This is a genomic window from Mesorhizobium sp. M0062 (assembly GCF_040323125.1).
Taxonomy (GTDB): Bacteria; Pseudomonadota; Alphaproteobacteria; order Rhizobiales; family Rhizobiaceae; genus Mesorhizobium.
This window is the reverse complement of the sequence record NZ_JAMYUO010000021.1, coordinates 1-57,671: the sequence shown is the minus strand read 5'-3', so window position 1 is coordinate 57,671 and position 57,671 is coordinate 1. Positions and strand designations below refer to the sequence as shown.

General features: G+C 58.3%; 37 protein-coding genes and 16 pseudogenes. 21 read left to right on the top strand and 32 right to left on the bottom strand.

Annotated features, from left to right (window positions below):
• Positions 1 to 119: 119 nt before the first annotated feature.
• Positions 120 to 1,164, top strand: a pseudogene (locus NKJ64_RS22310) (IS3 family transposase).
• A 169-nt stretch (positions 1,165 to 1,333) separates the two neighbouring features.
• On the opposite strand, the gene NKJ64_RS22305 reads toward NKJ64_RS22310, so the two are convergent.
• The 4 genes and pseudogenes from NKJ64_RS22305 to NKJ64_RS22290 form a co-directional block, all read right to left on the bottom strand.
• Positions 1,334 to 1,936, bottom strand: a complete 603-nt coding sequence (locus tag NKJ64_RS22305) for a GNAT family N-acetyltransferase (protein WP_352463338.1) — start codon at positions 1,934 to 1,936, stop codon at positions 1,334 to 1,336.
• Between the two features lie 681 nt (positions 1,937 to 2,617).
• A pseudogene (locus NKJ64_RS22300) lies at positions 2,618 to 3,057 on the bottom strand (transposase); the annotation flags it as partial.
• A 51-nt stretch (positions 3,058 to 3,108) separates the two neighbouring features.
• Positions 3,109 to 3,501, bottom strand: coding sequence for a hypothetical protein (locus tag NKJ64_RS22295; protein ID WP_352463337.1), 393 nt, complete (start codon positions 3,499 to 3,501; stop codon positions 3,109 to 3,111).
• Positions 3,498 to 3,984 (bottom strand): annotated as a pseudogene (locus tag NKJ64_RS22290) (transposase); the annotation flags it as partial. The pseudogene NKJ64_RS22290 and the gene NKJ64_RS22295, both read right to left, overlap by 4 nt.
• Positions 3,985 to 4,043: 59 nt before the next feature.
• Here NKJ64_RS22290 and NKJ64_RS22285 point away from each other — a divergent pair.
• From NKJ64_RS22285 to tnpC, 9 genes and pseudogenes are all read left to right on the top strand, one after another.
• Positions 4,044 to 4,253: a hypothetical protein gene (locus NKJ64_RS22285; RefSeq protein ID WP_352463336.1), complete on the top strand. Its 210-nt coding sequence runs from the start codon at positions 4,044 to 4,046 to the stop codon at positions 4,251 to 4,253.
• Positions 4,254 to 5,184: 931 nt separating this feature from the next.
• The gene (locus NKJ64_RS22280) at positions 5,185 to 6,606 is read left to right on the top strand and encodes an amidohydrolase family protein (protein ID WP_352463335.1); all 1,422 of its coding nucleotides are present in this window, start codon (positions 5,185 to 5,187) and stop codon (positions 6,604 to 6,606) included.
• A 162-nt stretch (positions 6,607 to 6,768) separates the two neighbouring features.
• A complete protein-coding gene (locus NKJ64_RS22275; RefSeq protein WP_352463334.1) occupies positions 6,769 to 8,475 on the top strand; it encodes an ABC transporter substrate-binding protein in 1,707 nt (568 codons plus the stop codon).
• A 14-nt stretch (positions 8,476 to 8,489) separates the two neighbouring features.
• Complete coding sequence (locus tag NKJ64_RS22270; RefSeq protein ID WP_352463333.1) at positions 8,490 to 9,449, top strand: ABC transporter permease; 960 nt, start codon at positions 8,490 to 8,492, stop codon at positions 9,447 to 9,449.
• Complete coding sequence (locus NKJ64_RS22265; RefSeq protein WP_352463332.1) at positions 9,446 to 10,327, top strand: ABC transporter permease; 882 nt, start codon at positions 9,446 to 9,448, stop codon at positions 10,325 to 10,327. The genes NKJ64_RS22270 and NKJ64_RS22265 overlap by 4 nt, the downstream gene beginning before the upstream one ends.
• Positions 10,327 to 11,307 (top strand): ABC transporter ATP-binding protein, encoded by a 981-nt coding sequence (locus tag NKJ64_RS22260; RefSeq protein WP_352463331.1) that lies wholly within the window; start codon positions 10,327 to 10,329, stop codon positions 11,305 to 11,307. The genes NKJ64_RS22265 and NKJ64_RS22260 overlap by 1 nt, the downstream gene beginning before the upstream one ends.
• A 3-nt stretch (positions 11,308 to 11,310) precedes the next feature.
• The gene (locus tag NKJ64_RS22255; protein ID WP_352463330.1) at positions 11,311 to 12,228 is read left to right on the top strand and encodes an ABC transporter ATP-binding protein; all 918 of its coding nucleotides are present in this window, start codon (positions 11,311 to 11,313) and stop codon (positions 12,226 to 12,228) included.
• A 327-nt stretch (positions 12,229 to 12,555) separates the two neighbouring features.
• A pseudogene (locus NKJ64_RS22250) lies at positions 12,556 to 13,651 on the top strand (IS3 family transposase).
• A gap of 185 nt (positions 13,652 to 13,836) precedes the next feature.
• Positions 13,837 to 15,343: pseudogene (gene tnpC, locus NKJ64_RS22245) on the top strand (IS66 family transposase).
• On the opposite strand, the pseudogene NKJ64_RS22240 reads toward tnpC, so the two are convergent.
• The 8 genes and pseudogenes from NKJ64_RS22240 to NKJ64_RS22205 all read right to left on the bottom strand — a co-directional run.
• Positions 15,336 to 15,557: pseudogene (locus NKJ64_RS22240) on the bottom strand (DUF6429 family protein); the annotation flags it as partial. The pseudogenes tnpC and NKJ64_RS22240 sit on opposite strands and share 8 nt — an antisense overlap.
• A 206-nt stretch (positions 15,558 to 15,763) precedes the next feature.
• Positions 15,764 to 17,308, bottom strand: coding sequence for a fumarate hydratase (locus NKJ64_RS22235; RefSeq protein WP_352463329.1), 1,545 nt, complete (start codon positions 17,306 to 17,308; stop codon positions 15,764 to 15,766).
• A gap of 4 nt (positions 17,309 to 17,312) precedes the next feature.
• Entirely contained in the window at positions 17,313 to 18,740 is a 1,428-nt protein-coding gene (locus NKJ64_RS22230) for an NAD-dependent succinate-semialdehyde dehydrogenase (RefSeq protein ID WP_352463328.1), read from the bottom strand.
• Between the two features lie 205 nt (positions 18,741 to 18,945).
• Positions 18,946 to 19,872 carry a LysR family transcriptional regulator gene (locus NKJ64_RS22225; RefSeq protein WP_352463370.1) on the bottom strand — a complete coding sequence of 309 codons (927 nt, stop codon included), beginning with the start codon at positions 19,870 to 19,872 and terminating at the stop codon, positions 18,946 to 18,948.
• Positions 19,873 to 19,995: 123 nt separating this feature from the next.
• A complete protein-coding gene (locus tag NKJ64_RS22220) occupies positions 19,996 to 20,898 on the bottom strand; it encodes an HpcH/HpaI aldolase/citrate lyase family protein (protein WP_352463327.1) in 903 nt (300 codons plus the stop codon).
• 133 nt (positions 20,899 to 21,031) lie between these two features.
• Positions 21,032 to 22,183 (bottom strand): CaiB/BaiF CoA transferase family protein, encoded by a 1,152-nt coding sequence (locus tag NKJ64_RS22215; protein WP_352463326.1) that lies wholly within the window; start codon positions 22,181 to 22,183, stop codon positions 21,032 to 21,034.
• 18 nt (positions 22,184 to 22,201) lie between these two features.
• Positions 22,202 to 23,455, bottom strand: coding sequence for a methylaspartate ammonia-lyase (locus tag NKJ64_RS22210; protein ID WP_352463325.1), 1,254 nt, complete (start codon positions 23,453 to 23,455; stop codon positions 22,202 to 22,204).
• 79 nt (positions 23,456 to 23,534) lie between these two features.
• Positions 23,535 to 24,527, bottom strand: a complete 993-nt coding sequence (locus tag NKJ64_RS22205; RefSeq protein WP_352463324.1) for a succinylglutamate desuccinylase/aspartoacylase family protein — start codon at positions 24,525 to 24,527, stop codon at positions 23,535 to 23,537.
• A gap of 1,280 nt (positions 24,528 to 25,807) precedes the next feature.
• Here NKJ64_RS22205 and NKJ64_RS22200 point away from each other — a divergent pair.
• Both NKJ64_RS22200 and NKJ64_RS22195 read left to right on the top strand, forming a co-directional pair.
• Positions 25,808 to 25,978, top strand: coding sequence for a hypothetical protein (locus NKJ64_RS22200; protein ID WP_352463323.1), 171 nt, complete (start codon positions 25,808 to 25,810; stop codon positions 25,976 to 25,978).
• A gap of 49 nt (positions 25,979 to 26,027) precedes the next feature.
• A pseudogene (locus NKJ64_RS22195) lies at positions 26,028 to 27,125 on the top strand (IS630 family transposase).
• Positions 27,126 to 27,140: 15 nt separating this feature from the next.
• Here NKJ64_RS22195 and NKJ64_RS22190 read toward each other — a convergent pair.
• Positions 27,141 to 28,532 (bottom strand): aspartate aminotransferase family protein, encoded by a 1,392-nt coding sequence (locus tag NKJ64_RS22190; RefSeq protein ID WP_352463369.1) that lies wholly within the window; start codon positions 28,530 to 28,532, stop codon positions 27,141 to 27,143.
• A 219-nt stretch (positions 28,533 to 28,751) separates the two neighbouring features.
• Here NKJ64_RS22190 and NKJ64_RS22185 point away from each other — a divergent pair, with 219 nt between their 5' ends.
• A complete protein-coding gene (locus NKJ64_RS22185; RefSeq protein ID WP_352463322.1) occupies positions 28,752 to 28,991 on the top strand; it encodes a M20/M25/M40 family metallo-hydrolase in 240 nt (79 codons plus the stop codon).
• 270 nt (positions 28,992 to 29,261) lie between these two features.
• Here the strand turns inward: NKJ64_RS22185 and NKJ64_RS22180 are convergent.
• From NKJ64_RS22180 to NKJ64_RS22150, 7 genes and pseudogenes are all read right to left on the bottom strand, one after another.
• Positions 29,262 to 29,794, bottom strand: a pseudogene (locus NKJ64_RS22180) (IS6 family transposase); the annotation flags it as partial.
• A 237-nt stretch (positions 29,795 to 30,031) separates the two neighbouring features.
• Positions 30,032 to 31,432, bottom strand: coding sequence for a CapA family protein (locus NKJ64_RS22175; RefSeq protein WP_352463321.1), 1,401 nt, complete (start codon positions 31,430 to 31,432; stop codon positions 30,032 to 30,034).
• Between the two features lie 73 nt (positions 31,433 to 31,505).
• Positions 31,506 to 32,561, bottom strand: coding sequence for an ABC transporter ATP-binding protein (locus NKJ64_RS22170; RefSeq protein WP_352463320.1), 1,056 nt, complete (start codon positions 32,559 to 32,561; stop codon positions 31,506 to 31,508).
• A complete protein-coding gene (locus NKJ64_RS22165; RefSeq protein WP_352463319.1) occupies positions 32,558 to 33,565 on the bottom strand; it encodes an ABC transporter ATP-binding protein in 1,008 nt (335 codons plus the stop codon). The genes NKJ64_RS22170 and NKJ64_RS22165 overlap by 4 nt, the downstream gene beginning before the upstream one ends.
• 1 nt (position 33,566) lies before the next feature.
• On the bottom strand, positions 33,567 to 34,448 hold the full coding sequence (locus NKJ64_RS22160) for an ABC transporter permease (protein WP_352463318.1): 882 nt from the start codon (positions 34,446 to 34,448) through the stop codon (positions 33,567 to 33,569).
• A 1-nt stretch (position 34,449) separates the two neighbouring features.
• Positions 34,450 to 35,391 carry an ABC transporter permease gene (locus NKJ64_RS22155; protein WP_352463317.1) on the bottom strand — a complete coding sequence of 314 codons (942 nt, stop codon included), beginning with the start codon at positions 35,389 to 35,391 and terminating at the stop codon, positions 34,450 to 34,452.
• Positions 35,391 to 36,998: an ABC transporter substrate-binding protein gene (locus NKJ64_RS22150; protein WP_352463316.1), complete on the bottom strand. Its 1,608-nt coding sequence runs from the start codon at positions 36,996 to 36,998 to the stop codon at positions 35,391 to 35,393. Before NKJ64_RS22150 ends, NKJ64_RS22155 begins: the two co-directional genes overlap by 1 nt.
• Positions 36,999 to 38,189: 1,191 nt before the next feature.
• On the opposite strand from NKJ64_RS22150, the gene NKJ64_RS30535 reads away from it, so the two are divergent.
• Positions 38,190 to 38,564: a hypothetical protein gene (locus tag NKJ64_RS30535; protein ID WP_502902883.1), complete on the top strand. Its 375-nt coding sequence runs from the start codon at positions 38,190 to 38,192 to the stop codon at positions 38,562 to 38,564.
• A gap of 18 nt (positions 38,565 to 38,582) precedes the next feature.
• On the opposite strand, the gene NKJ64_RS22135 is transcribed toward NKJ64_RS30535, so the two are convergent.
• Positions 38,583 to 38,732: a hypothetical protein gene (locus NKJ64_RS22135; protein ID WP_352463315.1), complete on the bottom strand. Its 150-nt coding sequence runs from the start codon at positions 38,730 to 38,732 to the stop codon at positions 38,583 to 38,585.
• A 44-nt stretch (positions 38,733 to 38,776) separates the two neighbouring features.
• Complete coding sequence (locus tag NKJ64_RS22130; protein WP_352463314.1) at positions 38,777 to 41,896, bottom strand: WD40/YVTN/BNR-like repeat-containing protein; 3,120 nt, start codon at positions 41,894 to 41,896, stop codon at positions 38,777 to 38,779.
• A 733-nt stretch (positions 41,897 to 42,629) separates the two neighbouring features.
• Between NKJ64_RS22130 and NKJ64_RS22125 the strand changes: the two genes are divergently transcribed.
• Together NKJ64_RS22125 and NKJ64_RS22120 are read left to right on the top strand one after the other, a co-directional pair.
• Positions 42,630 to 43,409 (top strand): M20/M25/M40 family metallo-hydrolase, encoded by a 780-nt coding sequence (locus tag NKJ64_RS22125; RefSeq protein ID WP_352463313.1) that lies wholly within the window; start codon positions 42,630 to 42,632, stop codon positions 43,407 to 43,409.
• Between the two features lie 188 nt (positions 43,410 to 43,597).
• Positions 43,598 to 44,329: pseudogene (locus NKJ64_RS22120) on the top strand (transposase); the annotation flags it as partial.
• Between the two features lie 695 nt (positions 44,330 to 45,024).
• Here NKJ64_RS22120 and NKJ64_RS22115 read toward each other — a convergent pair.
• Positions 45,025 to 45,162 (bottom strand): annotated as a pseudogene (locus NKJ64_RS22115) (transposase); the annotation flags it as partial.
• Between the two features lie 15 nt (positions 45,163 to 45,177).
• Complete coding sequence (locus tag NKJ64_RS22110; protein ID WP_352463312.1) at positions 45,178 to 45,489, bottom strand: hypothetical protein; 312 nt, start codon at positions 45,487 to 45,489, stop codon at positions 45,178 to 45,180.
• Between the two features lie 128 nt (positions 45,490 to 45,617).
• Here NKJ64_RS22110 and NKJ64_RS22105 point away from each other — a divergent pair, with 128 nt between their 5' ends.
• On the top strand, positions 45,618 to 45,881 hold the full coding sequence (locus NKJ64_RS22105) for a hypothetical protein (RefSeq protein ID WP_352463311.1): 264 nt from the start codon (positions 45,618 to 45,620) through the stop codon (positions 45,879 to 45,881).
• Between the two features lie 50 nt (positions 45,882 to 45,931).
• Here NKJ64_RS22105 and NKJ64_RS22100 read toward each other — a convergent pair whose 3' ends face one another.
• Together NKJ64_RS22100 and NKJ64_RS22095 are read right to left on the bottom strand one after the other, a co-directional pair.
• Positions 45,932 to 47,170 carry an ATP-grasp domain-containing protein gene (locus NKJ64_RS22100; RefSeq protein WP_352463310.1) on the bottom strand — a complete coding sequence of 413 codons (1,239 nt, stop codon included), beginning with the start codon at positions 47,168 to 47,170 and terminating at the stop codon, positions 45,932 to 45,934.
• 229 nt (positions 47,171 to 47,399) lie between these two features.
• A pseudogene (locus NKJ64_RS22095) lies at positions 47,400 to 48,747 on the bottom strand (IS5 family transposase).
• An 883-nt stretch (positions 48,748 to 49,630) separates the two neighbouring features.
• Here NKJ64_RS22095 and NKJ64_RS30530 point away from each other — a divergent pair.
• Positions 49,631 to 50,270, top strand: a pseudogene (locus tag NKJ64_RS30530) (IS30 family transposase); the annotation flags it as partial.
• Positions 50,260 to 50,987, top strand: a pseudogene (locus NKJ64_RS22090) (transposase family protein); the annotation flags it as partial. The pseudogenes NKJ64_RS30530 and NKJ64_RS22090, both read left to right, overlap by 11 nt.
• Before the next feature lie 387 nt (positions 50,988 to 51,374).
• Here NKJ64_RS22090 and NKJ64_RS22085 read toward each other — a convergent pair.
• The 5 genes and pseudogenes from NKJ64_RS22085 to NKJ64_RS22065 form a co-directional block, all read right to left on the bottom strand.
• Positions 51,375 to 51,641, bottom strand: coding sequence for a hypothetical protein (locus NKJ64_RS22085; RefSeq protein WP_352463309.1), 267 nt, complete (start codon positions 51,639 to 51,641; stop codon positions 51,375 to 51,377).
• Positions 51,642 to 52,595: 954 nt separating this feature from the next.
• Positions 52,596 to 52,988, bottom strand: coding sequence for an ectoine synthase (locus tag NKJ64_RS22080; protein WP_352463308.1), 393 nt, complete (start codon positions 52,986 to 52,988; stop codon positions 52,596 to 52,598).
• Between the two features lie 10 nt (positions 52,989 to 52,998).
• Positions 52,999 to 53,241, bottom strand: a complete 243-nt coding sequence (locus NKJ64_RS22075) for an aminotransferase class III-fold pyridoxal phosphate-dependent enzyme (RefSeq protein WP_352463307.1) — start codon at positions 53,239 to 53,241, stop codon at positions 52,999 to 53,001.
• A 192-nt stretch (positions 53,242 to 53,433) separates the two neighbouring features.
• Positions 53,434 to 53,967 (bottom strand): diaminobutyrate acetyltransferase, encoded by a 534-nt coding sequence (ectA, locus tag NKJ64_RS22070; protein ID WP_352463367.1) that lies wholly within the window; start codon positions 53,965 to 53,967, stop codon positions 53,434 to 53,436.
• Positions 53,968 to 54,737: 770 nt separating this feature from the next.
• Positions 54,738 to 55,313, bottom strand: a pseudogene (locus tag NKJ64_RS22065) (transposase); the annotation flags it as partial.
• A gap of 76 nt (positions 55,314 to 55,389) precedes the next feature.
• Between NKJ64_RS22065 and NKJ64_RS22060 the strand changes: the two are divergent.
• A pseudogene (locus NKJ64_RS22060) lies at positions 55,390 to 56,259 on the top strand (porin); the annotation flags it as partial.
• A gap of 530 nt (positions 56,260 to 56,789) precedes the next feature.
• Positions 56,790 to 57,359, top strand: a complete 570-nt coding sequence (locus NKJ64_RS22055) for an SET domain-containing protein-lysine N-methyltransferase (RefSeq protein ID WP_352463306.1) — start codon at positions 56,790 to 56,792, stop codon at positions 57,357 to 57,359.
• Positions 57,360 to 57,519: 160 nt separating this feature from the next.
• Here the strand turns inward: NKJ64_RS22055 and NKJ64_RS22050 are convergent.
• Positions 57,520 to 57,671: pseudogene (locus NKJ64_RS22050) on the bottom strand (IS256 family transposase); the annotation flags it as partial.

Here is a 57,671-nt window from a genome sequence, read left to right as displayed (position 1 = left end):
GAAGTGCTGAGTCGGCAACCGCAGGGGTTGACCTGCCACGGGCAATTTACTCCATCTGAGATTAGAGTCCGGCCTCGATTGAAGCGGACAGATGAAGAGAGCGGTTTACGGAAGAGCAGATCATCGCGGTTTTGCGCGAACACGAGGCGGGGGCGAAGGCAGGCGATCTGGCCCGCAAGCGGCATGGACGTCTCCGACGCCTAGCGGCTGAAGGCGCTGGAGGAGGAGAACGCGAAGCTGAAGAAGCTTTCTGGCCGACTAGATGCTGGAAGCCTCGGCGCTGCGCGAGCTTCTGTCAAAAAAATGGTAGAGCCCGTCGCCAAGCGCGAAGCCGTCGCGCGTGAGGGCCGCCATGGGCCTGTGGGAACGGCGGGCCTCTTCCATCGTCAGCGCCGATCGCAAGATGGTCCGCTACCGGTCACGGCGCCCGCCGGACAGGGAGCTGCGATGTCAGTTGCGCGACCTTGCCAACGCGCGCCGGCGCTTCGGCTACCGGCGGCTGTTCATCCTGCTGCGGCAAGGCGGCGAGCCGTCGGGCATCAACCGCATCTGCCGGCTCTATCGCGAGGAAGGGCTGACGGTTCGCAAGCGACGGTCACGCCGGCGCGCGGTTGGCACCCACGCCGATTCTGGTCAAGGCAAGGCCGAACGCCCGCTGGTCGCTGGATTTCGTCCACGACCAGTTCGCTTGCGGCCGACCCTCAACGTCGTGACGACGTGACGCGCGACTGCCTGGCGACAATCCCGGACACCTCGATCTCGGGCCGCCGTGTCGCACGCAAACTGACCGAGTTGATCGCCCACCGCGGCAAGCCGGGCATGATCGGCTCCGACCACGGCACCGAGTTCACCTCGAACGCCATGCTCGCCTGGGCACAGGAGAACGGCATGACTTGGCACTTCATCGCACCGGGCAAGCCGATGCAGAACGGCTTCTGCGAGAGCTTCAACGGCCGGATGCGGGACGAGCTCTTGAACGAGACCCTGTTCTTCGGTCTCGACCATGCCCCCACGGCGATCGCCGAAAGGGCGAATGACTACAACCGATCGCGCCCACATTCGGCGCTCGGCCACATCACGCCGGCGGCTTATGCCGCCAATCTCACCGCAACGGGCGATCGGCTGCGCAACCCCGACCAGCTCCGCCGATCGCCCGTTGCTTAACCCGCGCCATACGGCGTACAACCCGCCGAGCCTCTAATTGCGGCTGGATGAACATTCGGTGGCAGGTCAATGACAACCCAATTAAATCTGGCAAGGCTGCTAGAACCGCCAAACTTCACCTAAGGCAAGCAGCGCCGAGACATTCGATTTGGTCGTAGTGCCATATAGTTCAAAGTTCGGTATCGTTAAAATGAATAACGCGCAAGTTGTCGGATTTTACGTGAGTCAACGGAGATACCTCAAACTTCCTTCTCATACCATTCTTGACTTTTATGTCACTGACATAGAAAAAGCCTACCTTAACATTTTTTATAAGTGAACGAATGTTATGCCTTCGGATAAAAGCAGTCACTTTTTGAAGTTTTAGATGCTCAAAGGCAAATTGGACCACTGCTCTGCCGGCCTCGACCCCTATCCCCTTTCCGGAAGCCGCAAGATGGAGACCGGTTACTATCTCAACGTTATTTGAGTCGCCCGGCAAACCGTTTGAGTCTTCGGGACGATACGTTCCGCTGCACATCAGTCCAGTATAGCCAACGAATTCTCTGGCTTGACGTTCATCTTTGACGAACACCATCCACAAACCGAAACGATGGTATTGCCAATGAGCGATGAAGTGAAGCAGTGCGGCTCTCGACTGCTCTATCGTCGGATAGGATCCGTCTCTGATGGCGTCTACCACGAATGGATCGCTATGAAGTCCGTGTAGAAGAAGCTCGTCTCTATGAGACGGCGGCCTTAGTATGAGGCGCGGCGTTTCTAGGAGGTGCATGAGAACATTCCTTTTCTGAGCCAGTACTGACGATGGAGTGGTACTCCGACATGCGAGCCAGTATGATGTTCCAGAATACGCGCTCCTTGGGATAAATTTCATGAATTCTCTGCAATAATCTTGTTTCTGTATGCGTAAGCTGTTTTAAATTCGCCAGGAGTCCTCTCTGATTGGGGCCGTTTTTTGGTCGAGATGCTCCTGCACTTTTTTCTTGACCGATGCGTGGGGCACTCGCTTCTCTTCGTGGTCAGAGGTTGGACCGCTGGGCGGCCTGTGGCTGTCGACGCTCGATATCGTTCATGGCCGTCAGCAGCTGTCCGTTCTTCAACGCCGTATGTGGAACGTCTATGGACCCCGCCTGATTGCAACAGGTCGGCTGGATCAGGATCGTTGGTCACAACTGCTGACGTATATCCGGCCTCGTGATGCGGCCGGACAACATCTTCGCCGCGAGCCCCGATGGATTTTCGCGCGCTTCCACCTCATCGGCCCCTAGGCCGCTTGATGCACGTTGATGAGCTTTGGGCGGCCTGAAGGGGGGATCTGTTCGCCATTGCGGTGCGTTTTCACAATGCTCATCAGGCGCCGGCGGTAATCCGTCTTGATGGAAGTTGGGGTTTGGGTTGCGGTCAGCGGGTTTGTTTCGGGACGTCTGCCCCCCATCGTTCATGTCGCGAGTAGCGGGATGCGGTAAAAGCAAGCGCAGTAAAGGTCGACCATCGCCCGGCCCATAGCGACCAGTTCCCGCACCCCGGGCAGGTTCTCCAGCCGCCACATCGTCGACTGGGAGGCCAGATTCCGACCCGAAGGCAGCGCATTCCTGGGCCATCTTGAAGATCGGATCGGAGCGCAGCCGGTTGGCGTGGTTACCATCCTCGTAATCGGCGGCGATGATCTTCATGCGGAAGCCGATCATGTCCGCAAGGCCGTGGACGACCTGGTCCGGGCAGCGCGGATCGTCGATGCAGCGCGCCAGACGGTCAGCCACCCGCAGCCGCTTTTCAATCTCGGCCAGAGCGAGAACCCAACTGTCGGACGACAACATGCCAGTCGAAACGGGCGACGACGGACTTGCCGCCAACAGATGACAAACCGGTCAGCGGCAGCGTAGGATCATTCATGGCGGGCGTGGTCTCCGGGAAACGGCGCGGATCGGCGTAAGCAACCAACTGCTACGTCATTTGAAGGCTTGAACCAATCTCCGCCAACCCCCATGAATTTTTCAGGCTAGCAGGCTGTTGAGAAGGACGTTTGGCCTTGAGGATAGCCGCGTCGCCCTTGTCATAGATGAAGGTGATCTCGACCGTTCCGACGACCAATTCGGCAGAGCGATCGCCCGTGACTTCGTCCATCTCATCGAAGCCGGCCCATGTGAATAAGACCATTGAGGGGCTGTACCCGAGATCGAGGCTGGCTTGCAGGGCGCCAAAGGCGATCTCACCATGGTTGTCGGCCCCGATGGTGATCGTGGCGGGTCCGCCGAGGTCAAGATAGCCGCGATCCCACCGGTCAGCTTCGATGATCCGCCAGCGGCCGATCAATTGGCAGCCCGCGGGCGCGGTCATGCCGGCACCGCCATGAGCTTCGGCAGCCGCACCAGATTGTAGGCGGCGGCATTGAAGGTGAAGGCCCATCCGAGGCAGTCGCGGCCACGCAACTTCGTCTTTGCCGGACCGGCGAGCGTCTTGATCAATCCGAACGCCTTCTCAATGCGCTTGCGGATGCGCTGGCTGACCGCATAGTCGCTGTGCCGCGTCGTGCGCCCGCCGATCGCTGAACGGCCCCCGTTGGTATTCTGCGCCACGTGCGGCGTCACCTTCGAGCGCAACTCGTTGATGAAGTCCTGCGCATCGTAGGCCTTGTCGGCGCCGAGTGCGATTGTGTGCGACGTCGGCACGCAGTTCGATCATGTGCAGCGCCGCCACCCGCTCGGCATGTCCGTCGGCCAGCGTCAGGCAGGCATTGACCAGCAGGCCGTGGCAGTTCTCCATCAGCCGGTGCCCGATGAAACTCGTTTCCTTGCCTTTGCCTTTGCGATAGAGCTTGGCGAATAATGCACTGCGATGTGCGTCTGTTTCGATCGTGGGGGCAAGACGGTCGTCCATCGATGTTCTTCCCTTTTTTATTGGAGGCACAAGTTGAAGCTGCAAGAAAGCAGGCTCTCCGCAATTCCAAGCGCGTCGAGACCGGCTGCGCGGTCGTAAAGCTCAATGGCGGTGAGGCGATGCTGTTCGGCGGCGCCGACGCCCTGACGGTCGAGGACCAGCCAGACAGTGAACGGCGCTGCTGGCACGCATTGCTAGGCTGCAAAGCGTGATGTCCGGCGCGTTATGTCTCAAGGGGTCGAGCTTCGAACTCGACGGCTAGCCCTCCCTGCGCGCTCCATCTCGCCGGCGATAGCGCGACACCAATGATGACGAGGAGCCTGAGCGCGGACCTTCGCGAGGCGAGGGATTGCGGCCATTGCGGGTGTCGATGCGGTGGGCGGCGCGCGGCTGATGGATCGGGATTTCGACGCCGGGAGTACCTCCTCGCAAATTAATAAAAGAGTGAATCAGACGGGTCATGTCACGTGAAGGGCTTCAAACGACCCTTGTTCATCAAAGATGCTCCAGATCCGGGTATCTCGCCGCCAGATCACGGTCATACACAAACTGAATTTGACGCACGCTGCCGAATGGCTTTTCTTCGATGAAAAGAAGGCGCCTGGTGCCATAATACATAGGGAACATAGCCATGCCGAACTTAGAGGCCTGTCGCGCTCTTCGGAGGGGGGTAAGCGAATGATTCCCTCCCGTCGCCAAAATTCCGAGCTTGGCAGCCACCTCCCGAATTCAGCCCTGTTCCTCGCCGCAAAAAATTTGGCCTTTTCGGTATCACCCGGATCGAAACGGAAATAGGAGAACCGGTCTCTCGCCGTGATCCAAAGGGGCACCTAAGGATCATCCGGCAAGGGATCATGCACGTTCCTGCCTCCCCGAAGGATCTCTATCTTATATGGTCGAATCCCGGCTGGGCTCGATATCCTCGTTGGCAAGAATCGACGGCAAGAATCGACCCGCCGCGGCCCCGCATGACCCCGCCCCGTGATTGCAACGACCCAAATCGGCAATTGGGTGAACCGAGTGAGAACCCCATTGCAGCATAAATGACGATATTGCGAAGCTGTTGGGAGAAGTATCATACAGGGCCATCCCGCAAGGCGTGCAAACAAACTGATTATGAAAGGTTCCCGGATGAAGAATGTGATGCCTGAAGATGCCCCGAAGGCTGCGGAATTGGCCCTGGGCAACCCTTCGCACGTCTCTACTGTTTCTCGCCGGCTGCAGCACCTGCCGCTATTTCAGCAGCGTCAGGACCCCGAGTTTTTGAAGATTTTCGAGATTGTAGACGCGATGCCGCTCGATGATACGCATTGTCATCTCGTGACTGATCGCGACGCCATCACAACTCCAAAGAGATTTCTAGAGCGTATTTCCTTGGCAGGGTTCCCGTTTCCGAACTACTTCCCCGAGGGCGTTTACGAGCGATGGCTCAATGGAGACGAGCCAACCAAATATGCGCTCAATAAAGAGTACGACATACAGTCCAAAGTTGACGGCATGACCTCTCACTTATCACAAAGTGTTTTTATCAGGTTTATGACAAAGGAAATGGCGCAGTTCCTTGGCTGTGAACCAAGCTTTGAAGCGGTGATTGAAGCCAGAAATGACCGCGGGAGCAGCTATTGGTCCTACGTCAATAACTTGTTCCGGGACGTGAACTACGAAAATATCATACACGATACGGGCTATGTGGAAGGTGTGGGGCAGGCCGAGATCGAGGCGTTCGAGAAAGCAATTCAGCCGTGTCGCTCGCATCGTATTGCTCGAATTGAGGCAATTCAAGACGAGTTATTCGGGCTGGATATCGCATTCGAAGAATTTGAAGCTCGCTTCACAAAACGACTGCTAGAGATATTGGATGGTGACGCGAATTACGGAAAAAGAACCATCGGCATGAAGTCGTACCTGTTGCCCGACATCGGCTTGATAAAACCGCTATATGATCGCACCTTCGCGGCTCATTCTTGGAACGCTCTGAGAAAATCTTTTTGTGACCGCTCCAGAATGGATAGGGAAGATGCGGCCAACATTACCAAGGATCTTTGCAGGTACACTTTTACGCTGTCCCTTGAGGAATGCCTCAAGCGAGACATACCGATGCAGATTCACACTGGCGATGGAGAAGCGCCAGGCGTGATGCTGCGCAACCAGGATCCGTTTTACCTTGAGGAAGTTGTTCGGTTTGACAAAGACAACATAATGCGGATGCCTAAAATCGTCCCACTACACGCGGGGTACCCTTCGGTCGGCAAAGCTGCATGGTTGAGCCATCTTTATCCGAATTGCTATTTTGAGGTGTCAATCATGACACCGTTTGTACATCAAAGTCTGTACGATAGGTATAAACAGGTATTAGAGGCAGTCCCAATTTCGAAGATACTTTTTGCGAGCGACAATTTTCACGTCCCAGAATTGTTTTGGCTCGCCGGGAGGTGGGGAAAGCGATATTTGTCGCAGGCACTAACCGACTATGTAGTCGGAGGGAGCTTGACACTTGAGGAGGCGACTGAGGCAGCGCGCATGATTCTGTATAAGAACAATCGCGTTCTCTACAATTTGGAGTGAGGTCTAACGTTATGTTGGTTAATCGACGGAAGATGGCACCAGCTGGCCCCTTCAAATCCAGCAGATTCGCTTCCACGATTGCAAGGATCGGCGTTCCTCACAATGCCCGTCAGGCTTTGGGAGGACTATTCAAATAAAAAGTAAAAAAGGTGGAACATAGAAATGTATAAGCAACTTGGCAACAGAAATTTCGCATCTGGTAATATGTCTCGCCGTGAACTTATGCTGGCAACGCTCGCGGGGGGGGCTGCCTTAACAATACCATCCTTTTCGTGGGCGCAGGCCATGCAAACAGCGTCTGGGGTGCTACGCGTCGGTGTTCGACAAGAACCAGACTCATTGAATCAACATGTCATGCAGTTCGTGATCTCTTACGAAGTCGTCTCCATGGTCTACGACATACTCGTCGGATTGGATATGGACGGGAAGCTGACGAACAGTGCATTGGCACAGAAGTGGACACCTTCGGAGGACGGACTCGTCTGGACAGTGACCTTGAAGCCCAATTTGAAGTGGGCCGACGGCTCATCATTAACCGTTCATGATGTAGTATCGTCTTGGCAGTTTATCATTGGTTCGGCTAAAGCCGGCGTCGCGCTCAACGAGACCGGCATCGTCAAAGGCTTGGTGAAGTCTATCACTGCTAAGAATGAAAACGCCATCGAGATCACTACCGAGTACCCGGCGGAATCCATCGTTAACGAGCTCCTCAACGAGATTTACATTGTTCCCCAGACGGCCTGGGACGATATCAGCTATGACAAGGTTACCGAGTTCAAAAATCCAACGCCGATCATCGGTAGCGGACCATTTATTGTGAAGGATTGGTCGCAGGGCCAATCGGTGACCCTGGAACGCAATCCATATTTCCGTGGCCCCGGCCCACTTTTGCAGGAAGTGCGCATGCTTCAGTTCGCTAACCCAGATGCGGCTGTGCAGGCTCTGCGCAGCGGCGAGATCGATTATATGACCGACGTGCCCATCAACCATGTGGCGGCGCTCGACGAGGAGCCTGGCATTGTCGCTAAACCATTCATGGGTTATCGGATGGTCTATCTCGGGTTCAACACCTGGACGGGCAAGGGTTCAGGTTCCACGACTGCATTAGCCGATCCGGCGTTCCGCGACGCTTTGGGCTATGCCATTGACAAGCAGGCGATCGTCAAGCGAGTACTGCAGGGATATGGTACGCCTGCTACAAGTGTCCAGGTGCCCGCCTATGGCGCACTTTACCCGGACATTTCTGACATAGTACGCCCGTTCGACTTAGCTTTGGCCAAGGAAAAGCTCGCCGAAGCCGGGTACATGGACCGCGATGGTGATGGCCTGATCGAGGACAAACAAGGCAAGCCGATCCGCATGCGCTTGTATCTTCCGGATGTCGAAACAGCATATCCGGCGATCGCCCAGTTCCTGACTGGCTGGTTTCATGAAGTCGGCGTAGAAGTGACCACCTCTGTGGTCAGCGAAGCTTCGCTTTTGGCCAATGTGGCAGATCCCCGCCAAGGTGGCGGCGACTATGACATGTTGATTTGGTTCTGGGAGGTCAACAAGGCCAACTTCATGCTGAGCGTGTTCGAGACCAGCCAGATTGGCGGTTACAATTGGAGTTTCTGGTCGGAACCCGAATACGATCAGATGTATCACGACTTCACGAGGGCTCGTGGGACTGAGTCGAGTGCGAAGATCGCCGAGGAAATGGTACGCAAGCTCTATGTCGAGGGGCCATATCACGCGCTGTATTACCCTGCGGCGCTCCACGCTTATCGCAGCGATCGCATCTCTGGCTGGCCTGACAGCAAGCTGTCGCCGCTGATAAATGGGATCTATCCCAACCCCACTATCGCCAGCCTCAAAGTCAATGACTAAGGCGATTAAAGGTTATGTTACTTCTTCGGAAAGTTGCGGGCGCCGGGATGACCATATTAGTCATCTCAGCGCTGGGTTTCTTCATTTTTCGTGCGATGCCTGGTGATCCCACGCGAATGTTGATTGGCGGCGCGAAAGGCGTGACTCCAGAAATGCTAGCTCAGGTGCGGGCCCGTTGGGGCTTGGACGCCCCGCTATTTCCCGACCAGTTCATTTCGTACCTATCTTCTATCGTACGCGGTGATTTCGGGTACAGCTTTAAATTCCGCGGCGAGACTGTTCTGGGTGTCATCGGTCCCCGCGTGATGCCGACGTTGCTCCTCGTCGGCATTGCCCAGGCGATTGCCATGGTAGTCGGCCTCCGGATCGGAGCTCGTGCTGGATGGCGGCAGGGTTCTGTCGTCGATCGGCTTGGAAGCTCGCTTGCGCTGGCGGCCTATGGTATGCCGACTTTCTGGCTCGGCATGATCTTGCTTTTTGTTTTCGCCGCGTGGCTCAGGTGGTTACCGGTCACGGGTCTCGCAAATATGGGGAATAATGACAGCAACGCCTGGCTCGAAATCGTTCGGCGTAGCATTTTGCCCGTTGCGACACTCGCGATTGCCCAAGCCGGTCAGTATGTTTTGCTTATGCGCGCTGCAATAGTGGAAGTTCTAAAGGAGGATTTCGTCACCACAGCCCGCGCGAAAGGGATCGGTAGCAGCGCAATTCTTCGACGCCACGTTGTGCCCAATGCTCGGCTACCCATTCTAACGCTGATATCGCTGAATGTGGGCTTCATCGTCACAGGAGCGATCACCGTGGAGGCTGTCTTTTCTTGGCCTGGGCTCGGGCTGCTGACTGTCGAAGCAATGCGAGCACGGGATTACCCGGTGCTCCAAGCGCTGTTTTTGATCTTCGCTGTTTCGATCGTCATAGCCAATTTGACTGCTGATTTGCTTTACGCGCGGCTTGATCCGAGGGTGTCAACATGATCCGACTAGCCAAATGGGTTCCAAGCCTCGGCCAGCTAACCTTGGGATTTGTTCTGGGGATCGTAGCGTTGGGCGCTTTGGTTCCGGATCTTCTGGTTGGTCCGATCGAAACTATCGTAACGGCGACAGGGATCCCGGTTTCAGCGCCTTCGGCTAGTCACTGGCTTGGCACAGACGAAGTAGGTCGAGATGTTTTGAATCTGACGGTGCATTCCACTCGAATCACTATGTTGGTAGCTCTGCTAGCGAGCGCGTTGAGCATATTATTGGGAACCGGAGTGGGCGTGATCGCGGGCTACACGCGGGGAGCCACTGACGCGCTGTTGATGCGAGTCGCGGACTTTTTCCTGGTAATGCCAGCTTTCATTCTAGCGCTAGTCTTGGCGCCATTGGCGGTCGAAATTGGTGGCGAGCAGGGGACGATTTTTGGAGTGCGTCCCACGCTGTTCGTCACGGTAATCGTGATCGGCATCACGAGCTGGGCCGGTACGGCCCGCATTGTGCGTAGTCAAACCTTATCTTTACGGAACCGCCCTTTCGTTGATCGCGCGCGGGTGATTGGCGCATCCCAAAGCCGGATCATCCTTCGCCATATTCTGCCCAACCTCGTCTCGCTAATAATTGCCAACACTATCCTCACTATCGTCGCGGCAATCTGGATCGAATCTGCCCTAGCGTTTATCGGCTTGGGGGATCCCTTTCAGCCGTCCTGGGGAACTATGCTGTATAACGCCCAGCAAGCAGGGGCCGCTGGCGCTGGTGCTTGGTGGTACGTAGTCACACCCGGTTTGGCGATTGTGGTGGTGGTGGTCTCGCTCTATTCGCTGAGCCACTCCGCCGTGCTGCGCTTCGGGACGCGAAGAAGGAAGACTACTTAATGGCAAAGATTACCAACCAGGAGTTGCCAATCTTGCAGGTTCGCGGTCTGACGGTAAACATACGCGGCTTACCAGCCTGTGCCCCAATCGTGGACGATTTCAGCCTAAACCTATCTCGCGGCGAGTCTCTTGGCCTTGCGGGGGAATCAGGATGCGGCAAGAGTACCGCTGCCCTTGCTTTGATGCGATTGCTGGGCTCGGCACTTGAAGCAGCAAGCGGGTCGGTGAGAATTCGCGGCGACGAGGTTCTGGACCTCGATGAGGAAGCGTTCGACGGCATCCGCTGGCGCCGGGTAGCTTATGTGTTTCAAGGCGCTATGAATGCATTCAACCCAGTGATCACTGTGGGCGATCAGATCGTTGAGGCGATCCGTCGCGACAAGTCCATAAACTTGGTTCGAGCGCGCCAGCAATCGTGGGAGCTATTGGAGAGCGTCGGCATAAATCGATCCCGTGCGGGAGGATATCCGCATCAATTTTCTGGTGGGATGCGACAACGTGCCATGATTGCGATGGCTCTCGCTGCGAATCCTGAGATAATCATCGCGGACGAGCCGACCACCGCTCTCGATGTCGTGGTACAGGCCGAGATCTTAGACCTGCTGATTCGATTACAGCGGGAAAGGGGCCTAACGACAATAATAATTAGTCACGACTTAGCCGCTATCGCGTTGACCTGCGACCAAGTGGCTATCATGTATGCTGGGCGGATTATTGAGACCGGTCCAGTGGAAAAGGTACTTGGACAGCCCTTGCATCCATACACCAAGGCACTGGCAATGGCCGCACCTAGGTTCGGTCAGGATTTTCTAAAGATTGAACCTATCCCCGGCGCACCGCCGCGTCCTGACGAGCAGCGATGCGGTTGCGCATTTTCTCCGCGTTGTCAATTTGTCCGGGACATCTGTCGAACGCAGCAGCCACGGCTGCGCGAAGTTTGCGGATCCGCGGTCGCCTGTCATTTCGCGGAGAACCTGTAGATCATGATACCGTTGATCGAATTCCGCGATGTCTCTGTCCATTTTTCAGCGCCCCGCAGTTTGTCGGGGTGGCTTCGTCGCCTCCCGCAACAGCAAATTTACGCGATGGACCATGTTAATTTCACGATCCATCGCGGCGAGATACATGCGATCGTCGGCGAATCTGGATCTGGAAAGTCCACCTTGGCTCGGGTCGCCACGCGACTTCAGACACCCACCGATGGCCAGATCTTGATGAATGGAGAAGACGTGACGATTCTCCGTAATCGGGCTGCCATGCGCGATTATCGGAAACGAGTCCAAATGATTTTTCAGGACCCATTCTCATCATTAAATCCGTCGCAGACAATCTTTGACCACGTTGCGGAGCCCTTGGTGGTTAACGGAATGGGTGGCAGTTCGCAGAGCCTTTCCGAGAAGGTGCTCGGGACGCTCGCATCGGCTGGCTTACGTCCGGCCGAGATATTCTCGCAGCGGTACCCGGATGAACTTTCCGGCGGCCAGCGGCAAAGGGCAGCAATTGCCGGAGCGTTGGTGATGGAACCGGAACTTATAGTTGCAGATGAGCCGGTCAGTATGCTGGACGTTTCGGTGAGCGCTGAGATATTAAAGCTTATGCTGGAACTTCGGGCGGCGCGAGGGCTAGCCTACATTTTTATTACACATAATCTTCACCTGGCGGCGGCGATCGCCGACAGGGTATCGGTCATGCGCGGTGGTCGTATAATTGAATCAGGCTTGCCAGGCAACGTTCTTAAGAACCCCACCGAAAACTATACGCGCCAGCTTCTTGCTTCTGCCCCGACCTTGGACGAAGCCTTGGAACGGAGGGCGGCACGGAAGTTAAATGCCAAATTATTGAAGCAACCAGTCGCGACTATTATTACCTCGGGATCGCATTCATCAACAGTGTCGCGTTGAACCGGGAGCAGATAGATGACAGGGCCTTTGGTGACCTCATCCGATTCCCTCCAGCTTTCGGGGAAGTGGTTTTTGCTCTGAGAACAAATCTTAAACGGTCGGAGGCTGGAGTTTTCCGTGCTTCCATCTTTGGGCCTGCCCCCGTTTGTCCCTGTCTATAGGTTAGACTAGCTCTGATCGATGATCCGGTACCATTGTTTGGACCGCCGCAAGGTGGAGTTTCCGGCTGCTTCACGTGACCTGCCACGGGCAATTTACTCCATCTGAGATTAGAGTCCGGCCTCGATTGAAGCGGACAGATGAAGAGAGCGGTTTACGGAAGAGCAGATCATCGCGGTTTTGCGCGAACACGAGGCGGGGGCGAAGGCAGGCGATCTGGCCCGCAAGCGGCATGGACGTCTCCGACGCCTAGCGGCTGAAGGCGCTGGAGGAGGAGAACGCGAAGCTGAAGAAGCTTTCTGGCCGACTAGATGCTGGAAGCCTCGGCGCTGCGCGAGCTTCTGTCAAAAAAATGGTAGAGCCCGTCGCCAAGCGCGAAGCCGTCGCGCGTGAGGGCCGCCATGGGCCTGTGGGAACGGCGGGCCTCTTCCATCGTCAGCGCCGATCGCAAGATGGTCCGCTACCGGTCACGGCGCCCGCCGGACAGGGAGCTGCGATGTCAGTTGCGCGACCTTGCCAACGCGCGCCGGCGCTTCGGCTACCGGCGGCTGTTCATCCTGCTGCGGCAAGGCGGCGAGCCGTCGGGCATCAACCGCATCTGCCGGCTCTATCGCGAGGAAGGGCTGACGGTTCGCAAGCGACGGTCACGCCGGCGCGCGGTTGGCACCCACGCCGATTCTGGTCAAGGCAAGGCCGAACGCCCGCTGGTCGCTGGATTTCGTCCACGACCAGTTCGCTTGCGGCCGACCCTCAACGTCGTGACGACGTGACGCGCGACTGCCTGGCGACAATCCCGGACACCTCGATCTCGGGCCGCCGTGTCGCACGCAAACTGACCGAGTTGATCGCCCACCGCGGCAAGCCGGGCATGATCGGCTCCGACCACGGCACCGAGTTCACCTCGAACGCCATGCTCGCCTGGGCACAGGAGAACGGCATGACTTGGCACTTCATCGCACCGGGCAAGCCGATGCAGAACGGCTTCTGCGAGAGCTTCAACGGCCGGATGCGGGACGAGCTCTTGAACGAGACCCTGTTCTTCGGTCTCGACCATGCCCCCACGGCGATCGCCGAAAGGGCGAATGACTACAACCGATCGCGCCCACATTCGGCGCTCGGCCACATCACGCCGGCGGCTTATGCCGCCAATCTCACCGCAACGGGCGATCGGCTGCGCAACCCCGACCAGCTCCGCCGATCGCCCGTTGCTCAACCCGCGCCATACGGCGTACAACCCGCCGAGCCTCTAATTGCGGCTGGATGAACATTTGGTGGCAGGTCATGCCCAACTCGCTTATCTGCTCTCCGGAACGACTGGTGAAACCCGCAGGAAACCTGGCGCCCGACGTCGATGGATAGCGGTTTTGCGATCGGGGAGGATGTGATTCGCTCGGGCCTGTGAAATCCGCCCTTGATTCGCTTCCGTCCGACCTTCCTAGCGCCCATGCGATGATCCTCGCCGAGCGGGCCGCGCGAATGGAGGCGGAGACCGTTGCGGCGCGTGCTCAAGCGTTGAACTCCTCGACAGAAGCGTTGATCGCATACCTCAAGCTGGAGATCGAGAAGCTGCGGCGAACTCTACGGCAGCCGCTCGGAGCGCAAGGAACGGCTCCTGGCGCAGGTGGAACTGCAGCGGCGGACCTCGAGGCGGCCGCGACAGAGCACGAGTTGGCGGCAGGGAAAGCGGCGGCGCAGACGCAATCGGTCAAATCGTTCGAGCACAGGCGGCCTTCGCGCAAGCCGTTCCCAGCGCGCCTGCCCCGCGAGCGCGTCGTCATCGCCGCGCCCGCCCGAAAGCTGTCCCTGCTGCGATCGGCGAAACTGTCGAAGCTGGGCGAGGACGTCACGGAGACGCTGGAAGTGATCCCGCGCCAGTGGAAGGTGATCCAGACGGTGCGCGAAAAGTTCTCGTGCCGGGAATGCGAGAAGATCACGCAGCCGCCGGCCCCTTCCTACGTAACTGAACCGGCAGAGCGAACGATACGCCCGCGAAGGCATCGATCTGAGCGTGTCGACGCTGCCGACCAGGTCGACGCCTGCGCGTTGGTGCTGCAGCTGCATGCGCTGATCGAGACCCATGTGCTTGCCGCCGAGCGGCTGCATGGCGACTACACCACGGTGCCCATCCTGGCCAAGGGCAAGACGGCCACCGGCCACATCTGGACTTATGTCCGTGACGACCGGCCGTTCGGCGGAACCTCGCCGCCGGCCGCGCTCTACTACGCTTCGCGCGATCGACGACCACCCCGAGCGCCAGCTGCAAGACTTCACCGGCATCCTGCAGACCGACGCCTGTAGCGGGTACAACACGCTTTACGATCCGTCGCGGGCTCAGGGACCAGTCACACCGGGCTGTGCTGGGCCCATGCGCGACGACAGTTCTTCGAGCGGCCGACATTGCCGCGAATGCGCTGCGCGGAAAGAAGGCGCCGGCGATCTCACCCATTGGATTCGAGGCCGTCAAGCGCATCGACGCGCTGTTCGACATCGAGAGCGACATCAACGGTCTCACTGAGGAGCAACGGTTGGCGGTTCGCCAGGAAAGAAGTGCCCCACTGGATTGAAGCTCGAAGAATGGCTGCGTGAGGAGCGCTCCCGCCTGTCGCGCTCGGCCTCTGTCGCCACGCCGATCGACTATATGCTCCGGCAGTGGGACCGCTTTGCCCGCTCCATCGAGGACGGCCGGATTTTTCTTACGGGCAACGCCGCCGAACGGGCGCTGCGCGGTTTTGCCCTGGGCCGCAAATCCTGGCTGTCTGCCGGCTCCGAACGCGGCGCTGCCCGGGCGGCGGCCATGGCGACGCTGATCATGACGGCGAAGCTCAACGACGTCGATCCGCAGGCCTGGCTGGCCGACGTCCTCACCCGCGTCGCCGATACGCCGCAGAACCGGCTTCATGAACTGCTTCCGTGGAATTGGCAGCCCCGTCAGATCCTTGTGGCCTCGGCCGCGTGAACAGCGCGCGGAACAGATCCTCCGACCGCTGAAGACCTTCGTCCGTCAGGACCAAGGACTTCGCCTTGTTCACAGGGTCTGCAATCAGCCCCTTCCGATGCAGCCGATCCGTCACATCCCAATCAAAGCTCTTCCAGGCCCATCGTTCATTGTGCAGCGTCAGCCAAAGCGGCGCCAAGACCGCATCATCGATCTTGTCCGTGTCGATCTCTATCCGCCCAGTCTAGCACAGATCACGCGTCTGCCGCGGCCCAGACCGGATGGTTACTGTTGGACTAGCCAATTGATTGGAGCGCCGGTCAACGCCATTGTCGCAGCGCTGGGCATAAGCAAGAGCGCGGATGTGCCCGCCCTGCGTGGTGGGATTGATCGCCCTGGTTACGGCTTGGTAGCCAGCCAGGGCGATTGGCTGCCGCAACTTCAAACGCCGATGCTGCGTGCGATGCTATCGGCCGCCATGCGCTTTCGCCACTCGAGAGGCCCGGAATGGTGAATGGAGTTTCCCCCAACGTCCACAGCCATGATGACCGGCATGTCCTGCACCTCGAATTCATAGATGGCTTCCATGCCGAGGTCTTCAAAGGCAACCAGCCGTGCGGCTTTGATCGATTTTGAAATCAGGTACGCTGCGCCACCCACTGCGATGAGATACGGCGTCTTTTGTCTGACAATCGATTCAATAGCCGCCAAACCTCTCTCCGCTTTACCCACCATTGCGTAGAGCCCGGTCCCGGCGACTACCTTGTCGGTGAAATCGTCCATGCGGCTGGAGGTGGTTGGACCAGCCGGCCCGACCACCTCATCCCTTACAGCCCGCACTGGACCGACGTAGTAGATCACGCGCCCGTGCATATCGACTGGAAGCGGCTCGCCTTTATCGATCAGATCGACCATTCGTTTGTGGGCTGCATCACGGCCCGTCAGCATCTTTCCGGACAAAAGAAGTGTTTCCCCGCAGCGCCATGATGTCGTCTCTTCCTTCGTGAGCGTATCAAGATTTACTCGCCGAACTTCTGCTTCGCGCACGTCCTCAAGACCTATCTGGGGCCATTCGGAAAGGTTAGGCGGTTGCAGCTGGACCGGCCCAGTGCCGTCCAACGTGAACGTCAGATGCCGGTTGGCCGCGCATTGAGGAATGAGTGCTACAGGCATCGAGGCGGCGTGGGTGGGGTAGCTAGCAACCTTGACGTCTACGACAGTGGTAAGGCCACCAAGCCCCTGGGCACCGATCCCCAGGGCGTTAATCCGCTGATAAAGCTCGATCCGCAGTGCCTCTTCCGGGCTAAAGGGCCCCCTGGCGATCAGTTCCGCCATGTCGATAGGCTCGTTCATGGCCTCCTTGGCCAAAAGCATCGCCTTTTCAGCGCTGCCACCGATGCCGACCGAGATCAGTCCGGGCGGGCACCATCCGCTGCCAAGGGTCGAAACGGTGTCGACCACCCAGTCGGCAACTGACGCGCCAGGGTTAAGGGTGGTGAAACGAGCCTTGTTTTCAGACCCGCCGCCCTTTGCGGTGATGGTGATCTCGATCTGGTTGCCTTGCACAAGGTCTACGTGGACGACTGCCGGCGTGTTGTCGCGGGTGTTCACTCGTCGGGCAAGCGGATCCGAGACGATCGATGGTCGAAGGGGATTGTCGGCGTCGAGATATGCCCGACGGACGCCTTCATTCACGACGTCCGCGAAACTGGCCTCGGACTTGATACGAACGCCCATCCCGACCTTGGCGAAAACCACCACGAGGCCGGTATCCTGGCAGATCGGTCGACGCCCAAAGGCGGCCATGCGCGAATTCAGCAGTATCTGCCCTATGGCGTTTTTCGCCGATGGGCTCTGCTCGCGCGCGTATGCCTGAGAAAGGTACCGAATATAGTCTGGAGGATGGTAATACGAGATGTACTGAAGCGCATCGGCGACGCTCGTCGCGACGTCTTCACTGGCAATGGTGCGTGTCCTTTTGATCACCAGCTTACCCGAATGACCCGAGACCGTTGACCAGTTTCAGGCTTTGGAAGCTCCGTAAGCCCTGCTCGCCACCTTCATAGCCATAGCCGCTCTGCTTGACGCCTCCATACGGCGCATCGGCAGACACCCCTTTCAGGTAATTTACACTGACGGCGCCAGCCGAAACACCGCCGATCAGCGCTCGTTTCGCATCAGTGGCGCCAGTGAAGAAGTAGGCGGCCAAGCCATATTCGGTGGCATTGGCCTCTTCGATAGCCTCCTCGATCGTGTCGAAAGGCGCTACGGTGAGGATTGGCCCGAACGGCTCGTCATGAAGCACTTTTGCATCCTTTGGCACCCCTGTCAGGATGGTCGGCGGCCAGTAAAAGCCCGGCCGGTCGAGGCGGGTGCCGCCGGTTTCGACGCGGGCGCCACGATCCAAGGCGTCCTTTACCAGATGCTGCATGGCTTCTATTCGCCGCGCGTTTGCCATCGGTCCCATCTCGGTCTTAGGGTCGTCGGGCGGGCCGATTTTGATTTTGCTGGCGACGTCGGTCATCCGGAATAGAAACTCCTCATAGAGTGGCCGCGCGACGAGGATTCTGCTGGGCGCATTGCAGCTCTGGCCCGCACACTCGAACTTGTATTCCGAAATTGCCGGAACAGCCGTTGCGAGATCAGCATCCTCGCACACAACGACCGGGGAGTGCCCACCGAGTTCAAGGACACACCGCTGCAAGTTGTTCGCCGCGAGCTTGGCCAAATGTTTTCCAACAGCGGTGGAGCCCGTAAAGGTCAACACTTTCACAATTGGTGAACTGAGCAAATGCTCAGAAATTTGCGTCGGCACGCCGAAGATAAGATTGACCACGCCGTCCGGGATACCCGCCTGGCGCAGGGCTTCGACAACGTGGATGGCAGCACTCGGTGTCTCTTCTGCCCCTTTGAGGATTACAGGGCAGCCTGCCGCCAGCGCTGGGGCAAGCTTGCGAGCGACAATCACGGCGGGATAGTTCCACGGCGTGAAGGCAGCGACCACGCCGAGCGGCTCCGGGACAATCATTCGGTTCGGGCCATGTGGAATTGGGGCCGACAATTCTTCGGCGTATGTGCCGTACCACTCCAGCGTTTCGACTGCGCGCGCGTACTCGCCTGTTGCTTCGGCGATTGTCTTGCCCTGTTCCCTCGACAATTCCCTCGCGGCATCTCCCACCTTGGTGGCCAGGATCCGAGCGGCCGCTATAAGGATTTCGCCGCGATCCTTCGACGGTCGCGAGGCCCAGGCCCGTCGGCTTGCCTCTGCACAAGCAAGGGCCTCGTCCAGGTCCGACGCCGATGCCGCGGCCACCGAGCCAAATACCGTCTCTGTCGCCGGGTTGGTCACCGTCAGGGTTCCACTACCGCCCCGCCAACTGCCGTCGATGAAAAGCTGATAGGTCGTGGCGTTGGACATCGAATGCTCCGCTTGAATGAATTCGCGAGGTACTGGAACGGCTGATATCCGATCCGTGCACCGTGCCGCGCTCCTCTGCGATTTCATCGTGGTATTCGCATGCGGTCAAATATCGAATGTCGCCCAAAACCATCTCGAATCCAGATTGATACCGCTCACGCAGCCGCGAAGAGCGAAACACTGGAAGAAGTTGGCTTGGGATTTCCTAGACCGGGTCCGGAACCGTGGCTGACCAGTGCTTGCCCTCGATCAAAGCCCTTACGACGTTGGGGATCAGCTTGCGGACCGCGGAGACGGCTGGAGAGCGCTCATCTTTCGGGTTGACGGCAAGCACAACGGAACGGGTGATCACTGGATCAACGATTTTGACCGTCCGGACCAGGCCTTGAGACGCCTCTTTTTGAATGGCCGACGGGGTAAGGATGGAATACGCCTTTGCTTCCATGACCATATTGATGATCGTGGAAAGGGAGTCGACTTCGAACCTGACGTCCAGAACACAACCGTGCTGGGCAACGACATCAGCTACCGAACGCCTGACATTGTTGTTGCGCATGGGAACCGCTAGTGGAAATGCGTGCAGGTCGGCGAGCGCTATTGAATCTTCGAAAGGCGGTAGAACCGGTGGCACAACTAGGCAAAACTCTTCGCGGGCCAGTACCGCCATTTGCCCCAAGCTCTCGGCAGTGCGGTAGAGGACAGCCAGATTGAAACGGCCAGCAGCCATCCACTCCTCCAGCGGTCCCGTCATGCCTTCGATCATTTTAAGCGAGATCCTCGGCAATTCGCTTCTTACCGTTTCAAGCAGGGGACCGCTGAGGACGCGAGCGGCTCCGGACGGAATGCCAATGGTCACCTCTCCGGAAGGAGCAACCACCGAGTTGGTCAGTTCGGCCTCAGTGAGCTGAATTTCCTTCAGGATGATGCGCGCGCGCTCAAGCAGCTTGTCTCCGGACGCCGTGACGCTGACACCGGTCCTATCGCGAACCAGCAGCTGAGTGCCGAATCCTTCCTCGAGTTGCCGCACATGCAGGCTTAGAGCGCTTTGAGCAACGTTGAGGGTCGCTGCTGCCTTCGTGAAACTGCCGGCTTCAACCACGCCGACAAAGTATCTTAACTGCCTGATGTCCACGATGCAAATCCAGCCGGCATGTTCCTGTGCTTTCATACCTATCTCGGAACGAGATGGCAGGCAAGCAGCAAACTGTCGAGCCATAGCTCGGAAACCAGTGCCTGTCCGGCCGCTGATAAAAGGTCAGTTATTGCTAGCGAGAGCCGAGATCTCGTGGGCGCGCCGCACCACTGGCGGATCGATCATCTTGCCATTCAACGAGAATGCGGACCGTCCACGCGTGGCGGCATCATGTTCCGCCGCGACGACTTGGTGAGCCCACTCGAGTTCCTGGGCGCTTGGCGAGAAAGCCTCATTGAATATGGCCACCTGGGTCGGGTGGATCGCCAAGGCTCCGGCAAAGCCAAGCCGCCGCGCATGCACCGCGGCTTCACGGAGTTTATGCGTGTCCGAGAACTCGCCGATGCTTCCTACGAAGCCCAGTGGGAGCAACCCGGCCGCACGGGCGGCAAACAGAACAGAAAGGTTCGGCGCCAACAGAAGGTCGAATTCCGGGGCGCCGCCTACAGCGGCACTGAAGTCTTCAGGACCAAGCGCCATTGCCACCATCCTTGGATCCGCCGACGCAATCGCCGCGAGCCTTTGCAGAGCGCCCGGGGTCTCGATCTGGGCAAGGAACCGGATACCTCCCGGCGCAAGATTTCTTTCTCGTTCAAGTTCCGACACCGCATTCGCGACCTCTAATACCCACTCTGCCGAATCCGTCTTCGGAAGAACCAGTGCGTCAATACCCGAAATCACGGCTGAATCGAGATCGGCCGCCAAGGCGCGCAAACTACGATTCACGCGGACCAAAACAGATGCGCCGTTGCGCCCCACCTTCGCCACGGATTCAGGAAGCTGCCGCCGTGCCTCGCCCTTTTTATCCTGGGGAACGGAATCCTCGAGGTCGAGAATGACGCCATTCGCACCCCGCTCGTGGGCCGTCTCCACAAAGCGCGGAACGTGCGCGGGTACGAAGAGCAGGGATTTCCAGCGTGGTACAGACATCGTGCTTTCAACGGCCTGAGATGCGTCCTTGAACATGGATTCGCCTCTGCGATCAATCGTACCGAGCTTGACGGCAGTGGGCTTGCTGGATGGCTGATGCGCTGGGATGATCCGAGGTGCACAGACTCTTCGTAACTCGCGAGCGCACTCACCTTACCCAGACGCGCACTCACGCGGACGCGGCTCTTTCGCGCAAAAGCCCCAGAACCTCCTCGCGGACAGCCTCGGTATGAGCGCCAAGAGCCGGAACTGGGCGCAGCGAGGGGTGCTCCGAGTTGAAAATCGCCGCCGGCGCTATCGTCTCGACAGTTCCTTCGGGTGTGCCAACCGGCACCCTGCGAATGTGTGGATGCCTTGAAACATCCACCACTTCGTTCAGTCGGCCATATGCCAGGCCGGCCGCCTCAAGTTCCTGCATTGCTTGGTAGCAGGAAAGTTCAGAAAACCGCCGTTCAATGATCTCATCAAGCTGCGCACGGTGACCGAGGCGCTCCATGTTGTTAGCAAAACCAGGCGTGCGTGTAAGCCCCGGCTGCGTCAGGAACTTCTCGCAGAAACTCACCCATTCGCGGTCATTCTGAACCGAAAAGATGACCTCTTTGCCGTCGGCGCAACAATAGGCCCCATATGGCACCAGCGACGGGTGTTTCACGCCGGCGCGTACCGTGTGGTAGCCGCTGTAGTCGTTTTGCAGAACCGGCACGTTCATCCAGTCGGCGACCGCATCAAAAAGTGAAACCTGAATGCTTGTCCCTTCGCCGGTGATCTCGCGGTGATACAGTGCCTGAAGAATGGCGCTGTGTGCCGTCATGCCCGCTGAGATATCGCAGACCGACACCCCTACACGCGCGGGCCCCTGTTTGTTGCCGGTGATCGCGCATAGACCCGTTTCGGCCTGGACGATGAGATCATAAGCCTTCAAATGGGAATACGGCCCTGTGTCCCCGAAACCAGAGATGTCGCAGGTGATCAGCCGCGGAAACCGTTGACGGAGATCCGCAGACGCGAAACCCAGTTTTTCGATGCTGCCCGGCTTCAGATTCTGGATAAAGACGTCAGCACTGGCAATGAGCAAGTCCAGGACGGCGCGGTCGGCCTCCGATCTCAGGTCCAGGCAGACCGACTCCTTACCCCGGTTGAGCCAGACGAAGTAAGCGCTCTGTCCCCGCACCAACTTGTCGTAGTTGCGGGCAAAGTCCCCTTCGGGCCTCTCGACCTTGATCACCCTGGCGCCGGCATCAGCAAGGCGAGATGATGCATAAGGCGCGGCCACGGCCTGCTCCACGGCAACAACCGTGATCCCTTCAAGGAAGTTCTGCATGGAGACACACCGCCCTATTTATCCAACAATTTCGGTTTGAGCTCGACGACGATTCAGCATCACGAGCAATCGATTCTGTTCGTTCCCGACGATGGAAAATGCCTCATCGACACCCATTCCGGGCTTTGCAAGCATCATCTCGGCCTGGGTTGCCACCGATACGTGGACAGAAGCTTGGGCGGAGAGATCTGTCTCGGTACAGCTTCCTCCGACATAAGCTCCAACCTTGTTTTCTTTGCAGAGGAGAACGGCTCGCGCTGTGTCCGCGATTGAGCCTACATCGGGCGTCTTGATTTGAACGAGATGCGCCGCCTTGGCTTCGGCGAAGAGCCGAATATCTTCAAGCGTATTGCATCTCTCATCCACGACAATGCGCGCGTTGGACCCCCGGTTGTCCAAAATCGATACGATCTTGGCATAGTGCTCAATTTGAGCTTGCGTCGACCCAAAATCCGCCGGAGATTCGATGTTGAGCGTGAAATCCGGGACGGTGTCTGCACCCTTGCAGATAAAGTCTGCGATGCGTTGCGGCTCTAGGCCGATTTCCTGGCCGATCCATCCATACACATCGAAATGCAACACCGGATGATAGCCCGGGCAGCCGATTTCGCGCGTGCGCACGGCAACCCACTTCACGAACTCCATGAAGGTTTGACCGTCGACACCGAATTTCTGACGCGAGTTGATCAGGCCGTGGGGAAGTACATCCACGGCCTTCAGAATCATTTTGTCCACGTTAATTTCGCGAGCGTCGCCACTCTGGCAATAGATCGGGACCTTGCATGTCGGCAGCGGCAGGCCAAATTCGGCGCATATGATTTCCGCCATCGTCTTGCCCTGAAGATGTGCGGCGGCTCGAAGCAGCGCCTGACTGACGCCATACTTAAGCGAGAGAGGTAGCCGCTTTTGTTCGCAGGACTCGAAAACGTGAGCGCAGGCATCAAGGTAGCGAGACGCATCGACGTCGAGAAGCCGTGGCGTCACGACCCGAGACGTCAAATCCGAGATTTGAGCGCTTTCGAACAAAGGATCTCGTCCGCCAGCACCGCAGTACTGAACGCTCATCATGTCGCCCCAGACGACGATGTCGTCTGGAAGGACAAGCCCGACGCTGAGCGAGGATGCTGGAACGCGAAGGGAGGTGAACCCAGGCGTTATCGGCTTGCCAGTATAGATGAAGCCATCCTGGATTGCGCCGGCCCCAATAGCAGCCTGATCGTCATAGAAAAATGCGCCATAGCCAGGCGCGAGTAAGACATCTTTGATCTGCACCTCAGTTCACTCTCCTTTCTTGGAGCGGACGCCGCCTTCCGCTACTTGCGACGATGCTATCGGTCGATTCCATCAGATCTCAGAGATTTAGCGGTCGAGCGAGATAAACTAGCTCCTCGTTGGCGTCGACATGAGCCCCGGATCGGATAGCGCAGACGACGGATGTGGTAGGCGCGCGAATATCAATGGAGCCAGCAGACAGCGACTCCATCGGATGCAGGATGCCAATGAGATCTCCCTGCTTCACTTCGTCCAGCATCGAGCAGCGAGGTTCGAATATGCCACTCGCGGGCGATTTCAGCTCGTCAGACAAAAGCGTCTCAAGTGTCTGGCTGGTCTTCTTTTGCCGGTAGGTTGGGCGCTCGGCTTTTCCCTCAACGAATCCGAGCGCGATGAGGGCGTTGCGAACCCCAGCTTCATAGATGGCCAGAGCTTCGGCGCCGACCGTGCCCCCGCCGAATTCAGCGCAAATGAATAACTTGCCTTGGCTGTGCACCCAAGTATCGAACATCCCAGGCGCATCGTATTCCCAGAGCAATGTCACGGGCAATTTGCACGCCTCTGCCATCTTGAGCGTTTTGGCCATGAGATCGGCATCAGCAATAGGATGCGTGATGATCGCCGGAGGAAAATCCCACGTTGGTCCGAAGCTGTGCAGATCAAATACGGTATCCGCCATTGGCAACAACAACCGCGAAACCGCATCAGCAATGCGTTCGGTTACCGACCCGTCGGCGCGACCCGGATACACTCGATTGAGATTCTTCCCATCGATTGGCGTGTTGCGGGTGCAAGCCTGCACGGCCAGCGGATTGATCTCAGGTACGATGATTACCCTTCCACAAACCTGGGTTTCTGGCAGCCACTCGATAACCCGCCGCGCAACAATTGGCCCTTCCAATTCATTGCCATGACAGCCGCCGGTGATGAGGAGGCGCGGTCCCTCCCCTTTATTGAGGCTGAAAACCGGAAGCGAAAGAGCTTCGCAGTCGGCGCCTTTGGGGACGACAAGATGCCCCGTGCTCAAGCCAGGCGCGTCGAGATCAAACGTAATATTCGGTATTTCACTCATCGTCTACTTTCGTTTACAGTGGTATATCTCAGATTAAGGTTCCAGGAATTTCAAATAATTGGAGCCAAGCCGTCGAATTCGCCCTTGAGGACATCATCGTGGCCATTGCGAACATTCGCCGGATTCCTGAACGCTCATGATATAGCCTGAAACAAGTTGTCGTCGATATGGACAAACCATAAGCTTAGAGAAGACCGTCAATAGATGTGGGCCGAGATCCTACCGTTCGCCGGATAAGTGAAGCCCTAGGGCGATGCCTGCGTCTGGCGCCACGCACTCGACGAACATCTTTGATCTGGGCTTCACTTAACGTCGATTTCTACGGGTCGGATTGGCGGCGCGATCCACTTTTGTTCGCTGTCGATAACTATGCGTCAGGTCGCTGTCAGTTCGCCAATATAATGTCCCGGAGGGTGCAATCGCGTTTTCAGATGGCTGTCACCTGCCTTGAGAAAGCTGGAGTGCTGCGACGCTCACAAGGATACGAGAAGCGTAACAGTGGGTTCGTCGGGGATCCCGGTGGTAGGTCTCACGCAAGACAAGCCCTGGGCAGAACCGATCAAGACGCGAACGCCATCGCTCCTGGCTCTCACGATATCAGGAGCAGAGATGACGAATAAATACGGCAGCATGGAACATGGCTTGGCACATTGCCGGCAAACAGTGCAACGAGGTCGGGCATGCTCGAATTCGGCGCTAAAATGGGGCGACGATCGATGTGCATGCGAGTTACGGATACTCTCCTTCTCAAGCCTCCGATCGGATGGGCTGCAAGCACTCCCATACGGCGGCTTGAAAACCGTATCCTGTCGGTGGGGAGGACACCGGCGGGAATGCGCTTCGCATAAGCCGCCGCCGCGTGGCGGCCGGACCGCGGCAGGCTGGGGACTTCCGTAGCGATCCCTCCCAATCCGCCGACCGGCCTAAAGGAGTTCCATCTTGAAGATTTCCAAGAATAGCGCAGTCCCGCCACCTGAGAAAAAGCCTGTTCCCGTTTCGGCAAACCCCATTTTCCAATAGAAATCTTGCGCCGTTTTCGCGGACTTCAGACAGACACTCGTTCGCCCGTGCTCGGAATCTGTCCGAAGCCTTGTCAAGGCTCTAGCCAACAATCCAAGAAGGCGGGCCGACACTCTCACCTCGTGCTTCCGCTAGTACCGTTCCACAGAGATTGTGATGGGTTGTTTTAGCGCAAAATCGGAAGCGCTTCCGGAGGAATCATAAGTTGGATGCATCGGACGGCCCCGGGCGTGCGCGAGATGAGGCCGGCTTTTTCTAGAGTGATCACCATCTGGTGGACGGACGGAGCGGTGATGTCGAAGTGGCGCTGCATGTCGGCTTCGGCCGGGGGGCTGTTTGAAGATCCGGCTGTAGGCATAGATGAAGGCCAAATACTGGCCTTGAAGCTGCGTAAAGCGCGGCTGCGGCGCGGCTTGTCGTTCGCCAAGTGACTGACTCATTTCCTGATTCATCTGCGCCTGCACGCTGAAGGAGGTGCAGGTGAGTATAAAGTCTTGTGTGGACCTTAGCCAATCGGAACGTGATCAACTTGACGCGCTGTTGAGCGGGGGGCGCCACGCGACGCGCAAAATAAAACGCGCGAAGATCCTCTTGGCGGCGAACGACGGCGTGAGCGACGAGATGATCGCCGCAACCTTGAAGGTCTCGGGATCGACGATTTATCGGACCCGGCGCCGCTTTGTGGAAGCGAACCTTGAGGGAGCGCTCACCCAGGAGCCGCGGCCCGGCGTTGGGCGCAAACTATCGAGCAAGGCGGAGGCGCTTTTGGTGCGACCGCCTGCTCAAAGCCGCCCCCGGGACCACTCCTGGCCGATGAGATGGTCCGGCTCACCGACCATGAAGAGCTGTCTTCTGAGACCGTCCGCCGACGGATGGCGGAGAACCATCTGAAGCCCTGGCGCAAAGACATGTGGTGCATCGCCAACATCGACGGAGAATACGTCGCCCGCATGGAGGGTGTGCTCGACCTCTATGCCGAGGCACCCGATCCTCAAAGACCTGTGGTCTGCTTCGACGAGAGCCTGACCCAACTCATCGGCGAGATGCGTGAGCCCATTCCCGCCAAGCCGGGGCAGCCTGAGCGCTATGACTGCGAATATCGCCGCAATGGTACCGTCAATCTGTTCGTCTTCCTCGACGCCCACCGTCCCTGGCGCCGGGTGAAGGTCACCGACCGGCGTACCAACCAAGACTTCGCCGAGTGCATGCGCGAGTTGGTTGACGTCGACTATCCCGACGCCTCGGTTATCCGGGTGGTGATGGATAACCTCTCCACCCACTCAGCTGGGGCGATTTACGACGCCTTCCCCGCACCGAAGGCTCGCCGGGTGCTGAAGCGGCTTCAGTTCCACCACACGCCAAAACACGCCAGCTGGCTGAATATGGTGGAAATCGAAATCGGCGTCCTGCGCAGCCAATGCGTGGGGCCGTCGCATCGACGACAAGGAAACGATCCTCGCCGAGGTCGCCGCTTGCGAACAGCGGCGCAGCGCCGAAGGCGCTCAGATCCAGTCGATGTTCACCACCGAGAAGGCTCGCGAAAAACTCTGCAAAGCCTATCCCGTCAACGAGTCATAATTTCTGTTGACGGTACTAGTAGACGCCTTCGCTTGAAACAAAATCGGCAACTTCGTCGAGAGTTTTTTTAACTCTCGCCACGACCTTGAGTGCTTGCTTTTCGGTAATGATGAGTGGGGGGCAAAAGATAAGCTGGTCGCCTATGACGCGAACGATCAGATTGTTCTGGAGTGCGGAAGCAAAGGCCTTTCCGCCCGCCTTGCCGAACTGCTCGAATCCCTTTCGAGAAGATTTGTCGGGCACCATCTCCACAGCTGCCATCAGGCCGACACCGCGGACATCCCCAACGAGGGGGTGATCCGAGAGCTTCTGAAGGTTCTCTATAAAGACCTTGCCGACACGCGCCGAGTTTCCAACCAAGTCCCGCTCCTCGATAATCTTGAGGTTCTCAAGAGCAACAGCGGTAGCAACAGGATGGCCGGTCGTCGTGTATCCGTGCCCCCAGGTTCCGATTTTTGCCGTGTTGTCGGCAAGAATGTTGTAGACTTCTTCGGTGAACAGAATAGCTGCCAGCGGCATGTACGACGACGTAAGCTGCTTTGACGTCACCATGATGTCTGGCTTGAATCCAAAGTAGGTGGATCCAAACATCGTACCAAGGCGGCCGAAACCATTCACGACCTCATCAGCTACCAAGAAAATATCATGCTTGCGGCACAAAGCTTCCACGCCCTGCCAATAGCCCGCCGGCGGAGCCAGCACGCCAGCAGCAGCCATAAGTGGTTCGCCGATGAACGCTGCAATCGTTTCGGGGCCTTCCGAGAGGACGGTATCTTCGATTTCTTTGAGAAGCCGCGCCGTGAAATCCGCTTCGGTTTCTCCTTCATAACCGGACGTGCGAAGATGGGGGGTAGTCAGGTGGATGACGGGAATAATCGGCAAATCGAAATCACGATGATTATTTGGCAGCCCCGTGAGACTGGCGGACGCCATTGTGATGCCGTGATAGCCCTTGGTGCGGGCAAGGAACTTCTTCTTCTCTGGCTTTCCGCGCGCGTTGTTGACGTACCAGACCATCTTCACGACGGTGTCGTTTGCTTCCGAGCCCGAATTGGTAAACGACACGCGGGTAATCTGCTCGGGCGACATCTCGACGAGCTTTTCGGCCAGCCGGATGTTGGGTTCATGGCTCATATGATTGAACGTGTGATAGAAGGGCAGCTTTTGCATCTGCTTCGCCGCGGCCTCGACAAGTCGCGGCTCACTAAACCCTACTGCAACAGACCAAAGACCTGCGAAGCTTTCTATATACTGCTTGCCGTTAGTGTCGTAAACGTAAATCCCTTCGCCGCGATCCATGATGAGAGGGCCCTTGGTCTCATGTAGGCGAGCGTTGGTGTAGGGATGCAGGCCGGTCGCGATATCAGCTGCGGCCAAGGAATTCGACAATTGGTTTCCAGTGCTCATTTTCCACTGCTCCGGCAATTTAGGTTCGGATGCTTCCGGCGAAGCAGCGCCTTCGAATTGAAAGCCTTCGCACCGTAGCCACGCGTTGTGATGAACGCAGGCAATCCGTACCATCTGTCAGCCGCCTCGAGTGGTCAAATGGGGATTCAAGATTTCAGCCATCTAGGATCGCGATTGACTCCCCTGGGCACTCCATCTGCATCTCGACCTAAATGATCGATGTGCAAACTGAATTTGACGCATGCCGCCGGGCGACTTGTAAGATGCACGCATGCGGCCATGACGGCTATGCTGCTTGGCGCCGAAAAATCCCTTGCGACCAGGCGGAACTTTAAAGGCTCCGTTGCCCCAATCGTTCAGTCTGCTGAAGAAAGAGCGCTGGGCGGCCAAAGAATGGTCCAGGATAGCATCGTGGACCGTTCCAACATTTCCAAAGTATCTACATGTACAACACGTTAGGTATGGAAGATCGCCAGCTCGGAATTTGCGATGACCCGGTTGTATCGGCCGCTCGGATGGGTCTGACAGTATTCCTGCCAAAACAAACTGAGCGGAGTGCACCTGAGGTGAGCTAGAAAAAATCGCGGACAGTTTCCCTGCGAGAGAGGAAACTGGGGCATAGCCGGGCGGCGAAGAGTTAGCGATAAGGACCAAAAGCTACCGATGTCACGCAGTCTACATACATATACGCGTTGAGACCTGCGGGCGCTGATGTCGCTGACCACTGCTTCCCTTGTGCGACCGATGCTCGACGCTTGGCATCACCTGTCGCCCGGCTGCTCCATAGGGCGCAGCGGTGATCATGCGCTTCGGCGCGACGCCTTGCTTCTTCAGAAGCCGCGTCAGCAAGCGCTTGGCCGCTTTGGTGTTGTGGCGGTTCTGGACGATCTCGTCGAGCACATAGGCATCCTGGTCGACGGCACGCCACAACCAGTGTTTCCTGCCGGCGATGGTGATGACGACCTCGTCCAGCTGCCAGACATCGTTTCGGCTGTGCTGCTTGCAGCGCAAGCGGCGAGCGTACTGCGGACCGAACTTGATGCCCCACCGGCGCATTGTCTCATACGAAACCACGATCCCGCGCTCCATCAGCATTTCCTCGACCAGACGCAGGTTCAAGGGGACCTGTAGTAGAGCCAGATCACATGGGCGATGATCTGCGGCGGGAAACGATGGCGCTTGTAGCTGACCTCGCGGTGTTCATGCCACGGGTCTATGCCGCAAATCCCTGAACGCGAGTTAAGCTGATAACGCCTCTCCAGCGCATGGAGGCGGGCGAAACCGTCAGAAAGTTAGCTACCGCAGCGCAGCAGCTTGTCGAAGCGCGCGAAATAACGCGGGCTCGCGCACAAACCGCGAGCACCCATTGTGTCGACGGAATGAAGCGCGCGACTGGTACTGGTGTTCCTCAAATTCAATTATGCCTATCGTTCCTTTCTCAGCCTGTCGTCGCCGAACCTACATTACCACAGCAGTCGCCGCGCATTTCACGAGTCACGTCATAGTGACGAACCGGCCTTCAGCCCTATGACTCCAATGTCGTTTTCGATGGCAATCACGGTCCCGAACGGCTGAGATAGCTTCTGCATCCGCTCCAGAATGGCTTTTGCCTGCTGACCGACAGCCAGCCGCGGGACGCCGCGATTGGCAAACCTCTTTGAGTAGCCAAGCTCAATCGGATAAAGCCGCAATTCAGCAAGGTGGTTCTGCTCAAATCGGCTTACGACGATGATGCTCTCGTAGAAAATGGGTTGCGCAAGCGCTCCCACAAAGCCGTCTGGCGTGGGGTACCCCTTCGTCTCTTCGTCAACAGTCACCTCGGCGTCGGTGTCGCGTACTGGATCTTTCCCGTAGGCGGCGAACATGTCAGCACCAACTGGCGTCCGCAGGTCATCGTAGAAAAAGTTTCCCAGGCTATAAAAGATCGGCCGGCCCTTGTAGATCTCGACGCCCCGCAACTGGTGCGGTCCGTGCACGACATATGCGTCGGCTCCTGCATCGATCAGGTCATGCGCGAAAGCTCTTTCATAATCAGGCGGATTCTGATCCCAGTTGCCAGGCTCATGGCCATGGTTCGTTGCGATGCAGAAGTCCGAGAATTGTTTGCCCCTGCGGAGATTTCGCAAAATACCGGCGACATCGCGCGGGTCGGGTTTGAAGCTGTAACCGGCTTTTTCGCCTGCTTGGTACCTCGTGCCGGCGAGCACAACCAATCCGGGATCCTGGTAGCCAGGCTCCGTATCAGGCAAATCATCACGTATCTCCCTCAGGCTCTCAAGCTGCTCGGGTGACACCAAAACGGTTTGACCCAGACGAAGGCTATTAAGTCCCGGCCTGCCTGGCGCCTCGCCGGCCGGGTCGCAAGCACGAGCCATAGGCTCGAAAGTTGTGGCGAACGACAGCAACGCCACGCGGCCGCGTGCGGTCTCCAAAAAGCGGGCCGCGCCGGCTTGCGCCAGATTTTCGCCCACACCAGCGCAAATGATGCCACTCTGATCCAGCACGCGGCACGTTTCGCGCATGCCTTCGACACCCCAGTCCAGAGTGTGGTTATTGGCATAACTGACGAGGTTGAAGCCCATCGCTTTCAGGTCAGGTCCAAGTTCCGGCAGGCTGACGTGATACGCGCCGCCGTACTCAGCCTCCGGACTTCCCTTGAACGACCGGATGTCAAAGATGTTGGTTTCCATATTGCCGAAGGTGGCATCGGCTTCGCGTAGAATCTTGACGATGTCGTCAAAGCCGGGATGGTTGCCTTTGGTCAGTGGCCGGGACAGGATGAGGTCGCCGACTGCTACCATCGTGAAGCCGTCCGCAACGTTCGTCGCAATCGATCCGACCGTATCATAGCCAGCACCCTGCTGGGTCGGATGACAATCGTTCTCGTGCGAATGTTCCATAGTCTGCCTTCTCTTCTTTTCGCTAGATTTGGGATGAGTTTGGGTTCCGTGTCAGCGGCGCACTTCCATATGCTCAATCGGGTGAACAAGTCTCTGACATAACCCCAGGACTGAGCGAAGGATTCGCCGTCGCAGACGGCTGGGTCGGCATGTCTGTGGCCGGAGCGCGCACGTGGCAGGCCACAACGCGCCCGTCTGCCATTGGCACCAAAGGTGGCACTTCGGTGCGGCAGCGCTCGGCAGCGAGCGGGCAGCGCGGGTGGAACGCGCAGCCCTTTGGCGGATTGATGGGGCTTGGCACCTCGCCCTCGACGGGCGCCTCCAACCGAACTCGCGTCGGATCCGGCACCGGAGCTGCCGCCATCAGCGCCTCGGTGTAGGGATGGACCGGTTTCGCGAAGAGCGCCTCGCTCGGGGCGAGCTCCACGATCCGCCCCAAATACATGACGGCAACGCGATGCGCGATATGCTCCACGACGCCGAGGTCATGCGAGATGAAGACGAAGGCGATGCCCATCTGCTGCTGGAGGTCCAGAAGCAGATTCAGAATCTGCGCCTGCACGGAGACGTCAAGGGCTGAAACCGCTTCGTCGGCGATGATGACAGAGGGGTTGAGCGACAGGGCGCGTGCAATGCCGAGCCGCTGGCGCTGACCGCCCGACAACTCCGACGGGAGCCTGCGCATCATCTCAGGCGACATTCCGACTTTTCGGAGAAGGTCCGCGGCGAGCGCGTTGCGCTGCTTCCGGCTGAGACGTTCAAAATTCTCGACAGGCTCAGTAATGATCTGTCCAGCCGTGAGGCGCGGGTTCAGCGACGAGTAGGGATCTTGAAAGACCATCTGCATCCGACGGCGCCATGCGTGGAGCGCGTCCTTCTTGAGGCCCGCAATATCGGTCCCGTCGATCATTACGCGCCCGCTAGTCGGCTGCACGAGTCGCATCAAGAGCCGCGCCACGGTGGACTTGCCGCAGCCGGATTCGCCGACAATGCAAAGCGTCTCACCCGCCTCGACGGAAAAGGACACATCCTCCACCGCCCGGATCACTGGAATGCTTTTCTTGAACATTCCCGTGCCGAGCGGATAGTGCTTGGTCAGATTCTCGACTTTCAGCAGAGGACCGTTCATGCGCCCATCACCTCTTCGGCGCGCCAGCAAGCTGCGGTGTGGCTCGACCCGACATCACGCAGGACGGGCGTCTTCTCGCGGCAAATATCGATCGCGAATGGGCACCGAGGCGCAAAGCTGCACCCAACAATGGGCTCGCGCAGGTTGGGCACGATCCCGGGAATCTCTGGAAGATGGCGCTGGCGGCCGCGCCGCGGATCCGGCACCGACCGCATGAGGCCGCGGGTGTAGGGGTGCGCGGGACGCGCAAAAAGATCTATCACGTTTGCTTGTTCTACGATCCGGCCAGCATACATAACAATCACGCTTTGGCATGTCTCGGCTACAACGCCCAGATCATGCGTGATGAACATGACGGCCGTTCCCGTACGCTCTTTCAGGTCGACGATGAGCCGCAAGATCTGGGCCTGGATAGTAACGTCAAGCGCAGTCGTTGGCTCGTCAGCGATCAACAGTTCTGGTGAGCAGGCAAGAGCCATGGCGATCATGGCGCGCTGGCGCATCCCGCCAGACATTTCGTGAGGATAGTTGCTGACGCGCCGCTCGGGGTCCGCGATGCGGACGAGACCGAGCATCTCCTCAGCCTTTGCCATCGCCACCGAGCGGGACGCTTTCGTGTGGATTTGCACCGCCTCGGCGATCTGGTGGCCAACCGTATAGACCGGGTTCAAGCTAGTCATCGGCTCCTGGAAGATCATGGCGATCTGGCCGCCGCGGATCTTTCGCATCTCCCGATCGGAGAGCTCAAGGAGATCGCGACCGCGAAAGCGGACCTCGCCACCGACAGTCCTGGCGGTCAACTTCGGCAGCAGGCGAAGGATGGAGAGAGCGGTGACGCTCTTCCCGCATCCCGACTCGCCGACGACACCGAGCGTTTCGCCTTTCTTGACCTGAAAGCTGATGCCGCCCAAGGAGCGGGTGACGCTTTCGTCGCCGTAGAAGTGCGTCTCAAGATCGCGAACGTTGAGAAGCACATCATCCTCTGCACATTGTCGCATCAGCATGTCAGCGTCTCCGCTTTGAGCGGGGATCGAACATATCGCGCAGTCCATCGCCAAGCAGGTTGACGGCAAGGACCGTGACGGCAAGGCATATGCCGGGGGCGAAGATCGTCAATGGGGCGATGGCGAGATACAGGCGCGAACTGGCAATCATGTTGCCCCAGCTCGGAATCTCGGGCGGCACGCCCACGCCAAGGAAGCTGAGCCCGGCCTCAGTCATGATCGCGCTGGCGCAGACAGTAGCACCTTGCACCATCAGCGCCGGAATGGTGCTCGGCAGGATATGCCGCCACAGCACCTTGGGCAGGCGCGCCCCGCCGCAGATCGCAGCCTCCACGTAGGGACGCTCGCGGACACCCAGAACCACCGAACGAACCAGCCGCGCGACGGCTGGCGTCTCCGGGATCGCAATCGCAACGATGAGGATGCCGATGCCGGGTCCTGTCAGAGAAATAAGCGCAACAGCCAGCAGCATCGTCGGGATCGACATCAGGCCGTCCATGACCCTCATAACGACGTTGTCGAAGCTGCGGCTGTAACCTGCGATGACACCAATCAGGAGCCCGACCACGGCCGCGCTCGATGCCGACAGCAGCCCTACCAGGAGCGAGATGCGGGCACCGAAAATTGTTCGCGCAAACACGTCCCGGCCCAGATTGTCTCTACCGAACCACATCTCGGCTGAAGGCCGCTGCAGGCGCTTGAATGGATCCATATTCACTGGATCACCGGCGTAAAGCGGGGCAGCGAGCGCCAGAATGATCAAGAGCGCCAAGAGGCCGCCGCCTAACAGAACCAGTGGGTGTCGTCTTGCCAGACGGGGAATATCGGATAGCTGCAGCCGACCCATCGGCACGGCTTTAACTGATGCGGAGGGGAGCGTCATATCAGTACCGGATCCGGGGATCGATCAGCGTGTAGGCGAGATCGACGGTGAGGTTGATAAGGACGTACAGACCCGAAGTCAGGATGAGCACGCTCTGGATTATCGGATAGTCGCGATTGTTGATCGCATCGACGACCAGACGACCGATACCGGGTATGTTAAACACCGTTTCCGTGAGGACAACCCCGCCGATCAGATAGGCGAAGCTTATGCCGATGACGGTTAGGATCGGGACTCCGGCGTTCTTCAAGGCATGGTGGAAAAGCATGGCATAGGACGAAGCGCCCTTGGCAGCGGCCGTTCGCATATAGTCTTCCGACAGGACCTCGAGCATGCTCGCCCGTGTAACCCGGGCGATGAATGCAATGTAGCCGAGCCCCAAAGCTACAGTTGGCAGGATCAGGTGCACAAACCAAGGCCCGAGGCCACCATCGATCGGCGCATATCCCTGCACCGGCAGCCAATGCATCCTGATAGCGAAGAAGTACATGAGAAAATAACCGATGACAAAGACCGGGACGGAATAACCAAACGCCGAAAAGGGCGTGAGCAGGCGGTCGACAAGCCCGCCCGTTCGCCAGGCGGCAAGCATGCCGAAAGAGACCCCGACCGTCACCGAAAGGATCATCGTCAGGATCGACAGGGAAAGGGTCGGCTCAAGCCGCTGCGAGATCAGCTCGAGAACCGGTAGTCCGGAAAAGATCGAGATGCCAAAATCACCGCGGAGGATGTCGCGTAGCCAGCGTATGAATTGAACCGGCATAGGATCGTTCAGGCCCAGCTTTTCCCGAATGCCGACGATCATCTCCGCCGTGGCCGACTTACCTGCGATCATGGCCGCCGGATCGCCTGGCGCCAGCCTGAGAAGCAGGAAAACAAAGATCCCGACCATCACCATGACGGCGACGGTCGAAACCATCCTACGAAGGATGTACGCCGCCATTAAGCGGAGTCTTTCTGCATGTTCCACATCGGGACGGTCTGCGGCATGCCGATGAGGCCGGTCAGGGTCTTCTGTCGTGCGATCGGCGAGATGTATTTCCCCAGTCTCACATCGCCGACAAAGTCCCACCAGATCGCTTGCATCTTGCGGGCCAGCGCCTTGCGCTCCTCGAGTGTTGCGATATTTGCCCACTTCGCCCGCAGCGCCTCATATTCGTTGTTCTTAGGCCAGCCGTACCAAGCCTGGTCGCCATTCGCAGTTAGGAGCGGGTCTGTGAGCGGATTTCCAAGGGAATAATCGGCTTCGGTTGAGATGAACATATTCCAGCCGCCGTTCTCAATGGGGCCTTTGTTTGCCCGACGCGTGCTCAGCTGACCCCAGTCCATCGACGCGAGCTCGGCGTTAACCCCGATCTTTTGCAGCGCCGCCGCCAATAGCTGCGAGGCATTGCTTGCCTCCGCCCAATCGGTAGGCTGCATGATCACAACTTTCTCGCCGGCGTACCCGGCCTCCTTGAAGAGTTGCTTGGCCTGTTCTGGGTCACCGCCCTTTTTGTACCATCCCGTGTTCTCATCGTTGGACACCGGCGTAGCGTCTCCAAATATTGACGTGAGGGTACTGGAATATTTAGGGTCGGGAGCCATGACACGCATGAACGCCTCCTGATCGATCAGGTGGAGGATCGCTTGGCGTGCCTTGACGCTATTGAATGGCGGCTGCAGGAAATTAATGCGCACAAGCGCGTCCCAGCCCGCCTTGTCCAGAACCTGAAGTTCAAGGTTGGGATCGCTCTCGACCAAGGAGTAAAGGTCTGCCGGCGGCGTCTCGAAGTAATCAATCTCACCCGCCTGCAAAGCCGCCATCGCCGTCTGCTGGTCGGCGATAACATCCCAGATGACGCGATCAACCTTGACAACCTTTCCGCCGGCCAATCCGTCAGACGATTCCTTGCGCGGTACGTATTTATCATTGCGGTCATAGGTGATGCTCGCGCCAGGCTTGGCTAGACCCTCATTGAACCTGAACGGTCCCGATCCGATCTTCGTGGTCACCTGCTCGGTTGCGGGACGACTGGCGTCCTTCTCGCGCATGACGTATAGGCACGGCGGCGTCAGGTCCGCCAGGATCTCAACGAGAAGTCCCAACGGCTCCTTCAGCGCGATCGTGAAGGTCTTGTCGTCCTTCTTCGAAATGTCATTGGCCAGCGCCTTGATCAGTTGCCCGCCAGGCGCCACCTCAGCCCAACGCCGGATCGAAGCGACACAGTCCGCCGCGGTGACGGGGGTGCCATCGTGCCAGCCCAAGCCGTCCCGCAGCTCGAACGTATAGGTCTTCTTGTCGTCGGAAACGCCCCACTTCCCCACCATTTGCGGCTGCGGCATGAACTTCGAGTCGAGCGAGAACAGCGTGTCGTAAATCGCAGCGCCGTGGTCGGCGGTGATGCTCGCCGCCGACCAGATTGGATCGAAAACACGCAAGTCAGACTTCACCATGTGCACCGTCCGCGATCCGGCTGATGCCGTTTGTGCCCGCAGGACAGAAGGGATCGATAAAGCCGTTCCGGCTGCCAGGCCCACTTTAAAAAGGTCGCGTCTAGAGATTGTCATATTCCTGTTTCCCCTTTTTCTCAGTCGCGCGGTTGATCCCACACAGTGAAATTGCCGTTGATGGTTACGCCTACGACCCGCAAGCGCGCCCATAGCGCCCTTGAAGTCACGCGATATTCGCAGGCTATTTCCCGCGGCGCTGTGACTGTCATGGCCGCAGGGTCCATTTTGCCCGGCAATTTCGACGTCCACGACCTGCCGGATCCTTCAAGTAGTTGGAGGGCGTCATCTCCGCCCTCGATCCTATCGTCGGCCCGTCTCACCATCGTGCTGGATCATTGGGACGATGCGGTTTGAGTATCCCGCTTCCAGACGATGGATGCCGAACGAAGCGAGTATCTCGGTCACGAACTTTGCTGTGTCATAACCCCGATAGTCGAGTTCGAGAGCTTCATGCAGATAGGAGCACCAAGCGGCTGCCTACCTGCAAATTGCGGAACGTTTCGACGCTATGGATCTGGTCCTCCTAGATTATAAGGCTCTTATACCCACTTGGCCCCTTTATTTAATCGAGCATCAATCGCCTCGAGGCTTCCGTCAAACACAGTTTGTGTATTGTCGTCATCTAGATACGAGATGGAGGCTAACCCTATATGACCCTCACGTGGACGACCTCCTCTCAGCGCATCGCCTTGTCAAAGTGAGGCTCTCGAAGCCCCATCAGAGAAGCCATTCTTGGCAGCGAAGGAACAAAGGATGGTACGCCATCCAGGGCCTGTCGATCTAGCGACCGGGTTGCCGTGCGCAGCGTAATGTCGGCCTTGTAGAAAAACTCCCGCGAGCGCAAGGCAAGACGCTCGGCGCGGCGGCCATCACGGCGCCCAAAATGACAGCCGGCAAAGAACTGAGGCTCCCTTATTAGCGTCCGCCGCTTTTATAAATCTATCTGCTCGGCAAGCTCGTAGCCGGCGCGTGCTTGAACGGAGAACGGCTTGGTATGGCAGACATCTGCTCGCCACCCACTCGGGCGCGCGCCCCTTTGGGAGCGCTTCACAGGCGGACTTGAGGCATTTTCATTTGTGCGGCATCCAAGACGCTGAGCGCCCGGCGAGGGGATCCATTTTTCCTCAACGACATTTGCGCCGCTCAGAAATCCGACGCACAGCCCAGACCACCCTCAGCTATTTGGTCCCTCTGGGCACCATCTGACGCTGAAGTGGAAGGTTCGCTCCACCTCGCCCGCGTGAGTCGATGAGGACGGCGAACTATGACGGCCTACGCTTCACGGAGATGTCGTCGAAAATCAAGACGGCGATCGCGCGCGAAATCCTCTTTGGCCTAATTAGCATTGGCATTATGGACCTGCTTCGGATTAACGAAAAGCGTGGCCTACCCGATGACCTTCCCAAGCGCGCAACGCACCAGGCTCAAATGGTCCTCGTGCAGGGCCGCCATTGTCGGCACGACGGCGACCTTCTCCGACTTCTAGGATGCAATGATGGCGGCCAATTCCGCAACGGAATCAGCGCAGCGGTATTGGTTGGATCCGGCATAACCACAGTGTTCGTCTCAACCAACGCGAAGGCTGAGCGGGCCGTTGATTTTAGCCAGCACGGCCAGACATGATCTCGACCCCAGAAACGCCTAGCGGCGCCGCAGTGCAGCGCGTCGGAGGAGCCACCGACCGGCGACAACCATAATTGCTACGGCGATCGCGCCTGCAATGTAGAGCATCTCGGTTGTACCATCGCCCGCATCCGGGGACACGCCGAAAATTCGCTCGATGAAATCCATATTTATCTCTCTCCTGGAATGAATGCTCGCTGAACGATATGTGTTTAGTCACGGGCACCTAGATCTCTCCCGGTCCCGAGCAGCTCGACGCCGACGCTCTTGAGCGTGGCATTGAGCCCTGTAACTTCGTTCCTTACGAGCTCGTTCAATTTTTTGATCTCGCCGCTGACCTTCGACATGATCTCATCGGAGACCTGCCGGGCTTGTAGCGTCGGCGCCGCGTCGGCGATGGCCACCACATTGATGAGGTCGATCAGCTTGTCGCTCAAGCCCGGTGGGTTGCGGTCGTCGCGGTCGCGCGGCGTCTCCCGCTTGATGTCGATCAGCAGTCCCTCGATCGCCTCGAGCCGCCCGACCAAGGCTTGCGCACGCCCACCAAGCGATCTGTCACAGTCGCTGAGCCGCTTCTGCGCATCCGTGAGTTGACGCTTCAGGAGCCGAATGCGAATAACCGCCTGATTGAGCATTGAAAGCTTGCCGAATAGTCTTTGTAAGAGCTCGAACTGCTCGGCGAATTGCTTTTCGGTGGTGGTTATGCGCGGATCTTTGAGTATTGTGAAGCCGGCTGTCTGGCTTTTTCCACCGGCCTGCAGCTCAACCTTGTAGCTGCCAGGAACCACCATCGGGCCGCTCGGGTCGCCGCCTTCCTGCGCGAGAGGCTTGTACTTCTGGATCACCAGAGACTGATCGAGCTTGGTCGGTCCCGGATGCCTGAGATCCCAGACGAAGCGATGGAGCCCAGCCTTCGTGCCTGGCCTCTTATGGAAGGGTGCGTCCTTGTCGTCACTCGAGAAGGCGATGATGGTCTTGTCTGCGGCGTCGCGGTAGGTGAGCTTGACCGGGCCTTCCGCATCAATAGGCAGCCAGTAGTAGAGGATGGCCCCGTCCGGCGGATTCTCGCCGCAATCGAGATAGCGGCGGTCGACCCGTCCGTCTTGCAACTCCACGATCTCTGTGGCCCCGCCGATGCACCAACCAAGGCCGTAGCTCATGCCGGCGTTGGAGAAATTCCCGGCGATCCAGCTAAGCTTGGTCCGGACGGTGGGGCGCGGGCTCACCAGTTTGACTTCTGCCTGATCCGCAGCCAGTTCGCGCAACGGCGTGACGTCATCCAGGATCCAGAAGGACCGGCCATGGGTGCCGGCGACGAGGTCGCTTCCCTTGATCTTGAGATCGTAGACCGGAACCACGGGCAAGCCGCCTCCCATCCGTGACCAGTGTGCTCCGTCATCGAGACTGACGAAGACCCCAGTCTCGGTGCCGGCGAAGAGCAGGCCTGGCCGCACCGGATCGGCGCGCAGCACACGGGTGATCTCGCCCTGCGGGAAGTCACCGACGATCGACTCCCAGCTCTTCCCGCCGTCTTTCGTGCGGAAGAGATAGGGCTGATAATCGGCGAGCTTGTAGCGCGTGGCTGCTACATAAACGGTGTCGGCCTCATGCGGCGAGATTTCGACGCAGCCCACATAGGCGAGTTCGGGCATGGGCGTCGGCGTAACGTTGCTCCACAAGGTCCCGTCGTTCCGCGTCACGTGGACGAGGCCGTCGTCCGTAGACGACCAGATTTCACCGTTGCGATGTGGGGATTCGACGAGCGAGGCGCAGGTCGCGTGCACTTCAGCGCCCGAATTATCGTGGGTCAGGATGCCTCCGGAATGGCCCTGTCGAACTGGATCGTTAAGGCTTAAATCGGGCGAGATCAAGGTCCAACTCGATCCCTCGTCGCGGCTGCGGAAGACGTGATTACCCCCAATATAGAGTGTCTTCTTGTCATGCGGGGAGAAGGTGATTGGGAAGGTCCAGCCAAAGCGGTAGCGCATATTCTTCGACGCCATACCGCTCGTCTTTTCCGGCCAGACACTGACAAGGCGAATTTGTCGGGTGCGGTGGTCATAGCGTTGAAGAGCACCACAGTCTCCCGGGCTTGAGCCGATCGCGCCGCAATAGACGATGTTGGGATCCTTGGGATCCACGGCAATGAAGCCGCTCTCGCCGGTGCCTGGATAGATGCAGTCGCCCAGAGTGATGACGCCCAATTCCGAAGCGCACGGGACCGCGATCGCGGTGTTGTCCTGCTGAGTGGCGTAAACCCGATAGGGATACTGGCTGTCGACGTCGATGCGATAGAACTGTGCGGTGTTCTGATTGTAGATCGACGACCAGGTCTTGCCGCCATTGAAGGTGACGCAGGCGCCGCCATCGTTGCCTTCGATCATCCGGCTGGAATTGACTGGGTCAATCCAGAGATCGTGGTTGTCGCCATGAGGTGTGGTCACCTCGGTGAAGCTCGTCCCGGCATCAGTCGATTTCCACATCTGCAAATTGGTCACATAGACCGTATCGGCGTGCTGAGGGTCGGCGAAGACATGGGTGTAGTACCAAGGGCGGTGGATCAGATCGCGGTTCTGCGACACCTGGATCCATCGGTCGCCGTAATCATCGGTGCGATAGAGGCCGATCTTATCCCCCTCGGCCTCGATGAGGGCGTAGACGCGCCCGCGCTGCGCCTCCGAGACTGAGACGCCAAGCTTTCCGAGCACCCCGTCCGGCAAGCCGTTCCGTCCGGATAACTCCTCCCAGGTGTCGCCCCCGTCAAGCGAGCGAAACATTCCGCTTCCCGGCCCGCCGCTGTTCATGTTCCAGAAGTTACGCCGCGTCTGCCAGATCGTGGCGAAGAGGATGCGCGGGTTGTTGGGATCCATCGATATGTCGACGGCACCAGAGTCGGAATTGCGGTATAGGACCTTCTGCCAGGTCTTGCCGCCGTCCTTGGATCGGAACACGCCCCGTTCTTCATTGGGCCCGAACGCGTCGCCTAGCGCCGCAACATAGAGGATGTCGGGGTCGTTGGGATGAATGCAGATCTTGCCGATATGGCGGGTCTCTTTCAGCCCCAGATTAGTCCAACTGCGACCGGCATCGGTCGATCTGTAGACGCCATCGCCGTAAGAGACGTCGACGCGAATTGTTGCCTCGCCCGTACCGACATAGACAACGTTGGAGTCCGATCGAGCGACCGCAAGCGCGCCGACGCTGGCACTGCCGAAGTAACCGTCGGACACGCAGCGCCAATAGACACCGCCGTCGATCGTCTTCCATACCCCGCCCGCGCAGGCGCCGAAATAGAACACCATCGGCTCGTTGGGGTCCCCGGCGACGGCCACAACGCGGCCGCCTCTTGCGGGTCCGATGCAGCGCCACTTGAGGCCCTTGAGGCTGTTAGGGTCAGTCACACTGACTCGCATCGACATCGCGCTACCTAATCCATTGTGACGTTACGGCGCCTGAAGCCAAGAACGGCGCCGCGAGGACCACTCGGAACACGGCTGTCAATTCACCTTGGACCAACCCATATCGATCGGCGGCGGCTTGCGTCAAATATAGCTCGCATATGGTCGTCATCTAAGAGAGAGATGGACACCAGGCCACCCTCGCGAACTTTTTGGCGGCCGCGTTTCTTGCGGCATAGTGGTCAAATCCATTGCTCGTCGGTTGGCACCGTTCGTTGAATGCGCATTGCGCATTTCGGCTTCAGATACCGCTGCCGGCCACTTCGGGACCCCCGAGTTCTGCGTGCGCCCAACGGTCTTTCCAAGCCGCTCTGCTACTCCGGACGCCATTTCTTGCGCCTTCGCTCGATGAGGTTGAAGCGAGGCATCTAGCAGCGAGATGTCGATGATGCGGAAACTGAATTTACGGTCGTCTCCCTGCAACCGATTCTCAGGAACATGAAAGTATGAAATGGACGCAACTGAGAGAGTCGCGATGAAGAGCGTTGAAGATTTTAGGTTGCTGCAGAGCGAAGTTACCGAGTGAGGCCGGTACCTCCATCAATATCCTGACCTTGACTACCGCCTGGAAAATACCGCAACTCTGACGATCGGCTTGCGAGCGGACATGGATGCCCTGCCCATTCTCGAGGCGTCGAGCAACCCGTGGACATCCCCGACGCCCGGCAAGATGCATGCATCTGGCCACGACGGACACACGGCCATGCTGCGGGGCGCCGCGAAATACCTCGCAGAGCGTCGCAGTTTCAAGGGCCGTCGCCCTGATCTTCAACCGGCGGAGGAGGGAGCTCTCGGCGGCCAGAAAATGGTTAGGAAGGCATCATGGAGCGGTTCGGGATCTGGCAAGTATTCGGCATGCAGAACGAGCCGGGCATGGAGATCGGTCGGTTCGGCATCTGCAAAGGCCTGTTTATGGGCGCTCAATGAGTTCGATATCCTCGTAAAAGGCCGGGGCGGACATGCTGCCAGCCCTCACCTCAATATCGATCCCATCGTCATCGCTTCGCAGATCGTCATGGGGCTGCAGACCTTGGTATCTCGCAGCACGGATCCGTTGGAATCGCTCGGAGTCTCCGTGACGCGGTTGATCGCGGATGGTGCCTACAACATCATAACTGAGCGTGCGGAAATCGCTGGCACTGTAAGAACCCTTGTCCCCGCCCTGCGTGATCTCGCCGAGCAGCAGATCCCAGCCTGTGCCCAGGGCATTGCGCGCGGATATCGCGCGGATATCGAGTTCAGGCATCGTCGTCACGACCCCGTGACCATCAACGCGGCTGAAGAGACGGACCTGGCGATCCTGGCTGCAATCGGCTTAGTAGGCGTGGATCTCCAGTCGATCAGTGCTTGTCGAACCGCCGGCTCTGGGGATCGTTCATCGCGCTAGGCAGAACCCAAAATACCCCACGGGATCGCATCCAGATCTGCAAAACCTATTCGCTCAACGGCATCGACAGATGGGCCTCATGAATCAGGATTGTACAACACAGTCCGACCCCATAGCGCGATCGGCAACAAGCCGCTGCTCCCTGAAAACCGGACCGTTCTAAGTGGAGTTTTCCGCGGTAACGTCCCTTGGCTGGGAGGAGGGAAGACGATGAAGCCTCGAAGTTTTCGGACGCGCAGAAGGCGTTTATTTTGAAGCAGGGAGCGGACGGGATTCCTGTCGCTGAGATCTGTCGGCGGGCGGGAATTGGCCAGGCGACCTACTTCAACTGGAAAAAGAAATACGATGGACTGCTGCCGACAAGATGAAGCGGCTGAAGCAGCTTGAGGACGAGAACCGCAAGCTCAGGAAGCTGGTGGCCGATCTGTCATTGGACAAGGAGATGCTGCAGGACGTCATTCGCCGAAAACTGTGAGGCCTGGTCGCAAACGCGAGCTGGTGGCGCAGACGTGTGATGAGTGGAACGTGTCCATCCGGCGGGCATGCCGGTTCTGGAGTTCGACACGTCGACCTATCACTACAAGTCCCGCCGCCGCGATCAGGCCGGCATCGAAGCTCGGATCAAGGACTCTGGGCCACACGGGTCCGCTACGGATACCGGCGCGTGCATGTAATGCTCACGCGCGAGGGCCGAGACATCAACATGAAGCGAACCTATCGAATTTACAGAGACTTGGGTCTCCAACTGAGGAACAAGACGCCCAAGCGGCGCTTAAAGGCGAAGCTGCGGGAAGATCCAGACTTCGTCCACGATCAGCTCGCGACCGGCAAGAAGATCCGTGTGCTGACGGTCGTCGACACGTTCTCACGTTTACGAGCCGGTGCTCGATCCGCGCTTCAGCTATCGCGCCGAGGACGTGCCGGCGCATTTTCATGGAGATGGTGGAGGAACCGCTCCGTTGCGCATCGAGAGATGTCGGGTCTCCGCTCAGCAGCCATGCACAGTTCCGACGCGATGGCGGCCGCCATCGCGAATTGGTGGAGCGGTCGGTGGCCGCTCCTTGCGGGCGGTGGTCCACCTGTGGACGGTCGCCCTGCTACCTGCAAAGCCGCGGTGCTTGATTTCGGTCCACAGCTGCAGCCCGTTGTGCTGGCCTTCCTCCCAGCGCTTTTCGAGGTACTCTCGAAAAGGATCCATGAGGACGGAGCGCGCCGGCGGCCGCCGGTGCTCAGGCTCACCGCCCGCTGCAAGCCAACGTTCGACAGTTCTGACGTTCATGCCAATCCGGGGCGCAATCTGGCGCGGCGACAAGCCGGAGCCCCGCAGGTCAAGGATCTCGGCATAGAGCTCACGGCGCTGGTTGCGCCGCGACCGACGCAAGCAATCAAGTTTCGGGGAAGTTTCTACCTGTGGTTCCGGCTCGGCTTCGGCGTTCCCGCCATCTCGGACGCCATGGCCTTTCCGGCGGAGCTGACCGCCTTGCCATAGCGACCGACGGCCAGTCGCAACGCTTCGCCCAGGTTCTGAGGAGATGCCACCGGTCTGCGACCTTCGTTGCATTCGGGCGCACCGCAAGGGGCGCCCTCAGCATAAACGCCGGCACGATCGCTAGCGATGATCTCGATGCCAGGATAGCGTTTGGAGCTTCGAGTTCAGCGCGTCTATCGCGTTTGTCGTGTAGATGATCCAGCGCACATCGTCGGGGAATGCGAAGAACTGAATAACCTCCCCCCAAGCACGCCGCCAGCTCTCCGGTCAGCGCCTTCTTCAATGAATCCAGCAGACCGCCTGGATCAAAAGCTGCGCTCGCGGCACTCCTGCAAGCAACTGGTCGAAGCTCATTCGGTATCGTGGGGTGTTTGCGTCGAGACATAGTGGGGATCCTTTGTACCCAGCGATGCCCGCCCGCACACGGAAATTCTGACACTCCCATGAAGCACGCAGTCTGATCCGGCAGCGCAATGGATCGAAGCGCAGGCTGGCGAGTTGTGCGGCATAGCCAGGATTATCAACTTCTGCGACAAATCCTGGGCATTGGGGCGTCCAACCGAAGCCGGCGGTGTTCGCCGTTTCGCTCATCAGCGCAGTTTCTAAAGTTCTGCGGACTGGACCTCTCGATATAGCAGTCAGGCCAATATCGAGGCCAGACACGACCAACGCATTGGCGGCCGTATCGTCGTACCAAACCCTATCCGAAGAGGCCCAGTGTGTGCGAGCCGTTCGAGGCGCAGATCAAGGAAGAGCCGGCGCTGTCGGCAGCAAGTGTGTTGCAACGCCTGACAAAGATCGACCCGTCGGAAGAGAACCTGAGAATGGTGCAACGGCTTGTGAAGGCCTGGCGCACGGAAATGGCTGGGCTGATAATCCTTGATGGCGGTTGGATGACGAGCTGGCCGCTATCTCCCTTCGCCGCGACGGAGAGAGATAGTGGCCATGTCGGCCCCATCGCGCTCGGTAGCATTCCTCGCTGAGGCAAAAGGGGGATCAATTCTCGCATTTCGCCCGACCGCCCCAGCTTTTTCTATTCGCCAAGCGTCGAAAACGGTGTGATCGACCAATCGATCGAATCGACAGCACGCTGAAGGATGGCTTCGGTCTGAGCGACGCTGGGTGAAGCAACAACGACGTGTCCGATCCAGTCTCGGTAATCGCCTTTCCTGATGATCGACGCGTTGGGTTGGAGATAAAACTTGACTTCGGAAACACCTGGTACAGCAGCTTCCCTACTGCCGTCGGCGACCCGATGAAGGATGCCATCGCGATCTGCAATTAGGTAACGCGCGGCCGCAATGTGCGAATGCTTTCTGTGCAAATCGCATTCTTCACCAGTAGCAAGCCTGATGTGCTCGGTGACGAGATCGATACCGTAAGCCAGCTGAAGTAGTTGAGGAGTGGGCGCGCCATGAAGCCGCGGATTGACTTCAATAACGACTGGGCCACGCTCCGTGCACCGCAGTTCAATGCCCGTCGGTCCCCAGCCAAGCCCGAGAGCTCGCAAAGACCTCAGCGAAACATTTGCGATACACTCATGCTCGTCATCAGTTAGCGGAGCCGGAGTGATGCACCCACGCAGAACGAAATGCGGCGGGGGGCCGAAGTCACCGGTGGAGATCCCAACGACCTCATTTCCCATCATGTCTGCGAAATAGACACGACCTTGTGCGAATTCTTCGACCAGTATCCTCGGTGAAGATCGCCATATGTGCTCTCCCCCGAACAGATAAGCTGTATGTTCGGCTAACTCATCGGCATTGCGGCACAATCGGACACCCATGCTGCCGCCGCCCACGGCAGGCTTAAGTATCACCGGCAGTCCGATTGTCGCGGCAGCGCTTTTCACGTCCGTCGCATTCGCTGCCAAAAGATAAGCAGGCATGGGAACGCCGCCCTCCTCGAGGAGTCGACGTTGAGTGAATTTGTCACAGCATCGTTCTACGGATAGAGGGGCCGGTCCGGGTAAATCGAAATGCCGGCAGAGTTTGCCAACCGTCACATAAAGCGACTCGTCATCGCCTACAAAGCCAGTAATGCCAGCAATGTCATAGGTCGCCCCTATCTGGCAACATTCATTGATTAGCGCATCGAGATTGTCTGTATCGACACGGGTGGCGTCGCATCTCTCCGCCACAAGGTAGTCATATTGAGCTGGATTTGCCGATAAGGTAATAGGAATAAGGCCAAGCCGCTTTGCCGCTTGAACGTATAGTCGGCCATTACCTCTAGAATGGCCTTCAATAAGTATAAACGCTCTTTTTTCCATGGCTTGGGTACCCCGATGTGGCTATCTACTTTGCAACCCAATACTATCTTGCGGTTGTAGGCGTTATTGCGATTGTGCATATTTTCGGGATGTGTGGCGCAAATTTTCTGTGAATTTAATGTGAAGGATCAGTACACATTTTGATTACCCGCTGGGGAGCACTGCGCGCGTCGATAAATTGTCGAGGGGGGTCGAATGTCCGGAGGACGTCGACCGTGAACAATCCGGGCTAAGCGGCGACCGGCTTGAGCCGGAGTTGAAGCAGAGCGATCAAGAGCGACAAAAAACCCTTCAGCCATCTGAGCAGGAGGGAGAAGTTGTAGCTGGCGGCGGCCAGGATGGCGTTGAGGGCGTCGCCCTGCTGGCCGGCGAGGTAGTTGCGGCCCATGCGATGCTCGCCCTTGATGTGCCGATCACCGGCTCGACCGCCGAGCGCCGGCCGCATCTGGCGTTTGATGGCCGGAGTGACGCGGTGTTTCTGGCCGCTGGTGAAGTCCCTGAACTTGTGGCTCTGGGGTGCGTTGTGGCCGCGATAGCCGGCGTCGGCGAGGTTGGGGCCGATCTGGTTGCCGATGGTCTCTTCCATGTCGGGAATGACGCTTGCCAGCGTGTGGCCGTCGTAGGGATTGCCGGGCAGTGCTTTTGCATGCAAGGCGAACTGGCCGCCCTTGGAGCGCTTCAGCGTGGTGGCCACCGACACCTTTACCCCGAACTCGTAGGGCATGTGCGCCTTGCCCTTGCCGATACATTCCACCTCGTGCGCGTGCAGGCTGTAGATTTTGCGGCCACGCTGGCGCTGACGTTGCTTGAGAACGGTGGCGGCCTGGTAGAGCGGCCATTGAAGAGCGCGTCCAGCGCCGCATCGCCGGCGACCTGGCGAGCGATGTCGCGGATGGTCCGGCCGAGATACGTCTTGAGCCTGCGCAGCGCTTTGTTGGCCCGCTTGAACTGCTTGGCGTGGGCATAGCGCTGGTGGCTGATCAGCGCCAGCTTGCCGACCCGAACATAGCTCTGGCGCAAATTGAGGCCCGTCCTCCTGGCCAGCCGCACCAGCCGTTCACGCGCCCGGTGGATGAGCTTGGAGTCGGTCGGGAACATGACGTTCTTCGGCTGCACGGTCGTGTCGACGATCACCTGGCACGTGTCGGACGGCTTCATTGCCCCGGTCTTGACCGCGAGGCTGAGGCTTTCCTGCAACAGCGCCACGATCCGCTCCTCGCCCATATTGCTGCGCCAGCGCGTCATCGACGAGCGGTCGAACGGCAGTGCATGGCAGAAGAACGTCTCGCCCGTGAGGTACTGTGGTAGTAAGGGTTCTCCACCCAGCGCTCGCACAGCACCTCATCTGACAGGTTGAAAGTGTGTTTGAGGATCGCAAGCCCCGCCATCAGCCGGGTCGGCAGTGGCGGCATGCCAGGACCGTCCGAATAGACGGTACCGAAACGCTCCTCCAGTACCGGCCAGTCAATCGACTGCGCCAGCCGCACCAGCCCGTGCTTCATATTGATGATCTGATCGAGCCTGGAGCGGAACAGATCCTGCTCTCTCGTCTCGCACTTCTCGCGTGGCCTGGACATTTGCAGTCCCCTCGATTCGCCGCCGCCGAGCCAAGTGAATCACGCTCCGCAACGCAAGGGAATCGCAAAACCAAATTGCAGGAAAACAGCGCCCATAAACCGCTAATCCGGCAATTCAAAAGCCGCTATCCGCCTCAATCAACATGCCAGATCAACAGCTTGCCGATAGTTCACGGCCGACGTGGACGCGGGGTCCGAGCGGGGGCAAAAATCCCGCCCCACCTGCGCTGCTTGCGGGGCGGCGCTGCGCCGGCCATTGGCAATGGGTCGAGCGCATCCTCAGGACCGGAAACAAGTCCTGGTGCTTCAAGAACCGCGACTGGCAACCCCAAACTGCCAACTGCGGTCCGCGCTCCCTGGCTGCGCAACCCAGTCGAGCTCCACGCGGGCAACGCTGACCGCCCAGAGTCGCACGGCGGCGGTCTGGACGGCCCCAGCGCGTAAGAGTGATTGTGGGTAACGGAAAGGCCGGGTGCAGTCATGTTTAGGGCCCGTTTCATTCGAAGCTCGCCTGGCTGGCCAAGCTGAAGTCCCTCGATCGGATCCAATCAATTTGGATGCGCATTTCGCAAAAGCCGGACATGGTGGAGTGCACACCCAGACTGAGACAAGGAAATTCGCGGACACTTCCCGCGTTAAGCTACGCAGCTTTTTCTATATGTCGTCAGCGTGAATGCTTATGTTCCTATTCCTCCGGACTGAGATAGTCGAGCGCTGAATGCAGGCGCTGCGTGTTGTAAACGGTCTCTATGAAAGCACCGATGTGTTTGCGGCATTACGACAATGCGAAGGCGGCGAGCTTCGTGACTGAAACAGGAAGAGGTGATATTGGGCGGATTCAAGCGGTCGTCGCAACACCTGAGCGAAGGACGTTGCGACGGCTATTCGAAAACGAAGATCACACCGTTCTGGACGAGCGCCGTTGCCCTCGCCGGGACGGCCGCCAGTGGCGGGGCGATTTGAACTCCAGCAATTCTGGTTGGGGATTGCGCAGGGAATGAGCAGCGAGGATGCTGCACTGACGGCTGGCATGTCGCAGCCTGTCGGAACCACATTGTTTCGAAAGGCAGGCGGCATGCCAGCAGCGATGTTCAGTTCCTCGGCCAGGCCGCCGTCCGGGCGGACCTAGTCGTTTGCGGAACGCGAGGAGATCGGACTTTTTCGCGTTCAGGGCCTCGGACTCCGACTTGGCCGATCCGCCTCGACCATCTCCCGCTAGCTACGACGCTATGCCGCGACGCGCAGCGGCGGCCTGGAGTATCGTACATCGACAGCCCAACGGCACGCCGAACGATCGGCCCGTGACCCAAACCGACCAAGCTTGCGCAACACGACCTGCGCACTTATGTGGAGCAGCGACTGGCCGGCGTTGTCATGACCCCGAGCGGCGCCGCCGTTCCTGGTCCCGCCGTTCCGTGGAAGGGCCGCCGGCATGGCACGCGAAAGGATCGGCGCTGGGCCAGGGCCTGGAGCCGGAGCAGATTGCCCGACGCTTGCCGATCGACTTCCCGGACGACAAGACGGCCGAAGGCGATCGCCCACCCCAACGACAGCCGGCTCTACCTCAAGTCAATCCAGGTCCTGGTGCGTCAGGCCAAGCGGTACGGGATCATGCTCAGGCACATGCGGCTGGCCAAGGCAGCGGCGGTGCGGGCGGGTCGCTATGCGCATGCCCGGCAGTTCCGCCGGATGCGTCGCGAACTCAAGCGCCTTCACACCTATCTCGGCCCGGTGTTCCGCGACGCCGACCGCAAGATCGCCGGCAATGCCGAACTCGACGCCCAGGCTTGCCCGGTTGCTCGGGCTCGCCGAGCGGCTCTTGGCGCAGAAGCCGAAGGACAGGACAAGATCTACTCCCTGCACGCGCTCGAGGTGGTCTGCATCTCGAAGGGCAAAACCCGCAACCCTTACGAATTCGCTGCAAGGTCGGGATCGCGGCAACCAACAGCGAGGGCCTCGTGCCGGCGGCCAACGCGTTCGAGGGCAATCAGTATGATGGTCACACGGTCGCAGCAACGGTCGATCAGGCGGGTGAAAGATCGGCGGCGCCGATCCGGACCGCATCTACGTCGACAAGGGCTATTGCGGGCACGACTATGCCGGCTCGGGATCGGTGATGATCGCCGGCCGCAAGCGCGGCCCTGACGGCAACCATGTGTCGGGAACCGAAACGATGATCGGCCATGGAGGCCACAACCGATAACATGGACGGCCGACTGGACCGCAACTTCCTCCTCGGCTCCGGCTGGATAGGCTTCTGCGCGGCTGGTCAGCCTACTTCTGTCGGCCGAATTGCGACCCATCGCCGTGCAAAGCGGGTGAGATTCACCCATGTGCTGAGGAGCAGAGCCGACCATGTCACGACATGGTCGGAGGCTATATCAAAGCAGATGTCGAAGTGTTGGCCCTCGGGTAACTCATGGCAAAGCGTTTGCGTTAGGTGCAATCGCAGGCACCCGTTTGAAGTGGGCATACGCAATTCAGCACAGTCAAATCCTAATAAGCGCTGCACCACCGGATAGAGCGCTTCAAAGAGGGTTTCCTTGGCCGAGAATAGCAGCGTCGCCAGCCAATCTGGGGAAGGGCGGTCTGTCGACCGATCAAGGCACGTTCATTCTCGTTCGCTGTCAGCTCAGAATAGACTCAAGTGCATGGCCGCTGGCCAGCGTCTCCACATCCACACCGAGTTGCCAGCTAGGGTCTGCAATGGCAAAACACGCGCAATACCGGCGTGCATGAGTGATTGAACCGGCAGGCCCCGGAGGCCACAGTGGAGCGTGGTCACGAAAGACAGGAATCTCGGGAGCAGGTTGCCCCAACGCGTGCAGGGCCGCCTGCGCCACCGCGCGACCGGCCAGAAACTCGGCACGCCGTGTCGGCAGTGCTGTGGACATGCTGGGGGGCAGTCTAAAGCGAGGTCGTGAAACAGGTCCTCCTTGTAGTTCTCTTAATTGAATCTGCCATGCACTAGGACCCCACCGACATTTCCGGTATCCTCCAAGGTAATATTGGTGAGAAATCCACGGGAACGGGTGCATAGAGCAATGAGGTCCGTCACGGTTTGGGCGCTCATACTGGAAACTGCGAGAAGCACTGCACTCGTGGCCGCCCACTATACATTACTGTAGGTCGCACCGTCGACGGATGCTCCACGGCAAGAGCGTGCTGTCCATACCTGCCAGACGACACGGATGGTGGCCGCGCTCACGAAGCTCGTGTCGGGACGGCTGCGATAGGGGCGGCCATGCGCATGGCCCGAATATCATGAATGTCGCAGGCATCCTGCTTTTCTGATGCTGACCATAGTGACTGGTGGGATTACGTCTGGCAAATCCGCTCGTAGAGATCGCCTAAAGTTAATGCCTTGAATATCTCCTCCAACCGAGGCGGTCCCGAGTGGCGGCTATTCTTCATACGAATTTGGAGTGCTGTGGCGAGGAGACTATCGCCGCCAATGTCGAAGAATTGTCGTCCAATCCTAATTCCGGGTCTTTCCGGAGATTGACTCCACCAAAGAAAATGTCACAGGAGTTGTCCTAGTTTAAGGCCAGTTCTTCTTATTGTTTTCGGACTTCCCCGGAAAGAGATGCGTTCTCTTCGTTCGGTCTCCATAGCCGCCATTTCGCGGCAGGACGTCTTGTAATGCGCGCTGACGTCCAAACGTTCTTCTGACGTCGCTCGTAGCGCTGCCGTGCCGCGAGGCCCTCCAAAACGCCAGCCATCGCGAGTCGATCGAATCCACGCTTGGTCGTACCTTCCTGGTCGGAGGTGGTGCCCGCGCAGGGAAGCCACGGCCATGACGAGCACGGCGGAGATGCGGAGGAGCTAATACTCTCACTGAGGCGACATCAGATCGCCTCGAAGTCGAGAGGGTACGCGCCGGTCTCGTCATGCACCTCGCTGCCGGCCAATGGAGGGACGAAGACGCAGGCTAACACCAATTCGGTCTCGGCACACAGCAGGTGAGCATCATGCTTATCGAGCGCGTAAATGATGCCCGGTCGCACGACATGGATCTCATCCGCCTCCGGATCCTCGACAGAACCCGTTCCAGAGATGCAGTAGACCGCCTCGAGGTGGTTCCGATAATGCATCTTGAGCCGGGCGCCCGGATGGATAGTGGTGATATGGAAGGAGAAGCCCATCCCATCGTTCTTGAGGAGCAACCGCACGCTTTCCCAGCTCGTTGTCTGGACCCGCCGGGCTGTTAGTTTCTCCTTATACAAATGCCGGACGATCATGATTCACCTCTTACGCTGCCATGTGCCCTGTGCTTCCGATCACGCTATCAATAGCGTCCTCGAGGATGTTGAGGCCTTGGCTAAGCTGATCCTCCCCAATGACGAGAGGTGGCAAGCACTTCACAACCTCGTCTTTGGGACCAGAGGTCTCGACAATAAGGCCCCTCCGGAAGGCGGTGCTGATAACCTGCCCTGCAACCTCGCCAGACTTCAGATCGATGCCTCGCATCATGCCTTGACCTTTAGTCGACACTCGCCCCGGATCGTACTTTTCCGCGATCTCATCAAGGTACTTTTCAGCAGATTGCCTTTCTCCTCGACGGACGCTGCAAAGCTATTCGTCCGCCAGAAGTGCTCCAGGGCTGCGCGCGCGGTGACGAAAGCATGACAGTTGCCACGGAAAGTTCCGTTGTGCTGTCCCGGCGCCCACCTGTCGAATTCTCGATCAATCAGGACGAGCGCCATAGGCGGCCCCAGCGGAAAGGTTTGGATTGCTTATCGAAGGTGCGATCGGGCCGATTGCTATCATATACTCGCTATCATGCCGTGCCCTGAAATGGGCCTGACGATCGAACCGGAGAACTTGGCGGATTGGTGCGCCTAGTTCCCGAGCTACGGCGGAAAAAAACAATCCGGAGGTCGGGTTACTGAGCGTCACGGTGGCGTTGATGTGCGTTACACCGTCGCAAGATCGTCTGTTAAGGGCTGAGACGATCAGGCCTTTGCCGAGCCCTGTGTTGCGCACCTCAGGATGCACAGCAATCTGCCAAACGAAGAGCGTGGATGGATCCCTCGGCCGCCGGTAGGCCGATAACCAGCCAACCACCGCCCCGGCACGCTCCGCGAGAACGCAGGTGTCGGCGAAATCACTGCAAAGCAGCAGCTCGCAATATAACGAGTTGCGGTCTAGTTGCGGGCACTTCTCGATGAGTTCCCACACATCGGCTGCATGAAACTCCGTCGGTCTTCGGAATTTCACTCGCGGCAACTGGCCGTCGGATCGAAAAGAGAACCTCTGACTATCTTGGACCACCCGGATGCTCCCAGCGAATACTCTCACCGCCTCGCGTCGCGTTTCACGAAAAGGACTTCTCAAAAGTGATGCCAATTGCGCCGAGGGCGTCTTAGAAAAATTTTCCTGAGTTTGATCGATGACTTGACCCGCAGTGGAGCAGCAGCCAGCCGAAAACAACTGCGTCGCGGATTCGACAAATACGACAGTAGGTGTCGCTTGCCTGACATCTGCTCAGGAATGGCGAGAGGATTAACAACGGGCCTGGTGGCGGATCGTCTTACGATCGACGACGGAGCAGGCCGCCGCTCCGACAACAAGATTGTGCCCTTGTCAGGATCTGCGTGAGCGCGTCCCTGCCTATCCCGATCTCACCGTCGTTCCTCTGAGGAGACTTTGCGAACGCGGTTTATTGAGACGGTTGGAGAGCATGGCAAAGCGGGTTGCGTATTCCGCAGTAACGACGAAGCTAAAAGAGCCGCTCGGCATGAGGTCGCGGCTCACCCTTCCGACGTACCGGGCCTAGCACCCCGATGGATCGAACGGGTGCACATGTTGATTGCTTCCCATCACGCGGCCCTCCCCGAAAATATCCGGCGGGTCGGCATCCGCGTCATCACTTTTACCTACGGGCCGCAACCGGTGCGACGGCTGCCCGAAGAATTGCCAGATGCATGTTGCAGCCCACAAGGTCGCTGCATGATCTGGCGCACAAACCAAGAGGATGGCGTTGCCCCTTAGTGCATTGATTCTAACGTTTGGTGCCCACGCTGACGGCGGCGATGATTTCGTCCGGATCGGCGCGCCAGACGAAGGGTCGGGTTTGCTGATTGTGCACCTTGATGAAGCGGTTGATGGCGACCTGGAGGTCGACAACCGAATAGAAGACGCCGTGCTTCAGGCGGCGTCGGGTCAAACTGGCGAAGAAGCCTTCGACGGCGTTGAGCCAACGAGCATCGCTGCATGTTGCGGCCGATCACCGAGCCATCCCGGATGTTGAGTGCGGCGAACAGGGTAGTGGTGCCATTGCGCTTGTAGTTGTGCGTCATGGCCGCCCCACGAACGCGCTTTAGCGGTAACCCCGGCTGAGTGCGATCAAGCGCCTGTATCTGGCTCTTTTCGTCAACCGACAGCACGATAGGATGCGCAGGCGGCGAGACGTAGAGCCCGACCACAATCGTGAAGCTTCTCGGCAAAGGCTTTGTCGTTGGATAGCTTGAAGCTGCGCCAGCGTGGGGTGCAAGGCGTGGTCGTGCCAGATCTTCACGCCCAAGGACGCAGCAATACCAAACCGCTCTTGCCATTGCGCGGAGCCGCGGCAGAATTCAGCTTGATGCGCTATCAACCGTTTGCTTAGCAATAATCATTCTATCGGCTATTTAAGCGGAGATCAACAATGACCATAGGAGCCTCCTCCTCGGCTCAACTACGGCACTGTGCCGTTTCCCAGGCGCCGAGACCTGCCTGCGCATCGGCGGCTATCAGCTACTACGTGGGCTTGGGCAATGTCGGATTGTTTTACCAGGCAAGAACCTCAGATCTGAGGACTGGTGAAGATCAGGGTACATGGCAAAACAACACGCGCTTCACATTGAAAACCTGGACCGGCCAGGAGACCGAACTCGGCACGTTGAAGACCTACACCGAGACCCGCGTGAATTTCCGTAACCGCCGCCTTCGGTTTCGGACGTTCTCGGTCCTATGCCTTCAACGGAGACAGCATCTTGACTTTCGCCTGGATTCAGCCTGGTGGCCTCCGAGTTGGTAAGGACTGGTCGGCCTTCGACGTGTTTATTGGCGGCGCGGGGTGACGTACTCAACCAGACGCCGGTTCCGTACGGCGGTTTCGATACCAATGTGGTTCAGTATTACTTCGACGCCGGGAACGGCTTTTCGGCCGTGGTTTCGCTCGAAGAAGGCTCGGGCGTGGTCGGCACAATCGACAACTACGCTCCGCACATAGTCGGCGGCTTGAAATACACACGTGGCTGGGGAGCGATCACCGCCGTTGCTGGTTATAATAGCAACTACGAATCGTTGGCCGCCAAAGTCCGTGTCGACATCAATGTCACCAACGAACTGTTGCTGTTCGGAATGTTCGGCTACGGTTCCAATGGCAAGCTCAACGACGACTCCATGAACGCGATCGACGCTCATGGTCGCGGCTTCTACAAGATTTGGGGCGGGAACCGGGCTTTCTGGGCTGGCGCCGCCTACGAGCTCAACGAGACAACTTCGTTCAACCTTCAGCTCTCGGGTGGCACACCTTCGGCGGGATGCAAGATGGCGCCGCCACGTGCGCTGCTACGAACAGCGCACCGACGTCTCTCACGCCATGACCTCGCTATGGGCGGCAATCTTATCCGCAGAAACGCTCATCGCTTTGCGCACTGACCATGGAGGGAAGGGAACCCAACATTAAACCGGGTGGCAAAGGTCGACGTCAGACTTCATTTTGCCGGATTGATTGAGGTGCGACCGATGGCATTGTGGTTCGCCGCTAAGCCAGCATAGACAACCCCGATCCACTTCCGAAATTTTGTGTCGGGTTTCCGTCACACCGGCAGCCTTTTTCATGTGCTGCATCGACAGAAATGACTGAACAGCAACGAGAAGACTCTTGTTTCAGCTCGTGTCAGCTGAATTGGCACACATATTGAATGTTCTTCGTTGCCGAACCGGTACCTCCAGCCGCCATCGACAGGCGCCCGAAGGTCCGAAAACCTGCTTGAAGTCAGAAACAAGCGGAAAGCCGTAGTCCTTCAACTCCTATGTAATGGATAACTGCAATGTCAGGTAAGAGAAAAAAGAAACGTTATTCTATATTGGACGATGACACTGAATGCGCAAGAATAATCAATGGGAGAAACGTTAAAATCGCGTATGCCGGAATCGACAAAGGGCGCGGCGTTTTTTCTTCCCGTAATTTCCTTCCGGGAGAGGTAGTCATGATTGGGCTAATCGACAGAATTGAGGAAGAGAGGACGATATATAGTATTCAAACGGACTGGAATGTTCACGCTACATTCGAGGAGCCCGTTGTCCTCTCCAATCATTCTTGTAATCCAAATCTAGCGATCGTGCCTAACCGATTCGGCGCCTATGATTTTATTGCTATTCACGAGATCGCTCATGATGTCGAACTGACGTGGGATTACGCTACCACTGAATTCGATTCGATTGCGGTACAGGTTTGTCTTTGTTCCTCGAACAATTGCCGTGGTGCAGCAGGGGGGTTCTCCACGTTGCGTCCTGATCATCCGATGCTCTCGGCGGGGTTTTACGCGCCCTATCTCCAGCGACCTTCTGGACGCTATCCGAGGGGTATAGGAATGTTTGGAAGGTTGGTTGGCTCCTAGAGCACGACAGGTGATCGATGAATCGATTGTGATGTGGAGGCTGCGTTTTGTGCTGATTCGACATCCGCATCACGGAGCAGATGCCGAAGTGATCGTGTCCCGCGGCGTGGTGTAGCTGGCGGCATTTAGTCGCCGTGCTCTCCGGCATGGGCCGGGCTGATCAGCGCGCCACGGCTGGCAGGCTGATCAGGGGATCATCGCTCATCTGGCTGATCGTTTCCAGAGTCATATCTGGCCCGCTGCACTGCCCATTCATCGTTCTGTTCGAGCAGGATTGCGCCGACGAGGCGCACGACCGCATCGTCGTTCGGG

What these genes read in the sequence shown, in the direction of transcription:
- NKJ64_RS22275 (WP_352463334.1), top strand. Translation starts at nt 6,769, where the DNA reads ATGTATAAGCAACTTGGCAACAGAAATTTCGCATCTGGTAATATGTCT.
- NKJ64_RS22205 (WP_352463324.1), bottom strand. Translation starts at nt 24,527, where the DNA reads ATGAGTGAAATACCGAATATTACGTTTGATCTCGACGCGCCTGGCTTG.
- NKJ64_RS22260 (WP_352463331.1), top strand. Translation starts at nt 10,327, where the DNA reads ATGGCAAAGATTACCAACCAGGAGTTGCCAATCTTGCAGGTTCGCGGT.
- NKJ64_RS22270 (WP_352463333.1), top strand. Translation starts at nt 8,490, where the DNA reads ATGTTACTTCTTCGGAAAGTTGCGGGCGCCGGGATGACCATATTAGTC.
- NKJ64_RS22150 (WP_352463316.1), bottom strand. Translation starts at nt 36,998, where the DNA reads ATGACAATCTCTAGACGCGACCTTTTTAAAGTGGGCCTGGCAGCCGGA.
- NKJ64_RS22155 (WP_352463317.1), bottom strand. Translation starts at nt 35,391, where the DNA reads ATGGCGGCGTACATCCTTCGTAGGATGGTTTCGACCGTCGCCGTCATG.
- NKJ64_RS22265 (WP_352463332.1), top strand. Translation starts at nt 9,446, where the DNA reads ATGATCCGACTAGCCAAATGGGTTCCAAGCCTCGGCCAGCTAACCTTG.
- NKJ64_RS22285 (WP_352463336.1), top strand. Translation starts at nt 4,044, where the DNA reads ATGTTCTTCCCTTTTTTATTGGAGGCACAAGTTGAAGCTGCAAGAAAG.
- NKJ64_RS22055 (WP_352463306.1), top strand. Translation starts at nt 56,790, where the DNA reads ATGTCAGGTAAGAGAAAAAAGAAACGTTATTCTATATTGGACGATGAC.
- NKJ64_RS22230 (WP_352463328.1), bottom strand. Translation starts at nt 18,740, where the DNA reads ATGTCCAACGCCACGACCTATCAGCTTTTCATCGACGGCAGTTGGCGG.
- NKJ64_RS22135 (WP_352463315.1), bottom strand. Translation starts at nt 38,732, where the DNA reads ATGGATTTCATCGAGCGAATTTTCGGCGTGTCCCCGGATGCGGGCGAT.
- NKJ64_RS22280 (WP_352463335.1), top strand. Translation starts at nt 5,185, where the DNA reads ATGCCTGAAGATGCCCCGAAGGCTGCGGAATTGGCCCTGGGCAACCCT.
- NKJ64_RS22110 (WP_352463312.1), bottom strand. Translation starts at nt 45,489, where the DNA reads ATGAGCGAAACGGCGAACACCGCCGGCTTCGGTTGGACGCCCCAATGC.
- NKJ64_RS22125 (WP_352463313.1), top strand. Translation starts at nt 42,630, where the DNA reads ATGGATGCCCTGCCCATTCTCGAGGCGTCGAGCAACCCGTGGACATCC.
- NKJ64_RS22220 (WP_352463327.1), bottom strand. Translation starts at nt 20,898, where the DNA reads ATGTTCAAGGACGCATCTCAGGCCGTTGAAAGCACGATGTCTGTACCA.
- NKJ64_RS22305 (WP_352463338.1), bottom strand. Translation starts at nt 1,936, where the DNA reads ATGCACCTCCTAGAAACGCCGCGCCTCATACTAAGGCCGCCGTCTCAT.
- NKJ64_RS22190 (WP_352463369.1), bottom strand. Translation starts at nt 28,532, where the DNA reads ATGAGCACTGGAAACCAATTGTCGAATTCCTTGGCCGCAGCTGATATC.
- NKJ64_RS22175 (WP_352463321.1), bottom strand. Translation starts at nt 31,432, where the DNA reads ATGGAACATTCGCACGAGAACGATTGTCATCCGACCCAGCAGGGTGCT.
- NKJ64_RS22255 (WP_352463330.1), top strand. Translation starts at nt 11,311, where the DNA reads ATGATACCGTTGATCGAATTCCGCGATGTCTCTGTCCATTTTTCAGCG.
- NKJ64_RS22100 (WP_352463310.1), bottom strand. Translation starts at nt 47,170, where the DNA reads ATGGAAAAAAGAGCGTTTATACTTATTGAAGGCCATTCTAGAGGTAAT.
- NKJ64_RS22170 (WP_352463320.1), bottom strand. Translation starts at nt 32,561, where the DNA reads ATGAACGGTCCTCTGCTGAAAGTCGAGAATCTGACCAAGCACTATCCG.
- NKJ64_RS22085 (WP_352463309.1), bottom strand. Translation starts at nt 51,641, where the DNA reads ATGTCCACAGCACTGCCGACACGGCGTGCCGAGTTTCTGGCCGGTCGC.
- NKJ64_RS22080 (WP_352463308.1), bottom strand. Translation starts at nt 52,988, where the DNA reads ATGATCGTCCGGCATTTGTATAAGGAGAAACTAACAGCCCGGCGGGTC.
- NKJ64_RS22215 (WP_352463326.1), bottom strand. Translation starts at nt 22,183, where the DNA reads ATGCAGAACTTCCTTGAAGGGATCACGGTTGTTGCCGTGGAGCAGGCC.
- NKJ64_RS22185 (WP_352463322.1), top strand. Translation starts at nt 28,752, where the DNA reads ATGTGCAAACTGAATTTGACGCATGCCGCCGGGCGACTTGTAAGATGC.
- NKJ64_RS22295 (WP_352463337.1), bottom strand. Translation starts at nt 3,501, where the DNA reads ATGACCGCGCCCGCGGGCTGCCAATTGATCGGCCGCTGGCGGATCATC.
- NKJ64_RS22160 (WP_352463318.1), bottom strand. Translation starts at nt 34,448, where the DNA reads ATGACGCTCCCCTCCGCATCAGTTAAAGCCGTGCCGATGGGTCGGCTG.
- NKJ64_RS22165 (WP_352463319.1), bottom strand. Translation starts at nt 33,565, where the DNA reads ATGCTGATGCGACAATGTGCAGAGGATGATGTGCTTCTCAACGTTCGC.
- NKJ64_RS30535 (WP_502902883.1), top strand. Translation starts at nt 38,190, where the DNA reads ATGAGGACGGCGAACTATGACGGCCTACGCTTCACGGAGATGTCGTCG.